Source organism: Bacillus sp. USDA818B3_A (assembly GCF_009928415.1).
Classification (GTDB): Bacteria; Bacillota; Bacilli; order Bacillales; family Cytobacillaceae; genus Neobacillus.
The window spans coordinates 57,672-115,342 of the sequence record NZ_JAABNN010000013.1 but is presented as its reverse complement, the minus strand read 5'-3'; the positions used below and the strand labels follow the sequence as shown (position 1 = coordinate 115,342).

Below are 57,671 nucleotides of genomic sequence, written 5' to 3'. Positions count from 1 at the left end.
AGTCGGTGCTCGTGTTATGTCACTCCAGGAACCAACAAAAAAGATGAGTAAGTCCGATCCAAATAAGAAAGCCTTTATTACTCCGTTAGATGAGCCAAATCAAATTGTGAAGAAAATTAAAAGTGCTGTGACCGATTCAGATGGAATCGTTAAATTTGATACGGTAAATAAACCTGGAGTGTCGAACCTTTTATCCATTTATTCGATCCTTGGAGGAAAATCCATTGGAGAGCTTGAAGAAATTTATGATGGGAAAGGGTACGGAGATTTCAAAGGTGACCTGGCGGAGGTTGTAGTAGACTTCCTTAAACCAATTCAAGAAAGATATTACAACTTGGTAGAATCAAGTGAGCTTGACGATATCTTAGACCGTGGTGCTGAAAAAGCAAACCAAGTAGCGAGCAGAACTCTTAAGAAGATGGAAAATGCTATGGGTCTTGGACGTAAAAGAAGGTAAAGAAAAAAAAGCCTGATAGGCAAAGGCAGGCGGGACCTGCCTTTGCTGTCAGGCTTTTAATTTACTTTTGGACCATGTTCCATCTCCCAGAGTTTTTCAAAGAAGGGCTGTCCTTTTATTAAATTTTCACAGAAGGTTTCATGGCGTTTGGACCAGCCATATTTTGTTTCTTCAAAAAGCTGTTCCCAAGCATCCTCAAAATTCATTTCTTGAATGGTTGAATATTGCTCAGGACACCATTCAGTGTACCAATAGCGGACCTCCGCTTCGTTATTGGCTGTCAGTAATTGATCGAGTGCCATAAAAAGTAATTGCTTTAACTGTCTTTCTTTTCTGGTTAGGCCTCTCATCAAATCAGGTTCAGGTGATAAGATATGAAAGTCCTTCGTTTTAGGCTGGGCGTAAAAATGATATGGTTTTGCTTCATGCTGGCTGATCATTTCGTAAACAAGCTGTTCTTGTCTCGGTATTAATCTGCTTTTTCGGATTGGAATATTATATCCAATCGTATCTACTGCTAATATTCCTGTGCCGTCCGTAACGACAAAACAATAATCAAGCTGGATTCTTTCGTGGTTTTTTCTTAAGTAGGCTTTTTGAAAAATATCATCGAGAAGCTGTTGAGGCAGCTCAGATAAATCATTCTCGATGTAATCAAATAGAAGCGGCTCGATTTTTATCAGCGGCACTTGGTCTAACAGCTCTACACCGTCATCTTTTCGCCATTCATGAAAGTGGCAAACATTATATCCATTTTCCTCGCCTTCAAACCAATTTACCCAAACATCATGAAGATACAACATTATACAACCCCTCACTTCAAGAAACTGTTTGTCAATCAGTATGGGCAGACCTCAGTTAAATTATTCCTTTATATATATTTTGCTCCAAATGGGGACAAACTTTCCGTTAATCTTCAATATATCTATCCGCTTGTGTAGTAAATGAAAGCTTTATAGAATAATTATTCATTTTATAATAATTTTTGATAATATAATATCCCATTGCATATCCCATTAGTTTTGGGTACCTGCCGCCACCATATAACAGGTCATCGTGCCCTCTTTCAACTTTCTTCTTTCCCAGCTGATTTTTTAAGTACCTCTCCCAAAATGTTGATAACTCTTTTTCTGAATAAGCAGTGCACCAGGAGGCTAAGTATTCAGGTCCACAGTTTTTTAAAACAGTATATTCTGCTAGTCCTTCAATTATTAAAGAATCAAGTAAAGTGTACTCTTCTATTTTCTTATTTAAGCGATTCATCCTGCATACATGATGATATTCATGAACAATGAGAGCTTCAATCTCCTTAGGATCATCGTAATTCGAGAGGAATAAAAAAAGTTTATCTGGGAAGGACACCCCCGCTTTTCCTTTTTCTGCTCTTCTAAAAAGTCCTCCTGTCTGTGCGATTGGAAAAATAAAAATAGGGATATCCGGACCATTCCACCTATCTCTATATTTAGAAAGTGTTTGTTCTACTTTTTCCCATGCCTGCTGTTTAATCAGCTCCGTTTGGTACGCTCTGGAAGATCGGGACGGCTGATACATGCCAAAGTTTATCAACTCGCTATATATTTCCCTTTTTGTTTGTCCCTTAAAATAAGGAATCAGCTTTTCACAAATATTTAAAGGATTATCAAAATCAGCCTCAAGCCATTCATCAGTCCTAATAATACCCATTTGTTCACCCCATGACGAAGTCTTCTTCTCGTCAGTTTATGAAAAATGTCTATAGAAGTTCAAAAAACAAGAGGGAATTGCAAGTATCTAAACTTTCCGATCAGGGCAAAAAAAAAACGGCCAAACATACTGTCTGACCGTTTAGCTTCCTATTCGTATTTTTTAAATACAATCGTAGCGTTATGACCGCCAAAACCAAGCGAGTTACTCATTGCTGTCTTAATTTCCTTCGAGCGGGCTTTGTTAACTACATAATCCAAATCACACTCCGGATCTGGTGTTTCATAATTAATTGTTGGCGGAAGGATGCTATCCCTAATCGCCAATACCGAAAAGATCGCTTCGACTCCACCTGCAGCGCCGAGAAGGTGACCTGTCATAGACTTTGTCGAACTCATGGCTAATTTATAAGCATGTTCACCAAATACTTCTTTCACAGCTAGTGTTTCGTACTTATCATTATATTCCGTACTAGTACCATGAGCATTTAGGTAATCAATATTCTCCGGTGCTAACCCACTATCATTAATCGCCATCTTCATGGCACGAGCCCCGCCTTCACCACCTGGTGCAGGTGCAGTAATATGGTAGGCATCACCTGTTGCACCATATCCGACAATCTCTGCATAGATTTTTGCACCTCGTGCCAACGCATGCTCTAATTCTTCTAATACGACAATCCCTGCACCCTCACCAATAACAAACCCATCACGGTTACTATCAAATGGTCTGCTGGCTGTTTGCGGGTCTGGGTTAGTAGACAGCGCAGTATTTGCACAAAAACCAGCTACAGACATTCTTGTAATAGGTGCTTCTGCTCCACCAGTTACCATCGCATCTGCGTCACCGCGCTGAATCACTTTAAAAGCGTCGCCAATGGAGTTCGTTCCTGTTGCACAAGCGGTTACTGTACAAGAGTTGAATCCTCTTGCCCCGAGCGTAATCGAAACTTGGCCTGTAGCCATATCCGGAATCAGCATAGGAACAAAGAAAGGACTTACTCGCTTATAACCTCTTTTTTGGAAGATCTCAAATTGTTGTTCGAACGTTTCCATCCCGCCTATACCTGAACCAATCCATACACCTACTCTGTGTGAGTTTTCCTCATTAATGGTTAAATCGGCATCCTGTACTGCCATAAGGGCAGCAGCAACGGCAAATTGAGTAAAACGGTCCATTTTTCGCGCGTCTTTTTTATCCATAAAAGCTTCAGGATTGAAATCTTTTACTTCTGCAGCAACCTTTGCTGGATATTCATCGGCATTCACTCTTGTCAATGGCCCAACGCCTGATTTTCCTTCTACAATCCCTTTCCATGTTGTCTGAACATCATTCCCAAGCGGTGTAACAGCACCGACACCTGTAACAACAACCCTTCGCTTTTCCATTTAGACATCTCCTTTATCTTATCTATTTAACTAAAATTCAAATTGTTTTATTTACCCCAGCGCATGGCAATAGCGCCCCATGTTAAGCCGCCTCCAAAGCCAACCATCACAACTATGTCATCATCTTTAATTCTTCCTGCTTCAACATCTTCGATCATCGAAATTGGAATCGATGCAGCTGAAGTATTACCATATTTATTTACTGTCTTCGACATCTTTTCAACCGGCAATTCCAATCTCTGTCTGGATGCTTCCATAATTCGAATATTTGCCTGATGCGGAATTAAGAAATCAACATCTTCTTTTGTTAAGCCCGCTTTTTCAAGTACATTGATACAGCTCTCACCCATTTGTCTAACGGCAAATTTAAAAACTTCACGGCCATTCATGATAATGTATTCGTCTTGATATAGGTGTTTTGCGCCAGTACCATCTGCACCTAACTCAAAAGATAAAATTCCGCGATTTTCAGAAACAGACCCAATAACAGCTGCACCAGCCCCATCGCCAAATAATACAGCGGTATTTCGATCATTCCAATCTGTAATCTTAGACAGCTTTTCAACGCCTACCACTAGTACATACTTATATTCTTGTGACTCAATAAATTGTTTAGCTGTTATAATGCCATACATAAATCCAGCACAAGCTGCGCTAACATCCATTGCGGCCGCTTTCTTAGCACCTAATCTTTCCTGAATCCGGCAGGAAACCGATGGAAACGGAGAATCTGGAGTCACAGTCGCTACTAATATTAAATCGATATCCTCTGCGCTGATCCCGGCATCGCTGATTGCTTTTTGAGCGGCAAAAAATGCCATATCAGATGTATCCACATCATCAGCAGCAATCCTTCTTTCTTCAATACCAGTCCTAGTTCTTATCCATTCATCAGAAGTATCCACTATTTTTTCTAAATCATGATTGGTGACTACTTTTTCCGGTAAATATCTGCCCATTCCAACAATACCAGCTCTCATCATTCCATCTCCTTTAATTTTGGTCAGACCCTATCTATATTTAGGATTAATATCAATTATTATGACTTGGTACTAATTTTATCAAATAAGCCCTAATTTAAGCAACTGTTTCTTCTTACTTATCATCCGCTAATGTACATACCTTTTATGTGTTTAATCATATTCTACAACAAGAGATATTTTTTATTGGGGAGGAAGGAAAAGAATGACAGATTTTGATGAGGGGCAAGAGTCCGAAAAGCACGAGGAATGGGAAAAACAAATAAAAGAAGATCGGTTTACAAGTTTAATGTTTGGACCTCGAAGAGATCAGGACGAAAAAAGATCCCATCACCGAGAGGAACCAAAACACAGCAGTTCCACCATTGATTATGAGGAACTGATGATCAACATTGATAACTTGGTTGAATCTTTCCGCGGACTTAAACCCTTATTTAGTAAAGTGATGCCTTATGTCCAACAATTTTGGAAAAAAAAATAAGCTGCCAACCTGGCAGCTTATTTAACGTTCGGTTTCCTTAAGAGCATCCGCTTTCCCTAGCTCATATGCTTCCTGCATTACTTTAGTGAATAGGTTCATAAAGGGTTGAATGAGCTCCATGGATAGTTCCACCCCTGCTTGGTCCAGCTGTTCTTTTGCTTCTGGTAAGTATTTCATCGCAATCTGCATAAATTGTAGTGTCTGTTCCTGATTTTCCACAATATGTACCCCTTTATCATTTTAATTAGGCCGATCCCCTGTAACATTAATTAACCTATTTTATTATAAACGTTAATTAGAGATAAGAACGGCCCTATACCTTTTTATTTTAACCGTTGATTTCTAGATTGAAAAGTACACCCTATCATTGTTCAGCGTTGTTTAGATTTATGCGGCCCAATAAATCCAATTGCCTTTTTATAGATTCTTGGAACGGTGTAACGTGCTTTACCGTAACTCTTTTTATTGTTTGATCGATTAGTACTGGTTCCGGCCTTACCGACTCGGTTAAACTCCCCTTCAGTTTTAATTGTGCAGCACATTGAATCCAATAGTCCTCTATGCCGCTTTCGATCAAAATACAGTTAGAACGGAGCCCTGACTCATCTATGATTTCTAGAATTGCTTCCACTGCATCATCTATAAATAGAATATCTCCAGTCCATTCCCGTTTATTTGCCGTAATTTCTGTTTCCTCAAATCTTGCTAAGAGTGCTTGCTGGAATGAAAACGTTGGAGGCTGCCAAGGACCGTAAACGGCGGGCAAATATACAAATTGCCATTCAATTGGCGCACTTCTTAACCATTGTAATACAGCATCAGGTTCCGTATTTAGATGTTGAATTGGCAGTATACTAACAATCTCTGTCACATGATTATTATCTATAAATTGCTGAAGCGATTTTCCTGACTCCGTTTGTAAAATGGTTTCCCTATTTAACATATATAAATCATATAAAGATACAAAAAGAGTGGTTTTGACCGTGTCTTCTAATTTATACCCATCTAACTTGGAAAGGGAAATTTCGTTAAAGTTAGCATTTCTGCCGATTTCTAGTCTTTTCTCTTCAAGATTTCCTGTTTCCTCAAGATTGTCTATATGAATGCCAATAACCTCTAAGCCCTTATTTAAAAGTGTACTCCCAATATGAAAACTAACAAAATCATAAATGCCAAATATAATGGCCTTGTCCATTACATCTTCCTCCCCAAAAATCACCTTATTGAAATCCTATGCGGCTTCCTAAGGAAATATTTCTTTTGGGGAGGTCACATTAAAGTACGGTTTCATGGCTATGAAAAGACTTAATCAACATTTTTCCAAGCTGCGGTTTTTTTTCTGGAAGAATAAAGGTTGGATTTATTTTAGGGGATTTTATGATCTTTTGATAAATTTGTGATTGAGTATATGATTTTCCGCCTGCTAATACTTGGATAATGGTAACAGGACAGTCAAAATCAAGATTAACCATTTCATCCATGGTTAGTATTTCTTTTTCTATGGCTGCATGGTCGATTTGATGGGCAAAAGTTAATTCCTTCATTAACTTTTTATAAAAAAATTTATGTTCTTTCTCTAATTCAAGTTGATGTTTCAAAGATAGAATTGGATTTAGAAGGACTACTGACCGAATACACCCATTCATCTTTTCGAGTAACTTTACCGCAACTAACGCTCCCATTCCTTCGGCAAGCACATGAATTTTATTATTCAGGATTTCACTTCTGATTACATGTTGATATAACCTTTGAGCAAGCTCGACAGCCTTTTCGCTCCCCCAGTTTCGCCCATATAGATTTGAGGAAAAAATGGTGTACCCGGCATCCTTTAATTCATTGATAATAGCCAGCTTTCCTTCATTTTGTGTCCAAAAGCATTTACTTTCATCAACAAAATGTCTTTCATCTCCAATAATTAGAATCCCAAATCCTGTAGGCTTTTCGGGGTAATGAATGATATTCCATTGGGTATCCATCTGAAAATTACGATTCTCCATCGCTAAATCTCCTTTAACCTATTTCCTCAAGGTATTGTATGCCGTTTCACAAGAGATGAAAGGGAGTTTGCCCATATTTTTAAAAACAATGGACATTATTATGGCCCAAAACTTAGAAACATTAGTCTGAAAATTGTTTTTATATATATTTTTTCACCATTGTATGGTAGTATTTAAAGTAATGTATAATAAGTAAGAGGTGAAAACGAGTGCGTATTTTTTGGACTTTTTTATGGTCTTTCCTTTTAGTACACATGCTTACATATGTTGTTAGTTCAATGACAGAAGGTGCAAGTTATAATTTTGCACAAGGTTCTATTTCGGCTGTTGTTGTTACCGTTTTAATTCTTATTTTGACAACCATCATTCCTAACGAACCTGTACAAAAACATTAATAAGAAAAGGTCTTCCAATCTGTTTGGAGGACCTTTTTTCTGTTTTTTCACTGCTTTTGTTTCACGTCTATAAATATTTCAGCTTGATCAATCGTAATTTCAACGGTTGACTGATCATGAACCCTTCCAGCGATTATCTCCCGGGCAAGCTTTGTTTCTATATTTCTTTGTATATATCGTTTTAATGGTCTGGCCCCGTATATCGGGTCAAAACCATTAACAGCTATAAATTCCTTGGCATCTTCGCTGATGATGATGTCGATTTGCTGCTGTTTCAATCGATTTTGCAGGTCATGAAGCATCTTAACAACAATATTCTTTATCTCACCTAAAGACAATGGCTTAAAGAGGATGGTCTCATCAATTCGATTTAAGAATTCTGGGCGGAAATGTGTCCTTAACTGTCCCATCACCTTATTTCTAGTTTCATCTGAAATTTCAACCTCATTGTCACTTCTTTCTAGCAGGAAGTGAGAGCCTATGTTAGACGTCATAATAATAACAGAGTTTTTAAAGTCAACTACGCGTCCTTGAGAATCTGTAATCCTTCCATCATCTAATGCCTGAAGTAGAATATTAAATACTTCCGGATGCGCCTTTTCAATTTCATCCATTAAGATAACAGAATAGGACCTTCTTCTTACTGCCTCTGTTAGCTGCCCCCCTTCTTCATATCCTACATACCCCGGAGGTGCCCCAATTAATCGAGAAACCGCATGCTTTTCCATATATTCAGACATATCTATTCTTATAATATGCTCTTCACTATCAAATAACGACTCAGCAAGTGCCTTGGCGAGTTCTGTTTTCCCTACGCCTGTTGGGCCTAGAAATAAAAATGATCCTATTGGACGGTTGGGGTCTTTAATCCCTGCTCTTGCTCTTAAAACTGCATCCGATACCAAATTAACTGCCTCATTTTGGCCAATTACTCGTTCATGTAAGATCGATTCTAATCTAAGCAGCTTCTCTCGTTCACCTTCGACTAATTTAGAAAGTGGGATGCCTGTCCATCTGGAAACAATCGCAGAAATTTCTTCACCTGTTACCTCTTCACGAAGCAGCCTCTCATCTTTTGCTGCATTTTCCTCTAACTCTTTCAATTCTTTCTCTGCTAAAGGAATCTGTCCATGTCTTAATTCAGCGGCACGATTTAAATCATATCGGTCTTCCGATTGCTGCAGCTCTCGGCGGAGTCTTTCAAGCTGTTCACGTTTATCCTGCAATTTTTGAATAGACTGCTTCTCCTGCATCCATTTCGCCTTCATCGCATTTGCCTGATCCTTTAAATCCGCAAGTTCTTTTAGAAGTGCTTCAAGTCTTACTTTACTTCCCTCATCACTTTCTTTTCGAAGTGCCGCTTCTTCTATTTCTAGCTGCATCACTCTGCGTGTCACTTCGTCTAGTTCAGTAGGCATGGAGTCAATTTCCGTACGGATCATTGCACAGGCTTCATCGACAAGGTCAATGGCCTTATCAGGCAGGAACCGGTCCGTAATATAACGATCCGATAAAGTAGCTGCTGCCACTAAAGCATGGTCATGAATCTTTACCCCATGATGGACCTCAAACCGTTCTTTTAGTCCTCTTAAAATAGAGATAGAGTCCTCGACATTTGGTTCCTGGACAAGTACTTGTTGAAAACGACGTTCCAGTGCTGGATCTTTCTCAATATATTTACGGTGCTCATCAAGTGTAGTTGCCCCAATACAATGCAATTCTCCTCTAGCAAGCATCGGCTTTAACATGTTCCCGGCATCCATTGCCCCTTCGGTTTTACCCGCTCCAACAATGGTATGAATTTCATCTATAAAGAGCAAAATGCGCCCTTCGCTTTTCTTGATTTCATTTAAAACTGCCTTTAGCCGTTCTTCAAACTCACCTCGAAATTTAGCCCCGGCAATAAGCGAACTCATATCTAATGAAAAGATGGTTTTGTCTTTAAGTCCTTCCGGAACATCTTTTCTGACGATTCTTTGGGCAAGTCCCTCGACAATGGCCGTTTTCCCTACCCCTGGTTCACCAATCAGCACAGGATTATTTTTTGTTTTTCGTGATAAGATTCGAATGACATTACGGATCTCCGTATCCCTGCCGATTACTGGATCAATTTTACCAGCTGCTGCTTCGGCCACAAGATCTCGCCCATATTTTTTTAGCGCATCATATCCTGCTTCTGGATTTTGTGAAGTCACTCTCTGATTCCCCCTTATTTCTTTAATAATTTTTAAAATCATCTCGGGAGTGATTCCAAATTTTTGAATGATTTTTTTCATATCAGAATCATTTGCATGAACGGAGGCTAACAAAATATGTTCCACCGAGATGTACTCATCTAAAAATTTAGAGGCGAACTCCTCCGCATTGACCAATAGCCTTTGCAATTTCGCGGTAATATAAAGTTTACCTTGTTCCACTCCACTGCCGCTTACTTGTGGTTTCTTTGCTAGTTCTCGTGATATAGATAGCTTTACCTGATCCACCTGCAAGCCCGACTTTTCGAGGATTGCTGAAATTAGGCTATCCTCTTGATTCATAAGAGACAAAAATAGATGAAGTTCATCAATTTCTTGGTGACTTTCTTTTATAGCTAAGCCTTGCGCATCCATGATCCCTTTCTGCAGCCGCTCCGTCATCCGATTAAGATCCACATGCCTCACTCCTTTTGACCTTTTTTGACCTTTTAGTTATATTATAAAAAATTCTATTGTATAAGTAAAATAAAGACACAAGAAAAGCCATCCAAATAGATGACTTTTTCTAAAAATGATTAAGGTTTACGTACGTAGGTCCAAACACGGTCATCATTTGATGTCTCTGGAAATGAGTCCCCTGCTTTCAATTTAATCTTTTTGGGGTTTGTTACATTACTTCCGGCATCACCCATTTCGATATAATAACCATTGTTCGGTGCCTTTTTCCCAGGTCTAAATTGATGATTTTGTCCCATTCTTCATCCCCCCTTTATTAATACATCTTTATTATCTCCGTTTATTGTATGAGCATTATAGGGAAATTCTTTCAAATTCGGCACGAGTCGACACTATTTCCCGAGAAATATGCTAGGTTCCCATCCATTTATTGACGATTATATGAACTTATTCCACTTTTATTGCGAATCATTCTTTATTAACAATATAATTATAGTATTATCTAGGGGAATCTCATTAACCTTGACTTGCATTTTTTAAAAATTTATTTGTACCTTTAAAGGTGGTTATAGTATGCAGTCAGTAAAAGAAATGCCTGTTACGTTGTCACATCTTTTTGAGACCGTTCACCATATAAAGAAAATTGAAAAAGGTACGTTTTTGTTTCGGGAAGGTTCTCAAGCAGATGAAATGTATATAGTCCAAAGTGGAATTCTTCAAATCAGCAAAATCATCCCGGATGGCCGAGAGTTAACCATTCGAATGTGTTCTAAGGGAGATTTTGTTGGTGAATTAAATTTATTTTCACCAACTTCGAAGTATTTATTAAGTGCACGGGTCGTAGAGAGTGGAGAAGTTGCTGTTATTATGAAGGATGTGTTAGAAGATAGACTGTCCCAAAACCTGGCCCTATCATTTGAATTTATCCAATGGATGAGCCTCCAGTTCAGAAAAACACAAACAAAATTTCGGGATTTAGTCCTTCATGGCAAAAAAGGGGCTTTGTATTCTACTCTTATCCGGATTAGCAACAGTTATGGAGTAAAAACCAATCGAGGAATTCTGGTGGAATTACCTTTTACCAATCAAGAACTGGCGAATTTTTGCGGCACATCACGCGAGGTAGTCAATCGGCTCTTAAGCGAATTAAGAAAGTCAGATATCATTTCTATCGATAAAGGCTGGATTACCATCCATGATATAGATTATCTAAAAAGGGAAATCGATTGTGAAGATTGCCCAATTGAAATCTGTAAAGTAGATTAGTACCAAGCGAAATCAGACATTTATAGACTGGTGAAAAGATCTATCTCAGCTATTACATTAAAAAAATCGGTCAATCAGACCGATTTTTTTAATGTAATATATGCAATTGAATACCAAGAATAATAAAAATAATTGCTGAATTAATGATTTCATATATGCCAATTTGAAGTGGTGATAATTTTTTTCCATAAAAGAAATAAGCACGAAGAAGGCTGGGGATATAAGCGACCGCTACAATCCAAAATCCGCAAATGAACCATACCGCCACGACAAGAAAATGATAGGTCCATGAAATCCATTTGAAAATAGTATTTTTCTTTTCCCTAATCATGGTTTTGACATAGAAGGTACAACCTATAAAAAATAAAATAGATGTTAAAAATGGAAAAATCAATGTGTGAAGGGTAAGAGTCCCCTGACCTAAATAACTGCTCGCAAGGCCTGCAATAGAAAAGGCAAATACGGCACTCAAATCATTCATAAATGCTCTGTCTTTATTTTTTGAAGTAAAGTAGGCGTTTATTGCGAAAAACGGCAGCATCATGAATCCAAAAAATACAATGGATGGCCTATGAATAAGCGGAAACAACATCAATAATAATGCGGGTACGATATAAATAATCGTCCACTTTGTGTAAAAGCTAATTTTTTTCTTCTTAAATAATAAGAGCATCGGATAGGTAGCTAGATATAGCAAGATCCAGCCAATAAAAAATGGTATGTCCTGCCATATAAACCCTCCATCTATCACTCCCAGCCAAAAGGGAATGATAAGCATTGCCCAAGCGCCATGTTGTTTTGGTAAGAATAACTTCATCCTTTCTCACTCCTTTTCTTTATAGCCTAACTATAAAAGAGTCGGCTCAAAAAATAAGTGAAGAGTGTCACTATAAATATGAAAAAAAGAAGGCAATTCAATTTGCCTTCTTCAATCCTACCGAGATATGAATGGAAATGGATGTTTGTCAATCAGTCATGGTAACATTAATCATCTCTAGCGAAGTTATCCACTGATCATTAACTGCATTCCCATTCCATATCTTACATCTTATATGAACAAACCATATAACCCCTACTAAGTAGTATAATGTGTGCCACGGGGAATGGCTGTGATAAAAGTAACATATTTGACAATTTTATTAACTTTTTTCATCTTTTTTATGAACAATCTTCTTCATGATGAATTCTGTTGTCCAATTTATTATTCCTTCTTTATCCTTAATCGAAAATGATGGATACAAATGATCTCGAATTACTTCTTTATCCCAATATACCATAGTGCAAATCTGGGTTAATGATTTTATTAGTTGCAAGTCGTCTTTTCCCTTTACGATCACGAGTTTTGGGTAATTTTCCTTTTTATAACCTTCCACTATAATGACATCAGGTTGAAAGAATTTTAGCAGTCCTATTTGGCCTTCTAAAGTTAATTCCTGATTGTCTGCCTGCAAGACTACTCTTCCACTCCCTTCAACAAGGGAGGCAATCGCCCCTGAACGAATATGGCTTGCAGAGTCCTTCTGCTCCGTTACGTCCGGTTTCCCGCCATGGCCATGATGTTTGATCGTAACGGTTTTAATTCCTCGGTTGCTGAGGGATTCTATTAGTTGATTAATAAGTGTCGTCTTCCCGCTATTTTGATATCCTGCCACTTGAAAAACAAAGGGTTCTACCAAGGCCACACACTTCCAACTTGATCTTCAAGCATTAATACCTCGACTTCAGTCCCTGCCATAAAGCCTCGTGTTCCTCCCGGAAGAATCATGAGTGAATTCGCACCGGCCAGGCTCATAATAATATTGGATTTGTCCAAACCGCTAGGAGCAGCCTTTAACCTTCCTTCGTCCACAAATACGCTACTTCTAACAAATCTTGTAAACGGATTCGCCTTAGGAAAATCGACTTCAAGCAAAGCCTTTTCTTTTCGTAGATGAGGCTTCTTAGAATATAGTTGTGTCCTGATAATTGGCCGGACAAATAGTTCAAAGCCAACATAACAAGCGGAAGGATTACCCGAGAGCCCAAATAGGATTTTCCCATTATGAACGGCAACAGTGGTTACACTTCCAGGGCGCATGGCAACTTTATTAAATAAAACCTCCGCACCGAGTTTTTCATATATCGCAGGCAGATAGTCAAAGTCCCCCACTGAAACTCCCCCGGTTGTAATTAATAAATCTACTTCTTTTAAAGCTTTCTTTACCGCCTCAAAACAAGTATCAAAATCATCGGGCAGTTTTCCAAAATAGTGAGCACTCCCCCCTGCTCGCTCAATTTGGGCAGCGATCATATACGAATTGCTGTTACGTATTTTTCCGGGTACTAACTTCTCGTCTACTTCTAACAGTTCCGTTCCCGTCGCAAACAAGCCAATTCGCGGTTTTTTGGCAACGGGAACTTCCCTATAACCAAAAGTAGCAAGCATTGCTTGAATCCCTGGATTAATTAATGTTCCTTTTTCAACCAAACAATCGCCTTGTCTAGCATCTTCCCCCATAAAAGATACATTCGTACCCTTATTAACTTTTCGCTTAATAGACATATACGGAATTCCATTTTTTTCGTAGTCATTTGTTACTTCAAACATGACCACAGCATCTGTTCCACTTGGCATCATCGCACCAGTCATAATGCGAATGGCTTGTTTTTCACCAACCACCTTTTTAGAGACCATACCAGCCCCTAAGTGGTCAATAACTTCAAATTCGACTGGATTGGATAGTGATGCATCCGCTGTATCTACCGAACGGACGGCAAACCCATCATAGGGAGCCCTGTCAAAATGAGGAACATCACTTGTTGCAATTAAATCCTCTGATAAATAACGCCCATAGCTTTTATTTATAGAAACATACTCTGTTTCGCCAGTTAATTGATGATTCATAATTTGTTTAACTGCTTCAGCAATAGGAATCGGGTTTCTTTTTTCTAGCAAATAAATCAGCTCCTGCCTTGAACGAGTAATTTCGTTTATATGTAATGGATTATAACAGCTACTATCCATTATAAGTCTAGAGAAGGCTTGCCAACGTATCAAATATCACAAATAAAAAGAAAAAATAAAAAAAACATTGTCAAAGTGTGATACAGGTCACCATAAATATAAACCATTTCTATTATGCTTATCTCATAAACCTATAGGAGGAATTATAAATGACTTTCACCATAACATCCAATTCATTGGTTAGAGATATAGTAAACGAACTTCCAAAGGCAAGTGACCTATTTAAAAAGAACCGGATTGATTTTTGCTGCGGCGGGAATATTCCTCTCACACAAGCAGCAGCCCAAAATGGACTAAATCTAGAGGATCTTCTTGAAGAATTAAAGGACGTATTTGAAAAATATGAAAATGCGGAGAAAGATGTAGAAGTGTGGACCAACTCGGATTCCAATACGATCATCAATCATGTTATTGAAAATTACCATCGGGTATCTGAGGAAGAATTAGCCTTATTAAATCCCTATGTAACAAAGGTTTCACGAGTCCATGGTGATCACCATCCGGAGCTAATTAAAATGAATGAACTTTTTTATGAATTCAAAAAGGAACTGCTTGAACATATGGCAAAAGAAGAAGAAATTGTGTTCCCGCTTATTAAGCAGCTTGCAGATGGTACCGTGCCTAATCGTGAAGAGGCCATTCAATTAATCAACGAACTCGAAAAAGAACATGATCATGCTGGAGAATTATTACGGCAAATCCGTTCCGTTACTTCTGATTTTGCGCTTCCGCTCGATGCCTGCGGTACTTATCGTTTAGTTTATGCCCGGCTGGAAGAATTAGAAAGCTTAACATTTATGCATGTACATCTTGAAAACAATATCTTATTCCCAAGGTATCTTAGCTAAAATGGACATCCCGTTTGCAAAAGCAGCGGGATGTTTATTTTGATAAAAAAAAATAACCCTCTTTAGAAAAGAGAGTTATCCGCCAATATAGGACATTTCAATTTTTTTGCGATTTTTATTAGTTTCTGCTGTTCTTTCATCCGAATATCTGTCATCACGTCCATTCCAAATCGCCGTAATCCTCTCCACTATTTGCTCGTCAGTTGCTCCATTTCTCATAAAATTTCTGATATCATGGCCATTGCCATTAAACAAACAAGTGAAAATCTGACCATTTGCTGATAGTCTGGACCTCGTACAACTTGAACAGAAAGACTCGGAAACAGACGTTATAAAGCCGACATTAACGTCCTTGTCTTTATATTTGTATAGCTTAGCCACTTCACCATAATAAGCAGGACCAACTGGTTCAAGTTCAAAATGCAAATTTAATAAATGGTATATTTGTTTTTTTGTTATCACATCATCCATTTTCCAGCCGTTGGTTGAGCCTACATCCATATATTCAATATAGCGTAACTCTAATCCATGCTCTTTACAATATTCGGCCATAGGAATAATTTCTGTATCGTTTAACCCCTTTTTCACAACCATATTGACCTTGACTCCAAGACCTGCTTGTTTGGCTGCGGCAATTCCTTCTAATACCGGGGCCGTTCCTACACCCCTGCCATTAATTTGACCGAACAATTCATCGTTTAAGGTATCAAGGCTGACATTGACACGTCTGAGACCTGCAGCCTTCAACTCAGGCGCCAATTTCGGCAGCAGTATACCATTTGTTGTTAACCCAAGATCACTTAGCCCTTCAATTTTTGAAAGTTTTTCAACTAAAAGAGGTAGATCTTTACGCAGCAGAGGTTCACCGCCAGTAAGGCGGATTTTCTCCACACCTAAACGGACAAATATTTTTCCTAGGCGTTCAATTTCTTCATAGGTTAATAAGGCACTTCTAGGAAGAAATTCAAAATCAGGACCAAATTTCTCAGCAGGCATGCAATACTGACAGCGGAAATTGCACCGGTCAATGACGGAAATTCTCAAGTCATGCAAAGGTCTATTTAATTTATCCTTAATCATTGTTTTTTCCAATAAAATCAACTCCATTATAATAAAGGAAGCTATACCATGAGTGTAACAGGAAAATAAGCAAAAGACTGTTACTTTATTCACTATTAAAATACATTTATTTATTCTAATCTTAACAGATGATTGGAATGGAATAAACGTTTCTTTTGGAAATGATTATCCACTATTTCTTTACTGCCATCCATTTTATACTATCAAGGAAATTAATCTTTTAGGTTTTCACTATATTGTCATTGTTTACCCCGTTTTATGAGCTTGTCTTCAGTTAGAATAAAATTAACAAACTAATATACGGAACTTGACTCATTTATAAATAAATTTGAGGTGAAAAAATGGCACTGACTATAAAACCAACTCAATCTATTGAGATAAAAGAATTACTTGAATTTGCGGATCGGAAGTTTAGAAGTGAAAGGGGAACCTTTCTTTTTCAAGAAGGGATGGCAGCGGAGGAGTTATATATTATTCTTTCTGGCAAAATCCAAATCAGTAAAATTACCTCAGATGGCCGTGAACTTTCCTTAAGAATTTGCGGAGCAAACGACATCTGTGGAGAACTAACTTTATTCACTGATAATCCTCGATACTTATTAAGTGCAAAAGTTCTTGAAGAAGGAGAAGTTGTTGCCATAAAAAAAGATATTATCGAAAGCGAAATTTTTCAAAACAGTAAGCTTGCGTTTGAATTCATGAAATGGATGAGTGATCATTTCCGTAAAACTCAGACCAAGTTTCGTGACCTCGTATTAAATGGCAAACGCGGTGCCCTATTCTCGACGTTAATCCGTATGTCTAATAGCTATGGCATCCAAAAGGATCAGGAAATAGTAATTGACCTTCCACTAACCAATCAGGAACTCGCTAATTTCTGTGGCACATCCCGCGAGAGTACAAATCGGATACTAAGTGAGTTAAAACGAGATAAAATTATTTCTGTTAAAAAGGGCAAAATATCCATCTTGAATTTACAATATTTAAAGGACGAAATTGGCTGTGAGAACTGTTCAGCTGTTTATTGTAATATTGAATAATTTTTCTACGAGGCTGTCCCGCTAGCGAGGCAGCCTCTTTCACCCTAATTTTGCGACTGCTCTTCCCTATATGCTTTTGGTATATAGACACAGAACGGTTCACTTTCAAGGTAATCTCCCGTCATAGCATAGGCTCTTGACCTTGACCCTCCGCATACATAACGAAATTCACACACACCGCATTTCCCTTTAAATTCATCTGGATTTCTCAATGACTTGAAAATAGGGGATTCCCGATAAATTTCTGCTAATGGTGTTTCCCTGACATTTCCGGCTTTCACTGGCAAAAGGCCGCTTGGATATACATCACCAATATGGGAAATAAACACAAAGCCATTTCCATCATATACACCTTTAGGTGCACGTCCAAGTCCATCGATTGACCCTGTTAATCCTTTTTCAGTCAAGGCACTTAAATAATCAATTTCATTTGTCTTTTCCTTTGCCTCACGCATTTTTTGCTGAATAACAACCCGGCGGTAATGCATCGCTTCTGTTGTTTTAATATCGAAAGAAACGCGTTTGCTTAAAGAATAAAGCCATCTTAACACCTTTTCATGTTCCGCAGGTGAAATCATGTCGTCTACTTGTCCTCGGCCCGTAGGAACTAGGAAAAAGACGCTCCAAAGTACACAATTTAAATTCTCTACCATTTTAGCCATTTCTTCTAAATAGGCAGCATTATATCTAGAAATAACAGTATTAATCTGAATCGGGATTTCAAGTTCATGCAGGTATTTAATCCGCTCCATTGTCAAATCAAAGGAACCAGCTGTTCCGCGAAAATGATCATGAATCTCTGCTGTCGGTCCGTCAATACTAAACGCCCAGCGGGAAAGCCCTACTTCTTTTGCTTTTTCAATTGCTTCCTTTGTTACATTTGGAGTGGCACTTGGAGTCATTGACACCCTGACCCCTTTTTCTACTGCATATTTAGCAATCTCAAAGATATCCTGCCGCATTAACGGGTCTCCGCCTGTAAAAACCAGGATAGGATTGTTCATATCATATATTTGATTAATTAAATTTTTACCTTCTTCAAATGTAAGTTCTCTTGGATCACGCGTGTACTGTGCATCTGCTCGGCAGTGCAAGCATTTTAACTGACAAGCACGGGTTAGTTCCCAGATGACAATAAACGGATCTTTATTAAAGTCACGATTAAAAGACAATTCAATCTGCCCCTTTATATTTCAACGTCTCGATTAACTGTATTATAATGTTGTTTATATTTTAAAAAAGTGAACTAGCTCACAAGTTACAAAATATATATGTAACTTTTGTGACGAAAAAAAGCAGCAGATAAGTGCATCTGCTGCTTTTTTATCATTATTAATTTTGCTTTACCGAATGCCTAAAGCGATTTTAGCATAGCGTGACATCATCTCTTTGTTCCAAGGCGGATTCCAAACAATATTAACATCAACATCATTAATTTCAGGTATATCTGCTAAAGCCCGTTTTACTTGGTCCACAATGGTACCTGCAAGCGGACACCCCATCGCGGTTAACGTCATTGTAACAGTAGCTAAGCCCTCTTCATTCATATCAACATCATAAACTAATCCTAAATTAACAATATCTACTCCCAGCTCTGGGTCGATAACAAGCTCTAACGCGCCCATAATATTATCTTTTAAATCTTCATTCATCTGGCAACACTCCTTATTGAACCTATTTTTATTACTCTTAAAGCTACCTTGCACCGCTTTTGGCCGGTCTATTCACTTATGGTAAACTTTAAGCTATAGCGGTTAAGTGAATTATATCTTTTTATCCCGCTTGAAGGTGTGAATTTTTTTACAGTCTAGCTATAAAATTGTTAACATAGTAAGTATAGGAATTATATTTCCTATCTTCCAATGAAATAAGTGTATCATGTAACCATAATTTTTTCTAAATGAAAGCTTTATCGTTAAATTTTAAAAAGTAGGTGTCCAGATGGCGGAGAAACATTTGATAGCATTAGACTTAGATGGGACATTATTAAAAGATGATAAAACAATCTCGCCCAGAAATAAGGAAGTTATTGAAAAAGCAAAAGCAGAAGGTCATATTGTAATGATTGCAACAGGAAGACCTTTTCGTTCCAGTGAAATGTATTATCGTGAGTTAGAATTGGATACCCCGATTGTCAATTTTAATGGTGCGTTTACCCATCACCCTCTTGATCAGAACTGGGGTTTTTATCATGAACCACTTGATGTAAAAGTGGCAAAAGATATTGTAGATGCATGCAGAAGCTTTCATTTTCACAATATTATCGCAGAGGTAATGGACGATGTGTATTTCCATTATCATGATGAAAAACTTTTAGAGCTTTTTAGCTTTGGGAAACCGAGGATTACAACGGGAGACTTAGCAAACTTTTTGACGGACTCTCCAACCAGTTTGCTTATTCATACGGAAGAGGATCAGTTAAGAATAATCCGCGACCATTTATCAGAGGTTCATGCGGAAGTCATTGAACAGCGCAGCTGGGCAGCACCATGGCATGTGATTGAAATTATTAAAAGCGGGTTGAATAAAGCCGTTGGTTTGAAAAAAGCAGCTGATTATTATGGGATTCCTGCTCAGCGAATTGTGGCCTTTGGTGATGAGGACAATGATTTAGAGATGCTTGAGTATGCAGGCCACGGAATAGCAATGGGAAATGCGATTGACCAAGTTAAGAATATTTCAAAAGGTGTTACCTTGAGCAATGAGGAAGACGGTGTCGGTGAATATTTAGCTGACTTGCTAAATCTCTAACTACAGTCAAAAGTACTAATTTCGCCATTGTTTACCTAAATGAACTGTCATACAGATGTGCATACTAGTTTTGAGGCAGCAAAGCTGTTTCAATCTTAGCTTTGAGCATATGGAGGGATTCGAATGGGTAAACGAAACAAATCAAGACGCTTTGTCCAACGAGGAGTGGATACGGTCAGCAAACATGATGAACGGATTCCATATCACATGACCTACGCTGAAGCAGAAGCCCAGAAGATGTCCAATGTGAACGAATCCTCGCTTGGAGGAATATAACATGGGAAACCAACTGTTCCAGGAAGCCAGACGATTTGTTGAAATGGCGAGATCCGCCAGCCCTGCTGACCTTGATTCTGCCGTCGCAAAAGCAAAGAATGCTCTTAGTTCGGCCTATGCTAATTCGACAACAGCTGAACAAGGCCAGCTCCGACAAATGCAAGAAGAGCTAGATCAGATTAAATAAAAAAGCAAAGCGCTCGTATTGGCCGACCTCTATCGGCTAATCGGGCGCTTGCTAATTTCTGTTTAAATGCCTTACTCTTTCCGAAAGAATCCATACACCTCTGCCGTTTGTACGATGTTTGTAAAAGCATTGGGATCTACTTCCTTAATAATTCGTTCTAGGTCAAAAAGTTCATACCTTGTAATCACGATCATCAGCATGTCTCTGGTTTCATTTGAAAAAGCACCTTTAGCGGGGATCATCGTTATTCCTCTTACTAATTTGGCATGAATGGCCTTTTTCATGTCATCCGCTTTTTTGGTGATAATCATGGCGGTAAGCTTGGCATGTCTAGTATGAATGGCATCAATCACTCTTGTCGCGGCATATAACGTTACTAGTGTATAGAGTGCTTTTTCCCAGCCATATAGAAAACCTGCAGTTAAGATGATAATACCGTTTAGAATAAACATATATGGTCCAACCGGCTTGTCTTTCACACGAGAAAGAACCATAGCAATAATATCCACCCCGCCCGTTGATGCACCCCATTTTAGTGTAATTCCCACCCCAATTGCCAAAATTACCCCGCCAAAAACTGCATTGAGTAAAATATCATGTGATACTTGTTTAATTGGAATGATTGAAAGAAATAGGGAAGAAAGAACAACACTAACAAAACTGTAAATCGTGAATGACCTTCCGACCTTTTTCCAGCCAAGTATAGCAACTGGAATATTTAAGAGAAGCAGTAATAATCCCATCGAAATATTTATTGGTGTATAATCACTTAGTACTTTCGAGAGTAATTGAGCAATTCCAGCGAAACCACTTGAATACACATTGGCCGGTATTAAGAATAAATTCATCGCGAGTGCATTTAATAATGCACCTGCGGCAACAATCACCACTTTTTTAACTTGGAGCCAAAACAAATGAATCCCTCCTTTTTTTTGAGTGTTTCATTTCTCGAAATTGAAATTGTTTTTTTTTATTGAAACCGATAAACTGAAATTAAATATGATTGGAAAGCAGGTGTAAGTTATGACAGTAAAAATACTTGCTGACAGTGCATGTGATTTACCGTTAAGTTTTTACGAAGAAAATAATGTAGTATTATTCCCATTAAAAGTACAAATTAATGATCAAAGTTATGAAGATGTCAAAACAATTGATCCTAAAACTGTTTATGATGCGATTAGGAGTGGAGTTGTCCCAAAAACCTCTCAGGTTTCTCCGCTGTTATTTGAAGAAGTGTTTACAGAAATGGCTGAAAAAAATGAAGACGGCATCTATATCGCCTTTTCTTCTGGATTATCGGGTACATATTCAACCGCTGTTATGATTCTTGACCAAGTAAAGGAAAAATATCCAAACTTCCAATTAACGATTGTCGATACTAGGTGTGCATCACTTGGATTTGGTCTAATTGTAATGGAAGCAGCAAGACTTGCTCAAAACGAAGTATCAAAAAAGGAAATACTCGCTGATGTTAAATTTAGAAGTGAACATATGGAACATATTTTTACGGTCGAGGATTTAGATTACTTAGCAAAAGGCGGCAGGGTTTCCAAAGCTTCTGCCTTTTTAGGAGGATTGCTTAATATTAAGCCAATCTTAAATATGGAAGATGGGAAACTTGTTCCGATTGAAAAAATAAGAGGGCAAAAGAAAGTGTTTCGCCGGATTATTGAAATCATGAAGGAGCGGGGCTCTCGTCTTGATGAGCAAATCATCGGTATTAGTCATGCAGATACCGAAGCAACTGCCCTCGAAGTAAAAGAAATGATTATCCAAGAATTCCATCCGAAGGAAGTGTATATCACAGAGATCGGGTCAGCCATTGGATCACATACAGGTCCGGGCACTATTTCAATTTTTTTCTTAAATAAAATATAATGCGAAAGAGCGGGGATTGCCCGCTCTCTCTTTATTTATGATCTGTCTTTTTAGAATATTGATTTTTTCCTGCCTGGCGATTTTTTTCTCGCTGCATATTTTTTTCATGTCGTAAGGCGTTATTGTCCTGTGCTTTTTTATCGTTATCAGAAGTGTGCGGCATATCCTTACTCCTTTCTAAATTTACTGCAGGACTTATTGTCTGTCATTTAGAAAGAGAGTATGTAAGCAAACGTTAATCTTTTTTTACGTAGGTCCAGCTGCCTTCCTGATAGACTCTTCCTTCTTTCAATAACTTTCCTAATGCCCGCTTAAAAGCCCCTTTACTTAGGCTAAAACGGTCTTGGATATCTTCAGGCGCACTTTTATCGTTATATGGCATCGCACCATTACGGCTCATCAAATATTCGTAGATTTTTTCTGCATCTAAATCTTGAGATTCTTCCTTTCTCCCCAGTAATGATACATTGATTGTCCCGTCTTCCTTAACATCAATAATCCGCCCCTCAACCTTCTGACCTAAACGGGGCTCGACCTGTCTCTGGGATTCATGGATAAAACCTTTAAAACCCTCAATCGTATAAACCCAGCTGCCGACCTTGGCGGTCCGATAAATATATCCTTGTACATTCTTATTAAAATCCTTCCTCTCGGCATTAGTCGAGATGGATTGGATTACTTGGTCGCTTGCCAGCCGTGCATAAAGCAGGTTACTGCGATTTACCCTTAAAGTAATATAAACCATATCTCCTACCTTGGGCCATACTGACTGGTGTGCAGGGAGATCGTCTGCACCTAACAAAATATCCTTTGGGAGACCGATGTTTAAAAATACACCAATTTTCGGATTCGTATCTGTTACTTTGACCCAGGCATACGTACCAACCGAAAGATCCGGTATTGTCATGGAAGCGGAGATTCTTCCTTGTGAATCGGTAAATAAAAAGATCTCAACTTCATCTCCTTCCGTTAATTCCTGCTGTGCCTGGTTTTTATGCAATAAAACATCCTCATTACCATCTGTTAAGAAATAACCGAAATCCGCAATTCGTGCAACAGTTAATGTGGTGGTTTGACCAATTAGTTCAGTTAAAGACATATTTTTAACTCCTCTTTTCTATATTAAGGCGTTTCCGCTTTTCTTATTGTCCGGCTAAAGCCCTGTTCAAGACGCTTCCTCTTTTCTTGCTTGTTTGAACTGATTTATTTTACTATAATGTACCCGTAAAGGGAAACTTTAGCAGACGATTAATTATATGGAGGTATGGCCATGTCTAAAGACAGCTCATTTGATATTGTATCCAAAGTGGACTTTTCTGAAGTCACAAATGCAATTACTCAAACCATGAAAGAAATCAGCACGCGTTATGATTTTAAAGGCAGTAAAAGTGAAGTATCACTCGATAAAGAAGAACTTGTTCTCGTTTCAGATGACGAATATAAAATGGATCAATTAAAGGATGTCTTATTTAGTAAATTAATCAAGCGGGGCGTGCCAGTAAAAAACCTGGACTACGGTAAAATTGAAAAAGCCTCGGGTGGGACCGTCCGCCAACGCGCTAAACTTGCCCAAGGCATTGATAAGGAAAACGCTAAAAAGATTAATACCATCATTAAAAATAGCGGCGTAAAAGTAAAGAGCCAGGTACAGGATGACCAAGTACGTGTCAGCGGTAAAAGCAGAGATGATTTGCAAAAAATAATTTCTTTAGTACGTGATGCGGATCTTAGTGTTGATGTCCAATTTATAAATTATCGATAAAATCCACCTGCACTGCAGCGTTTGACAGCTCCCTGCGGCGGGTAATAAAAAAGGCGATAGGAAAATGATCCTTCGCCTTTTTTATTTTGGTCATGAATTTGGCTCTTTTTTCTCACACTAACAGTGAACGAACATTGGGAGGTTAAGAATATGAGTAATAATCAAAACCAACAAAAAAACACATTCCCGCCACAGCATCAGAATCACCAGCCTGGAGTAGAAAGTGAAATGAATCCTCGTCCGGTTTCAGTAGATCCCAATTATAAGCCAGGTGGAAAATTAGCAGGTAAGACCGCTATTATTACCGGAGGAGACAGCGGCATTGGTAAATCCGTTGCGATTTATTTTGCAAAAGAAGGCGCTGATGTCGCCATTGTTTATCTTGAAGAACATCAAGATGCCCAGGAAACAAAGCAGCTGGTAGAGGCAGAAGGGCGTAAATGCCTGCTATTTTCAGGTGATATTGGTTCAGAGGATATATGTAAGGATATTGTGAACCAAACAATTAACGAGTTTCAAAAAGTTGATATTCTTGTTAACAATGCGGCCGAGCAGCATCCACAGAAAAGCCTGTTAGATATTACGTCCCAACAGTTGGAAAAGACATTTAGAACGAATATATTTTCCTTTTTTCATATGACAAAAATGGTTCTCCCTCATTTAAAGAAGGGAGCATCCATCATTAATACTGCTTCCATAACAGCCTATCAAGGAAACGAACAATTATTAGATTATTCCGCGACTAAAGGAGCTATTGTCTCCTTTACACGATCATTAGCGATGTCACTGGCAAAACAAGGAATACGAGTGAACGGTGTCGCACCAGGTCCGATTTGGACTCCGCTCATCCCGTCTACCTTTCCTGAAAACCAAGTAGCTGCCTTTGGAGGCAATACACCATTAGGCAGGGCTGGACAGCCGCATGAACTTGCACCAAGCTATGTTTACCTAGCCTCCGATGACTCTTCATATGTAAGTGGTCAGATGATACATGTGAATGGCGGTACCATTGTAAATGGATAAAAATATAGGCGGAACCCCGTTCCGCCTATTTAGTCTATTCCTCTTTCACTTTTTTCCCGCGTTTAAAAATTAGAAATACAAAGATTATAGCAAGAATAACTACACCTGCCATAGCCGCAATAAAGGAAACATTTATCCCGCTTTTTTCTGTGAGTACATATATTTCAGAAGTATCACGGTCTGCAATTAAGATGTATTCATCTTTATGATCTCGCACTAAATCACCTTCAAGCAGACCGCGTAATTCCTTATTTGGAGCTAATTGCTTGTCCGTTAAAATCACTTTCTGAGATTTTGTTGAATTATTGATGGCAATAATCGAGGTTTCCTCTTTATAGACACGCTTATATACAACCATTCCACCTTTGTCATAAAGCATTTCCATTGTTCCTCTGGTTAAAGAAGGCAGCGTATTCCTCAGTTCAGCAATCTTGGTGGTATAGTCTATCAGGTCCTTTTCGGCTCGAAAATTCATTTGTCTGCGGTTATCAGGAATGTCCCCACCTATTAAAGCAATGTCCGTCCCATAATAATAAACAGGAATACCTGGGGTTGTATATAGGTACGTCAAAGCGGTTTTCCATCTAGATCCCGGAAATTGCCGTTTATTGACGATGTCGGTAGTGAATCTTACGGTATATTCATTATCGAGAAAATTAGCCATTAATTCTGGTTTTCCTAAAGCAGCAGTGTCAGAGCTATTGGAAAAGGACTGATTTGTAGTAGCAAACGCCTTTCTTAGGTTCTTACTTTGAGAATAATCAAACAAGCTATCAATGCCTGCATTTTGATACTTCGATGCATCTATTGAGGCATTTTCAGCCGGAATCCCCATTAAGAAAAAGTCCTTCTTCTCTTTCTTTACGGCTTTTGAAAAGTCAGACCAGAAGCTTAATGGAACTTGATCAACTGCCGGAAGACTATATCCATCGATATTGGTTTGATTAATCCACCAGTCTGCCGCATCAATTAAATATTTTTTCACTTCAGGGTTGTCCTGATTCAAATCTGGTAAGCCATCCACCCAGCGATTAGTTACATCAGCTGCCGTTTGCTTTGAATGGTACCAGTTTTTTTTGTTAGAATCATTTATCCATGGATGGTCGGCAGCGGTATTATTAGCTACAAAGTCAACAATAACCCTTAACTTCCGTTTATGGGCCTCTTTTACAAGCTTTTGAAAGGTCTCGATTGTTCCAAAATGCTCATCTGTTTTATAAAAGTCTTTTACCCAGTAACCGTGATAGCCATTCTTTGTATTATCAAAGATAGGAGTTAATCGAATGGCTGTGAAGCCCATATCTTTTATGTAATCTAATTTGTTAATAATCCCTTGAAAATCACCGCCATTATACTTAAGCGGATCTCTTGAGTTTACATCCAAATCATTTTTTATATCCCCATCATTGAAGCGGTCCACCATAATGGAGTATATGGATTCATCCTGCCACAAACGATTTTCCTTTTTCACCGCTGCATGGGCAGGTAAAGATGAACAGAGTAAAAAGGTTAGTAGTAAGAGCGTGATTTTTTTCATCGTTTTATCCTCCTCTAAAAAGGGAAGAGGCAATTTCCCTCTTCCCTTTACTAATTTTAATCGAATAGCGCGTTTATTCCAACTTTTTATCTAATCAATTAACGATATTTATATTATACTCTTTAAACCAAGTGTGGAACTGAACAAGATAGGCCAATAATTGAGGCCCTGTCATAAGTTGGCCGAACCATGGTTCTTTGAAAGAGTCCCCGCCCGATTCCACAATATTTTGTAATTGTTCTTTTTGGAAGAACTCATGCAAGACCGAAGTTTTATCCTGTAAGATGATTTCCAAACGCTTTTGAATGGCTGCTGTATATGCAGGATTATGCGTTTTTGGATACGGACTTTTTTTCCGATAAAGAACTTCCTCTGGAAGGATTCCCTCAAAGGCTTTGCGGAGCAGGCCTTTTTCTCTTCCGCGATACATCTTCATATCCCACGGGATATTCCACAAATATTCAACCAAGCGATGGTCGGCAAATGGCACCCGGACCTCTAGACTGGCCCCCATACTCATCCTGTCCTTACGATCGAGTAAGGTGGTCATAAACCAGGTCATATTGATATAAAATAGTTCTCTTCGCTTTGCTTCTTCAGGGCTTTCCCCTTCAAGTTTTGGTGTTTCTTTAACAGCTTGTTGATATTGCTCCATAGAAAATTCACTTAATTTTAATTTTCCCTGCCAATATGGTTTCAACAGGTTCTCACGTTCATTCACCGAACGCATCCAAGGAAAACCAAGCCGTTCTAAATCTTGTTTGCGATGAAACCATGGATATCCACCGAAAATTTCATCCGCACATTCCCCAGATAAACTAACAACAAAATCTTTCTTTATCTCTTTACAAAACCAAAGTAACGAAGAGTCTACATCGGCCATTCCTGGAAAATCCCGCACCGTTGTCGCTTCGATTAAATCATGAACTAATTGTGCCTGTGAAATGGTCTTGTTATGATGCTTAGTCGCGAATCTATCTGTCATCATTTGAATGAATGTTCCATCAGCATCAGGCTGGAATTCATTCGATGTGAAATACTGATCATTTCCTTCGTAATCGATCGAATAAGTATGAAGCTGCCCCTTCCCTTGATCTTCAAATCCCTTTGCGGCGATTGCCGTAATGATACTGGAATCGAGACCACCTGATAAGAAGGTACATAGCGGCACATCGGAAACCAGCTGTCTTGTGACTGCATCCGTCACTAAATAACGGACTTTCTCAGCTGTTTCCTCCACATTTTCTTTATGTTGTTCACTCTTTACATTCCAATAGCGCCAAATCTTTAAGCCATTGCGTGAGAATGTTAAGGCATGGGCAGGCCGGAGTTCTTTCAATCCTTTAAAAACACCTGATCCCGGTGTCCTTGACGGTCCTACTCCAAGAATCTCTGAAAGCCCCTCACGAGTGATCTCGGTTTTCATATCCGGATGGGCTAAGATTGCTTTGATTTCCGAAGCAAAGATGATTCCCTTTTGATGTTCTGTGAAAAATAGAGGTTTAACCCCTAGACGGTCCCGGCCAATAAAGAGCTGTTCTCTTTTTGGATCCCAAATGGCAAAGGCGAAGATTCCGTTCAAATGATTTACGCACTCTTCCGCCCATTCTATATAGGCTGTTAACAGTACTTCTGTATCAGAATGACCCTTAAAAGAATATCCTTTAGTAAGAAGGATTTTGCGAAGATCTTCAGTGTTATATAATTCTCCATTGTAGCAAATGGTGTAATCATAACCCTCTTTGTGTTTGGTCATTGGCTGTCTTCCCCCTTCAGGGTCAACCACGATCAGCCTTTTATGCCCAAAACCTGCATGAGTGTCCTGCCAGATATTTGTTTCGTCTGGACCTCTTTTTGCCAATGTATTCGCCATTTTTACAAGGGTTTCTGATTCGTTCTTTATTGCTTTATCAAAATCAACCCATCCTGAGATTCCGCACATTCGCATCTCACTCCCTTACAAATAAATAACTGAACAGGTATTACATGCTCTATACTATTCAGCCCAGATTAAATGGTTAATTGTCCCAGACAGAATGGTACAAATACCATTTCCAAACAGGTATTCTTAGGAGTCTCATTTTTATACTTAAGTTTTTAGAAATAAACAGGTTATAAAAAGACAGCAAGATGTCTAAAAAGAAAAATGAAAGCAACTGTGTACGGAGGTTAGTGATGAATCGACAACAACGATTAAAACTATATGATTTTCAAGCTAGGGCATACAATGTAGGAACAGTGGAACAGATAAATGATCAATGGATTTTTTTCGACGAAGAGACAGAAGAAGCAACCATGTTAGATGATTTCACACACCAAGAAATTGAGGTCTTTCGCTTGAACCGTTGGAAGAAAGGGATCCTCGGGGAACCCGGGAAACTTTATTGCGGGAAAGAAGCAGTGATGCTGCGTGACCATGATACAATTAGAATGAGAAAACATTTAATTTATTCTCTCGAGAGACTTCTAGATGGAGTCAATGATGATGCCTTTTTTCAGTTTGTAACCACATTAAATTCCTTAAACTTTTCCATTTACGATTGCATCTATTGTTACAACCACTTATCCTTCTTATCCGATGAAAATCGCAAAGACGGGGTGAATTTTATGGTTTTTGACAATCAAGAGCAAATTTGTAATGTCCAGCATCATTTTTGCTATTTTGAGAAAGTCAATGATCGCTTTGAGTTCACATTAAACACTGGAAAACGACTAGTGATTGAAAAAATGATATCATGAAAGGCTGGATTCCCAGCCTTTTCTTTTTTAAGCGCCTATATACTTCGCATAAAGCTGCTTTGCTTTTACAATGTCATTTGTACCGTGGATAAGAACCCGGGCGTCTTTAAAAACCACTATGGTTACTTCTTCGACCGGAGAAAACCGGAGTAAAAACTCATTAGAAGATACTTTTCCACTTTTTAGCAGATTCTCGGCTGTCTTCCTAAGATCTAACTCTCTTTTATGTTTCGGGTTTATTTGAACGGTATCCCGTCCACATAGGGTTGTGTATGCAATCTGATGTCCGGAAGAACGGTCCAAATAATCAAATCGGCCCTGCCCGCAAGCTGGACAATCAGGATTTCTTCCTTGTGAAATATCCATTTGCAGGTTTGAATGATCCCAAATATCGATTTGTTCAAGATTAGGTGTAGTTTCTGCTCCTACTAATAGTTTAATGGTTTCCATCGCCTGATAAGAACCGATAATATCCGTTAATGGTGACAACACGCCCACCGTATCACAAGTCTCTCCATTGCCGCTTGGAGCATGCGGGAAAAGACAGCGGTAACAAGGAGTAACCCCCGGTTTGATAACGGCAAACATTCCCCGCGAACTTACTGCGGCTCCGTGCACCCATGGAACTTTATACTTTACTGCCACATCGTTAATTAAAAAACGGGTCATAAAATTATCAGTTCCGTCGACGATTACGTCCATTTCGGTTAATAGTTCTTCGGCATTATCCAAGTTTAAATCGGCAATAACTGCATCAACAGTAACAGTAGAATTGATCTCCCTCAGTCTATTTTGAGCGGCAATCACCTTTGGATGCTGTTTGCGGGCATCTTCCTCGGTAAAAAGAATCTGCCGCTGAAGGTTGGAACATTCCACCAGGTCCCGGTCGATCAGCCTTATGTATCCGACTCCAGAGCGGACGAGATGATTAGCGATAACTGTACCAAGGGCACCTATCCCAACAATGGCTGCCCGGCTGCCAAGCAGTTTCCTTTGCCCTTCTTCTCCAACCGCTTGAAAAAGAATTTGCCTAGAATACCGTTCTAAATCACTCATGAGCTACCTCTTTTCTTTTTCACATTAAGTACCTTTATCTTATCAAATAATTATTTGATTTAACTAAATTTTTTAATTTTAATAGAATTTGAAACCATGTATAATAGATATTGGATGATTAGCTAAATTTTGGAGAAATTATTTAACCGTTTTCATTCATAGGTTAAGTGATTCATATAAAAAGTGAAATTAGAAAAGAGGGGAATTTATGAGTATTGGCGGTTTCAAAAACAAGGAGGTTCTTGTTGATTTAACGAGTGGAACAGTGGATTACAGAACCCTCAATGAAGAGGATGCAAAAAAATACATAGGCGGCCGTGGTCTCGGTGTCAAATATGTATTAGATAACGGCCCGGAAGTCGAGCCATTATCTGCTGACAACCTCTTATGTTTTATGACAGGACCTGTTACAGGATCACGCTCATCCATGAGCGGCCGTCTTTGTGTCGTAACCAAATCTCCATTGACAGGCACAGTTACAGATTCTCACATCGGCGGTTGGACAGCTGCCCGGTTAAAATGGGCAGGCATTGATAATCTGATTTTTAAAGGGAAGAGCGACAGGCCTGTATATCTTTACATTGAAGACGGGAAGGCAGAACTCCGCGATGCTTCTAATCTATGGGGAACTAGCACTCGTGCGTTCATTCAAGTGATGAAAGATCAATATGGTGAACAAGACCTAAGTGTTATGACAATCGGTCAAGCTGGAGAAAATACCGTTCGGTTTGCCTCCTTTATTAATGAGCACGATCGTGCAGCCGGCCGTGGAGGTACAGCAGCAGTTGCTGGTTATAAAAAGTTAAAAGCAATTGTTATCAAGGCCGCTCAAAAGGGAAATATGCCAGTACCTAAATTAGATGCAGAATACAAAGAAGCAAATAAGAAAGCGGTTAAAGCGATTTTAGATGGCGGCTTAACAGCACCGAATAAAGGCGGCTTATCCGTTTATGGTACGAACGTGTTAACCAACTTAATTAATGAAGTTGGTGCCCTTCCTACGAAAAACTCCCAACTCACTCATTGGGATGAGGCAGAAAAACATAGTGGTGAATATGTAAACACACATCTTCGTGTGGCTAATAACACCTGTCATGCCTGCCCAGTAGGCTGTAAAATCGAAGTAGAGGTAAAAGATGGCAAGTATAAAACACGCGTGGAAAGTATTGAGTTTGAATCTGCCTGGTCACTGGGCTCCAACTGTCTTCTAAGTGATGCCGAGGCTATTTCTTATATGATTGATCGTTGTAATGAATATGGCCTCGATACCATCGAGCTTGGCCACTGCTTCTCTGTAACGATGGAAGCGTTCGAAAAAGGAATTATTACTGAGGAATTAATCTGGGGCGATGCGGATTCCATGATTGACTTAACAAGAAAGATCGCTCTTCGTGAAGGTTTTGGCGGCATTCTTGCCGAAGGTCCTGCCCGCGCTGCAGCTGCCTGGGGTACACCAGAGCTATCCATGTCTGTTAAAGGACAATCCATTCCTGCCTACGATCCTCGTGGAATCCAAGGCATTGGTCTTGGTTATGCGACAAGCAACCGTGGTGCCTGTCACTTACGCGGCTACACTGTAGCAAGTGAAATTGCCGGTATTCCTGAACCCACTGATCGCCTTAAACCAGAAGGTAAAGGAGAGCTGTTAAAAGTATTCCAAGACATGCTGGCCTTTTCTGATTCTATGAATATTTGTAAATTCTCTTCTTTCTCGGAAAATGCAGAGCACTATGCCGAGCAATACAGTGCGATGACTGGAATCCCAATGACTGCGGATGAGGTTATGAAAGCCGGAGAAAGAATTTATAATCTTGAGCGGTATTATAATAATCTTGCTGGTTTCAATAAACGTGAAGATGATTTCCTTCCAAAACGCTTTACGGAGGAACCTGCATCAGGAAACAGTGCAGGACATGTAAGCCGGATGGATATCATGCTTGAAGAGTACTATCAGGTCCGCGGCTGGAAAGATGGACTGGTGCCTGAGCAAAAGCTTCGGGAATTAGGCATCATTGATTCCGAAAGCCAGCTAGTTTAATAGGAACAAAAGCATCTGCACAAAGTTAGTGCAGATGCTTTTGTTTATCCGCCAATACGGGTTGTTTTATAACGATATTGAGTGATGACTTCGTTCAGCTTCTCTTCATCTTCTGTAATAAACCGCACTTTAACGGCATTGACTTTAAAGACAGCGGTAAAGGAAATTTCCTCTTCGGATAGGATCTGCCCGGTCCAGTCAGCTGCCTTATAGGTTAACGGAAAAGTTGTGGTGACTTGCTTCGCTCCGAGTTCTTCGAAATACATTCCAAGATGGCTGATATTTATTCCACGAAACTCTAATTCTCTGTTTACCATTTAACCACCGGCAACTGGCGGAAAGAGAGCAAACTGGTCTTCTTCCTTAACTTTTGTTTTAAGATCTTCCAGATGGATGATATTTCTGCCATTTACATACACATGAACAAACGGAAGCAAAGTTTTTTCTGATGTGAAAATTTCAGTCTGTAAATCAGGAAACATTTCTACCATTTTATCTAAAACATCGATTACTCGATCACCGTCCGGCTTTACCTCTACGGTTACTCCTCCGCAAATTTGCCGGAGATTCGCAAACACCTTTACTAGCATATGTATGATCACTCCCCCTATTATAAATATTATTACCAAAGATTGATGTTGTCACTAGATAAATGGAATGTTACTATTTTTTGAGATTTTGTCTATAATAGCACTATTGTAAGGTCATTTTTAAAGATATTTTCCTACTTCCTCTCTGCCGTTTTGTCCTCAAGGATACCTCTTGAAGACACTTTCCTGCTTCCTTTCTGTCATTTTGTCCTTAAGGATACCTCTTGAAGACACTTTCCTGCTTCCTTTCTGTCATTTTGTCCTCAAGGATACCTCTTGAAGACACTCTCCTGCTTCCTTTCTGTCATTTTGTCCTCAAGGATACCTCTTGAAGACACTCTCATACTTCCTAACTATAGTTTTGTCCCCAAGAGCTCTGCTCTAAGACAATACCGTTTATCAACAGTTATCACAAACTCGGAAAAAATAAAAAAGCTGCCGAAAAGTATCTCCGGCAGCTAAATTAATTACGGATGTAAAAATGACATTGGTAATTTTACAAATCCTAAATATAATACTAATAACCATGCAACAGCAAATTGAATCCAAAAAGTAGAAGTTCTTCGCTTATTAATCGTACGGCTAAGAATCATTTCAAATAAACCAATTACCCAAATTCCGACAACCGCTTTTAAGATATACCATACATCGATTTTGTAAACGGAAAAAAGAAGACCTACACCCGTAGCAATAATCAGCAGGTATAACACTCTTAAAATCATTTGAACAATTTTAGCACCCTTTGCTTTACCGCTTTTAACCAATGAAAGAGCCACAAAGAATAAAATCAGAGCTAAAACCCATGCCGTAATATGTCCATGAATCACAATATTTCCTCCTTATGTACCAAATACTCGAAACTATCATACCACAGGAGATGGGAGAATACGAAAAAAAGGAAGGCAAATATCGTAATTAACTTTGAAATATAGTCTTTTACTTTTCAACTAGATTTTCTAACGTACCAATCTTTTCAATTCTAATTTCCATTTCATCTCCAGGCTTTAAGAATTTAGGAGGTTTATAGCCTTTTCCAACACCAGCCGGGGTGCCTGTTGCAATAATATCCCCAGGTTCGAGTGTCATCCCTCTTGATAAAACAGAGATGATTTCTTCAATCGAAAAAATAAGGTTTTTTGTACTCGAACTTTGTCTCACTTCCCCATTAATCCTTGTTTCTATATCCAAAGCATTCGGATTAGGAATCACACTTTTATGAACAATCCATGGACCAAATGGGCAGGTAGTATCTAAACTTTTACCAATAAAAAACTGTTTATGCCGCGATTGTAAATCTCTAGCCGTCACATCATTGATAATGCTATAGCCAAAAACGTAATCAAGTGCTTCTTCCTGTTTGATGGCTCTTCCTTTTTTCCCAATAATAACGGCTAATTCACCTTCATAATCCAGCTGATCCGTAACGTCCCGGTGGCTTAAAACCGGTTCATCCGGCCCAATTACAGTTGTTGGTGCCTTTGTAAAAACCATTATATGTTCAGGGATATCATCAGCACTCCCCATTTCAATTGCATGTTCAGTGTAATTTTTACCAACACAGAAGATATTTTTCTGCGGTCTGGGAATCGGAGCTAATAAATTTACTTCCTCTAATGATATGTACAACTCTTCCGTTTGTCCTTGGCTTTCCGCCCAGATAAGCAAATCATTCACTTTACTAATAAATTCATCACCTAAAGAAATGCATTCCGTCAATGATTTTGGAAAAATCCTATTACCACTCCTGATTTCCTCTGCTCGATTTAATAAAAGCACTCTGGTCTCATCAGGGTTAACTAAACCAACTAACACTTCATCCATGTGTTTAACCGTTACGAATTTCATTTACAATCCTCCCCAAATTTTCTTCACTACTTATATAATAAATTATCTGCAGCAGTCCAACAATTATTTAGGCAAATGAATCACATTACAACAGCCCAAACATATGATACTAAAGATTCGACATATAAACCGTTTTAAACACATAAAGTCTTTAAAAAAGGATGTTGTTGTATATGCCAGCGATTGTTGGAGTTGCACAGGTTATCACGCTTGGGAGCAGTTCTGTTTTCCACATTGGGGACGTCTATAAAATCATGCCGTTTGCTACTGCTAAAACATTTTCCGGAGCTGGTTCCTTTAATACCGGTGAACAATTAAGTGTTCATAATCAATTAAGTTCAACCAATACAAGTGATCCAGATGTAATTGATCAAAATAATTTCCTTAATATGTAATGAATGGGGGCTTTTAATAATGAGCAATTATTATATCCAGCAAACCATTCATATTAATTTTATAAAAATTGGCGGGATTACGAATTCATCCGTTTTACAAATTGGCAGTGCAGGTATTATCAAACCTCAGGCCAATTTATATAATACTGGAGGCTTTACAAAACCCGCACCCGCTGGAATAAAGCCTGGAGGGCAGCAGCCAGTTATACCAGGGGGCCAAATTTTAGCACCTTCAGTGCCATTGCAAGCTGCGGTCCGAACTACTTGATTACAAACGAACCTTGTCTGCCTATCAACTTAGCAAATATAAGCAAATTGGATGGGATACATGCATATAGTTTAAAAAGAGGCAAAATGCGGACGGGGTGATTCTCATGTATCAGGACTTTTACCAGTATCTTCAATGGATGCAAATGTGTATTCAAGCTCAAGAGCAGCGAATTGCTGCCTTAGAACAAACAATCAATAAATTACAGCAGCAACTGAAACAGGTACAAGAAAAGCCAACGGTCCACGTTGATAGGATTGAATATAAATTTGATCAATTGAAGGTTGAGACCCTCGAAGGCACTTTAAATATCGGGTTGAATCCGAATGATTTATCTGATATTGAAGACTTTGCGGTACAGAACCAGACATTGAGCACCCCTTTATCCCCTAAGGAAGAAATACAGCGATCAACGGAAATTGAAAAGGCAATTTACGAATATTTAGAAACTGATTTACCACTAATCATTAATGATGCCCAAAATCAATTATCAATCCAGCCTAACGACTCCTATTTTTCCTTTATTAAGGAGGATATCATTAGACAGCTGCCTAATAGGATTGATTTCCACTTAAAGGCTAATGCCTCTAAAGTACGAACGGATGATAAAGATCAATCAATTAATGAATTGGTGATAAATTCAATTAAGCAGGAAATCCAAAATGGTGTATGGACTTTTTTGAATAATTTACCTGAAAATGTGAAAGGAAGGAAGCCCGAATGAACTTCGTCGTTCACAACCACATCCTTCATGTTGAAAATATAAAGGTTATAGGTGTTGCAAGTTCTTCATTGTTTTTAGTCGGAGATGCGGAAACCATCCAATTGGCATCTGCCTTTGATACCCCTGCGGAATCCCTGATTATCGGTCCATTTGTTCCGTTGGCACAGGATGTGACGCCAGGATATGCTAACCCGAACCTCTAGTGTCGACCATTTGTTTATTAATCAAGTGGCATTCTCTTCCGTTATTCAACTCGGGGATTCATGCTACCTGAATGGATTCTCACGGGCACTTGCCGTACAAAGGGAAACAGAATTTTTTTATGGAAACGAAGGAAACTTTCCTTCCTACGGTATATTTAGAAGGCCCCTGCCACTGCCCCCAATTGATGAATCATTTACCTTTTTTCGCTATAATCCAATCCCTGTCATAAAGACGAATCACATTCATATTACGGCTGTCTCGAACTCGTCGAGTGTGCATATCGGCAGCACGAAACATGTTTCGATGGAAACAAGAATCAAGCATATAAGGCAGCTTCTCCCGCGGGGGAATGAACAAGAAACAAGATAACGCATAAGGTATAATAGAGTAAGTAAAATTGAAAAGGATGTTTATATATGCCCGCAATCCTTGGTCCAGTCCAAATTGTCAATGTAGGCGGAGGAATTGTTCATTTTGGTGATACGGTTTATATTTCACCGAAAAGCAGTTCAAAAACCTATGCCGGTGCCGGCGGTTTTAACACTGGAGGAATCATTTTCACAGCTTCAGGCCTAAGCGGCACTAACGTGCTAGATACCAATTTAATTGATCAGCCTATTGTTGGTAATAATTAAAAAAATGACATAAACCATTATTGGTCTATGTCATTTTTATTGTATAAGGGCTGAACAAGGCGTCCTATTCCACTTTCAATACGTGGGCACCATCAAAGAAAAATAGATATCTTTCTGACACATTCCGTTTCCAAATTTGTTCAATTGCTTTTGTATATAAGTTGATTTGCAATTTATAACGATCCAAAAGAATTGCTTTGGCCTGCTCGAATCCGCCCTTATATCTGTCTGTGATCCCATCTGATTTATAGTCGATTAAAACGAGTCCATTCTCATCCTCGAGAATACAGTCGATAATCCCTTGGACAAAGACAGATTCCTCTTCTTCCTTCCAATCAGGATAGACCTCACTAGCAGGTAAGGAAACAGTAAAAGGTACCTCCCTATGGACAGCTTTTGCATTAAAAAATCTTTGTCCCAGTGATGACGCAAAAAATTGAGCAATCAATTTTGCATTAATGACTTCGCTTTGTTCGGCAGTTAACAATTCATTTTCAACCATCCATGTTAACTGTTCCATAATGGCTTGTTCATTCACCTCTTTAGACAAATCTACATGCTGCATGACCATATGCATAGCTGTTCCCCGCTCAGCAGGGCTTAATTGTTTTTCCTGCATAAATTTTGGCCGTTTCAGAATCGTCTTTTTAAAACGTGTAACCAGTTCTGTACTGCTATAATCATCGGTAAACTCCCTGACACGTTTAATTTCTGATACAGATTGCTTTGAACGGTGGCTAGAAGCTCCTATGAAAGGATACTCCCATGATAACCTGGCATGTATTTGGTCAGTTAGATTAGATTCAGATGGTACTTGCTCAAGAAGTTCAACCTTATTAAGCAAGTCATCCATTTCATTTTCTGTTGTAATCTCCATTCTTTTTATTTCTTCGGCATGCTGTAATGTTATTTTCCAAACGGAGGAATGGTTTGCAATATCCAAAGGGACATTCTCATTGCTCTCGCCTTCCTTCCATAGTTCACTGGAATGCTGATGACGTATCAAGGCAGGGCCAATCCAGTCCATGTAGCTCATCGCAGATGCACGCTCATAATCTTTTAATAGCCATTCTTGATTGGAAGCAGCGTCTCTCCATTTGTCCATTTGCTTTTCTGCATCTTTTAATGTTGCAGTGACATACAACCTTTCCTTTGCCCTTGTCATTGCTACATAGAGCACGCGCATTTCCTCAGCAAGCATCTCCATCTTTTTCTTTTGCTTAAAGGCAATTTGCGGTAACGAAGGATAGGAGATGCGCTTTGCAGCATTCACATATTTAGACGCAAATCCAAATTCTTTATCAAGCATATAGGGTTTACGAAGATCAGTCATATTGAAGTTACGAGCCATTCCCGCCATAAATACTACCGGGAATTCTAATCCCTTACTGCTATGAATGGTCATAATTCTGACAACATCCTCTTGCTCCCCAAGTGCTCTCGCTGCCCCAAGATCGTCCCCTCTTTCCATCATCCGCTCAATAAAACGCAAGAATCGAAACAATCCACGGAAAGAAGTTTTTTCGTATTGGCGTGCCCGGTCATATAAAGCCCGTAAATTTGCCTGCCGCTGCTTGCCGCCAGGAAGTCCGCCAACAAAGTCATAAAATTGCGTATCCCGATATAGCTGCCAGATTAATTCTGAGAGTGAACCAAGTCTTGCCAGTGAACGCCACTCGATTAATAAATCAAAAAAGGTTCTTACCTTATCATAAAAAGGGACATTGTTTTCAGCCGTTTTACTCAAACAAAAAGCAGTAACAGCCTCCCAGAACGATCCACGCTTTCTCTCTAAACGTATTTTAGATAGTTCTTCCTCATTTAAACCAACGATAGGTGAACGCAGAACAGAGGCAAGCGGAATATCCTGGTACGGATTATCGATCACCCGTAAAAGTGACAGCATGATCGATACTTCTGTTGCTTCAAAATAACCGCTTGAAAGGTTGGCATAAATAGGAATTCCCTGCTGTTTGAATTCCTCCATAAACTGCGGTGCCCAGGTCATTGACCGGAGGAGGATAACCACATCCCGGTACATTAACGGTCTTTCTGTCTTTGATTTGGTGTTATAAACAGGTGCACTATTTGAGATTAATTCTTTTATTTTTGCAGCAATTCCCCTTGCTTCGAGCTGAGATTGTTCAAGGTCCGCTGCATCTAAAAGAATCAATTCTGCTTCATTTTCTGTTTCGGACTCTTCAGACGGTTGACTCTCAGCATTTTGGTCAATCAGGATTAACTCTACCGGATAGTCCTTTTCAGTCGGATAGGGGGCGCCGTTTCGGAGTTCAGCGGCCTCATCATATTGAATCTCACCTACTTTGACTCCCATCATTTGTTTAAACAAATAATTAGTAGCATCAAGTACCTCTTTTCTGCTCCGAAAATTTTGAGCGAGGTCAATCCGCAGTCCCGAGGAGGAGCCATCCGGTGTGAACCGATTATACTTCGATAGAAAAAGCTGCGGCTCAGCTAATCGAAAACGGTAGATCGAATCGAGTAAGCGCCCAGCGCCTTGCTGTATTGCTACAGTAGGTCTCCAAACGCTCCTCCTAGAACCGTACGTACACCTCTCGATGTATACGGCTCCGCATTCATCAATCTAGCTTTCCATTATGGAGTTTAACATGACAGTCCAGACATAATGCTATCGTCTTTCTTTGTCTCGCTATCATGTGTTTTTCCCATAACTTTTTGCCCTTAAGGTCTTTAAGCTTTCTTATGTGATGCATTTCCAATTTATCCGTTTTTCCACACATTTCACATTTTTCAGCTTTTAACCTATCTACAAGGCTTGTACGAGTTACAAACTGTATTGTATTTGGCAATTCGTCGATTTTTGAGTCTTTTTTCTTAATCGTTCTATCTTTTACAAAGATATTGTCAATTAGATAAGCAAACTTTTCCCCTTTTTTTGTTCTATATTTTACTCTGAATTTTCCATCCATCGAATATTTTTTCCATATTTTCGAGGCAGACGTCCGGTATTTGCCCGCAAATGTTTTTAACATACTTTCTTTAATGATGTAATAAAATTTGTGAAGTACGCTTGCGTTATTGGCCAGTCGGAAATAATTATATAGTCCTCTAATTTCAGAATTATATTGCATTAGGATTTCCAAATCATCATTTTGCATTAATTGGGTTCTAGCTTTGCCTTTCCATTTACCATCTTTTATAACTTCGAGAACGTCTAGTTCTCTTAGTTTCCCTTCCCATTTTTCATATGGTACATAAAGCTTGATATGCATATTTTGCCTTGATTTTCTTCCATCGCCTCGGTCTACCACGAAATTTTCACTTCGTTCAGTAGTTATATCGTAGCCAAGAAATCTTGCTTTTTTCGCAGAATTTGTTATGATAGTTTTTTCTTGTGATAATTGAAGATTTAACTTTGTTTTTAGAAACACTGTTAAGTCTTCTTTTATTTTTTCCGCATCTTCTTTTGCTCCGATAACACCTACAATGAAGTCATCCGCATATCTTGTGTAGAGTAATCTTCTGAAGTTCTTATCCATTTCATCTTTTGACGGTATGCTTTTAAGTTTGGTATCCAATTCTTTATATTTTCTGAGGTATTCCAACCCTTGATTTGTTTCCAGCCCAACAATGTTTATCCGCTTTTTGTAATGCGTTCTTAATCCAGCCACGTTCATGTATTCTTTGCTATGAGTTCGTTTTAAACCTTTATCAAATTTCTCTTTATATTCCTTCATGTATTTATCCAATTCATGAAGATATATATTCGACAATATTGGACTTATTATGCCCCCCTGTGGCGTACCACTGTAGCTTTTATGCCATTTCCAATCCTTTATATATCCTGCTTTAAGAAATTTCCATATCAGATTAATAAATTTTTCATCTTCAATGTTCTTTCTTAACAGGTTTATTATTATATGATGGTCAATATTGTCAAAGAAACCTTCTATATCCCCTTCAACGAACCAACGAACTCCACTGAATCGTTTCTGAATTTGCATAATAGCTGTATGACAGCTTCTTTCAGGTCTGAAACCATGGGATGTATCTTCAAACTTTCCCTCATAAATATTTTCAAGAACCATCCTTAAGACTTCTTGGACTAATTTATCTTCAAAAGATGGAATACCTAAAGGTCTTTTCTTTCCATTCCTTTTCGGTATATATACTCTTCTTATTGGGTTAGGTTGATAAGTTTGGTCTTTTAGACGTTCGATTAAGTTGTTTAACTTTTCAAGACTCATTCCATCGACAGTATCGTTATTTATTCCTTCCGTCATATTTCCAGGCTTTGCATATATATTTTGATATGCTAAGTAGAAAAATTCTGGATTATATAAATTACGATATAGCCTTGTATACTTGTAAGTTTCTTCACTCGATTTTCCAGCTAGATTGGCTAATACTACTTTCGGATTTCTCATAGAGCCTCACGCTCCTTCCCAATTTTGTATTATACCAGATGAACTACTCCCCTTCGCCATGTACTAGGCTTTCCCTAGCTCGGACTACTACGGGAGATCTGTTACCATGCAGGATTTTCATGAGCCACATTTCTTGCTTTCGCTTGAAATCATCCTCAATAGCTATATTTTATAGCGTTCCTGTTTAGGTAATCCCCATTTAGTACAGATAAGAACATAGCTTGTGTAGTGTCGGATGTGACTTTCGTCCTTTAACTCTTATTGAGATTGGTCGGTCAAGACTCGCTTATTACATCTTGTCCACGAGAAGATGTAATCTTTTACGATTAAAGCCAAACAGTCAGACCTTAATCCATTGACCGCATGTCGTTTCAACTACTCTACAACATGGCTGACGTTAGAACCCCTTGGACTATCATTCAGGCAGTATAGCTTTCATCCTTGTCTACACTTTTCACCTCGATATTCGTCTTCGCCTAAGTAGCTTCGGCGGATTATACCTTTAATCACATGCTACTGTCCTCAAACCAGTTTTCCAGTCTAAGTTAGTGATCGGTGACAGAGTATTGCTTGCGAGTTTCCTCTGCGAACTTGCTAATGTTCGAATTCTTATCTGCCCTTATGGGCGCACCTGCTTGACGTCCCCAACCATAAACAGATTCCCGTTCTCTTCATCAGCCTGTGCTACGAGTTTTAAGATGGTTTCCTGGACCATATTTGTATCTTGGTATTCGTCGCAATAGACCTCCTTAAAATGCCGGCGGAAAGCTAGTGCCGCTTCAGAGGGAAGAAATTGCCCTTTTTCAGAAATACCCTCAGTTAAAATAGCAAGACAAAAATGCTCGAGATCGTTATAATCAACCAAGCCCTTTTCCCGTTTTGCCTTCGCAAACCGGATAGAGAACTCTTTTACTAGAAAAATCAATGTATCAATTAACGGATGCATTTCTTCCATATCCCGCAGGAAGCTTTCAGGCCGGCGAGAAAAGAGTTCATCCTTTATTCCTTGAATTTTTTTCTTGGCCTTGTCCCTCAATTTCTGTGCTTTTTCTGTTAATTCCTTATCATAATGATCACCTTTTACCTGTTTTGCTCTAGAAAAAGACCAGGTTTGCATGGCATTGTAAAGGGTGTTCCATGAATCCTCCCGAGCTGCCATCAACGTGTTAATAACCTGTATATCATCTAAAAAATTTTCCGCACGCGGGGCAGGACCATTTGGTATTTTTGTCAGCTCCAGACCTTGCTCAATCATTTCTTTGGCAGCTTCTAATTGAAGCTTAATATCAAAAAGGAGTGCTTCGATAAAGGGCAGCTCCTCTATTGATGAGATATTTTCCACTTCATACATAGAGAGCATTGTCTTTAAATAACGATTTGGAAGAGGATTGGACTGAGCAAAGTCGTAGATGGAGCGTACGATATCCATTAAAGCAGCATCACTTCGGTCACTCGTGAATGAATCTACTAGATTAAAAAAGGCTTCATTATCCTTTTTCCCATATTCCTCTTCAAATAATTCATCCATTACTTCATCCCTGATTAACTGGGCCTCAGTTTCATCAGCAATCCGGAAGCCCGGATCAATATCGATTAAATAATAATACTTTCGAATGACCTCCATGCAAAAAGAGTGGAGCGTGGAAATGGTCGCCTTATTTAATAAACTGAGCTGTTTCCGTAGATTTCTTGACTCAGGATCTTGATCGATTGCTTTTTCAAGTGCCTCACCAATTCGGTGGCGCATCTCTGCTGCCGACGCACTCGTAAACGTTACGACTAACAATTGATCGACATCGATCGGTTCTTCTTTCGAAAGGATTTTCTGGATAATTCTTTCGACAAGAACGGCTGTTTTCCCAGAACCTGCCGCTGCGGCAACTAGGATGTCCTTGTCCCTTGCTGCAATGGCCTTCCACTGATCGTCCGTCCAAGTAACCCCTTCTGGCTTTGGCGGAATCACCATACTATTCATTTTCTGAACCCTCCCCTTTGAGCAATTCCAATACTTCATCCTTTGAATGTGGTGTTAGAATCCGGTAATGATTGCTTTCAATTGATTCATCAAATTGACAAACTGATTTATAGGAGCAAAAAGTGCAAGGTGTTTTGTCTTTTAATTTAAATGGTGAAATATCTATTTGACCGTTAATAATGTCATTACCTGTTTTTTGATAGATTGTCCGAACATGATTTCTAAGCCGGTCAAATTCTTCCAAACTCGCAACTTTTGATTTTTTGGATAAGTTGCCGTCCTTCTTAATTCCAGCGGCAACAATTTGTGAGTCTCCTGACTCTAATGATTGGTCCATTAATTGAATAACCCGCTGATCGCTGAGCATGAGCCCATTCATTTTAAACTTTTTCATGATTTCATTTTCAATTTGATCAATCGTCAGCATTTTCTTGCTATGAATGAATGGATTATGAACATGAAAATAGAGAACACCAGCCGGGCTTGCTTTCATTTCTACCAATTCCTTCGAATGTGTCATGACAATATCAAGATATGTCAGCATTTGCAGGGCTAATCCATAGTATACTTCTGTTAAGTTCACGTCTTTTTCACTGGATTTGTAATCGATGACCCGTAAAAAGACACTATCATCCTCGGCTTTTGCTTTATCAATCCTGTCAATCCGCCCTGCCAATTCCATTCTCTTCCCATTTTTCAAAGAAAAGCTCAGCGGCGGCAGTTCCCCTTTTGGTCCAAAAGCTAATTCCAAACTGATTGGCGAGAAGCCGCTTATCTTCGCATGCTCGCTGAGTACAATGGATGCACGGGTAATAATCTGTTCTAACTTGCGCTGAATATAATGGTGCCTTTCGGAGCTTAATAATATTTCATTTTGCAGCTTTGGTGCCAAGCTGCTGACGGCATCTTTTGATAGCTGTTCGCATTGCTTGCGCGTTAAGTCAGCCCAGGACAAGTTCTGTTCATTCACCGTTTCGGAAATCTGTTTTAAGGCAGCATGAAATAGTTCTCCAATATCCGGAGCCTCTAAACGGAAAATCTGGCGTTCACGAAGCTTTAGGCCGTGCTGGGCAAAGTGTGAAAAAGCACATCCATTATAAAGTTCCATTCTTGAAACACTCGCTTGAATGACATCGCCATATAACGCATCCGCAACTTCTGGTGATAATTGGACCGTCTCATTGGTATAAAAAAGGCTGGAGAATACTTTTTGCGCTTTATTTTTCCAAGGGCTTGTCAGATAGTAATTATATACATCCCACCACAGATCTGCGATTGGATAATTTCTCTTTTTCAATTGCAGCATGGAATTTAAATAGGACAAAGTTGTTGTAAAATTAGATACAAACCCTAGTTGCTTTTCCTGATCTAATTCGGAAGGATCCGCAACATAAATCGTTTCCTCGAGACCCGGAAACATATCCTTAAGACGTTTAATATAGGACGAAGGAATTAACGCCTTTCCTTCATCATTGGCAAGCGGATAACTAACATACAAAAACTCTGCAGGTGCAGTAAAAGCTTTATAAGCAAGGAAGTTTTCATCCAGCAGGCGTGTACGGCTGCTTGCTGCTAGATTCATCCCAGCTGCTAATAAATTTTCCCGGTCCTCATCGGCGAGAATTCCCTCATCTGAAATTTTTACAGGTAATACCCCTTCGTTTACACCAACAACAAAAACAATTTTACTATCATTCAGCCGTGATTTTTCCAAATCACCAATTAAGACCTGATCAAGGGCAGGCGGGATAAGTGAAAAATGTAAGGAATCGAAACCTGCTTCTAAAATAGCTGCAAAGGATTTTAAGCTGACTTGCTCATCCCCTAGTATTTCCACGTATTGGTCTAAGAGATCAATCACAGCATTCCAAACTTGTTCGTGTTCACGCATCCTTACAAGGTTGCCAGATTCTTCGGCAGCCTGTTTCCAATGCTCTAGTTTTTCAGGGATATCTAATTCTTCTAAATATAAATAAATGGCTTCACACAGCTTACGTCCGGTATCAGCTTTTTTCAGGCGCCTGGATAGACGTAATACGGGCGCTGTGATGAGGAGTTTTAATTCATTTAGTTCATTTTCCATCTCTTTTTCCGCATCCGTTTGGGCACTCCCCGTTAATTCCAATCCTCTTATCCGCCGATAAACCCATCGATCCTTTTTCGTCCATTTACTGCCATTGATTCCATATGCCAAACAATAATTCTCAAGCCTGTCCATCTTTTCACGCATTTTTGCAGGATTTTCCCTGAGCGGGTACAGTAATTCTGTTTTAACTGCCCTAAAAATTGGTTCATACCGCCAGAACGAATTAATGATTTCAATGGTGGAACGAATTAATTCGATTAGAGGGTGATTAAGCATCGTCCTTTTTTGATCAATAAAATAAGGAACTTGATAATCGTCAAAAACCGGTTCGATAATTTCATGATAGTCCCCGCCATTTCTAATTAATAGTGCGATATCACGGTAACGGTACCCTTTAATTTGTACGGCCTGACGAATTTCTCGGGCGATTCCTTCAATTTCCGCCCTCCTATTCACAGCCTGGATCATTTGAATCTTAGTTTCCCCCACAAACGGCAAAGCAGGACGGGTATCAAATTGTTTCTCCAAATGAACTAAGGAAGGGGCTGTCCACTTTTTTTGCTCAGACAGCGTGACCAGCTGTTCTATCTCAATTCCATTTGACTTTGCGACATCATACAGGTTATAACAAGCATCTGATGAGGCACGAAACAAATCAAGTTCATCCGGAGCTGAATCAACAGCTGTACGGTCTGTTGTCATCGCAATTGAAACACGTTGACAATGTTTCATTAATTCTCCAATCACTTGATATTCTTGTGGCGTAAAACTGTAAAACCCATCAATATAAATCTCCGCATCTTTAAGATAGGCTGATACGGAAATTTTTTCTGCCAAAAGGCGGAAGTAGTCTTCTGAATCAATATATTTACCAAAGATTTCATCTTCAAATTTTGAATAAATTTTCTCTAAATCTGTTAATTTGTCATGTAAGGCTTTTGAAGAAGAGTTTTCTGAACGAATCTGAGCTGATTTTTCAATTAATTCTTCCGGGCGGATGCAATACCGCTTAAATTCTGTAATCATTTGTTCTAGCTGCTGAACAAATCCGTTTTTATCTGCTGTCCGCTGGAAAATAGATAAATGTTCTTTCTGCTCATCAATGATCTTCCGAATTAACATATTCATGCCGACACTGCTTAAATGATAACGGGTAATCCCGCCAGTTTCTTGCAGTATCCGCCAGGCCAAACGTGAGAAGCTGAATACCTGTGCCCGAATCATCCCCCCAATAAGTGAGTCTGTTGCCAAACGATATTCTGTTAAAAATGTCATTTGTTCTGGAACTATATAAATAATTGGGCGGCCTTCCGGACTTTTTAATAGATGCTCACGTATTTCATTAAGCAGCATAGCCGTTTTTCCACTTCCGGACCGCCCTGTAATCATTCTTAAGGACATAAGGAAACCTCCCCTTTTAAAAGAACTCTGCATCTTTTATTCTATCACAAAACAGCACAAATGTTTGTATTTTGACCGACTAGATTCTAACCAAAATTGGTAATGATTATTGCAGTACAAGAACAAAAGCGCAAGCGCCTTGAACAGCCCCGACAAGCATAAGACGAGCCGGCCGAAAGGTTTCTTTTTAACCTTTTGGACGGATTGGCTTATGACCTCGAGGGGCTAGGCGCTGGAGCTGGACGTCGACAGTCTTTTGTTTAACAGTAATCCACAAGCGAAAATTTTATAATTCCCAAACAAAGAAAAAAACACGATGAACCATCGTGTCCTCTCAAATCAATTTTAAAAGTGTACATTTATTTCGTTCAAGGGCCAATATCGTAAGTCAACTTTACCGACTACCTGACTAGCATTAATAAAGCCAAACTGACGGCTGTCCCAGCTTCCTAACCGATTATCCCCGAGAACGAATAATTTTCCTTCAGGAACAATTTCTTCACCGGTTATTTCTTTTAAATTGAAATCCCCTGTCAACTTTAATCCTGGGGATTTCTTTTTATACACATCTAAGAATGGCTCTTTATATTTGCGGCCATTAATATATAGAGTATCATCAATATACTCAATTTTATCACCTGGGAGGCCAATAATACGCTTTACAAAGTCTTCTTTAGCATTAGCATGAAAAACAATCACATCAAATCGATTTAACTCTCCTACCTGATACCCTAACTTGTTAACCACTAGTTTGTTTCCATCCTGAAGAGTCGGCATCATGGATTCGCCCTCTACAATATAGTTTGAAAAGAAAAAGGTACGAATAAAAGCAAAAATAATAATTCCGATCGCAAAAGCCTTAACCCATTCTAAACCTTCTTTTTTCCATTCAATGTTCATTGACACTCCTCCGTTTCTCCTTATCTTTCTCTCTATCTATTTCTTCATTATGGTCAATTTCCATCCGCTTATTCATTCTAACTTCGATTCTTTTCCCGATTAACCAAAGGATAAAAATAACAAGCAAGACAATGACCGTACGAAGGGGCTTAGTTATCAATGAATGAAGATCATAGCCAATAAAGCTGATTGTAAAAATCATGACCATTTTCCCAATACAGACGGCTAGTATGTACTGTGCAAAACTAATTCGTGAAAGACCAGCAACAATATTCACAACGGCTGATGGGGTAAAGGGAAAACATAATAGTAAAAAAAGAGGGCCAAACCCATGACGTTCCACCCAATCCATAAGTTTGCGGACTTTAGGGTGTTTAGGCAAAAAAGATAATAATCGTTTTTGCCCATATTTTCGGATTAGAAAGAAAACGAGTACCGCTCCAGAACAAGCCCCCAGCCAAGAATACAAAAAACCAAACCAAAGACCAAAAGCACTGGCATTTGCCATGACGAATACAACTAAGGGGAGAAACGGCAAAAATGCTTCCACAACGATTAACAGTATTCCTGGTATCGGTCCAAGCGCCCGATACTCTTGCAGGAGGCTCATTATATGTTCTAACGTCAGCCAAGCTTTTAGTGTTTCAAAGTCCATCCCGGGTTTCTCCTTTATTCCATTTATCTTATTGCGTTATAAATTGATGGAGTGCTTCTTTATTTTTCTCCACATCAATTTCAAGTACCGCTCCTTCCCCACTTATCCGCGGCTCTGTAAAGCTATTATCAATGGGAATCCGGAGAGTATCAATATTTTGATCACCTGAAAGGAAATCTTTAGCCATAGATAATCCATCCGTGGTTGCCATATTGGTATTTACATACGGTGTAACGACCCCAACTAATTTTGGGAGTTTCGCAATAGTGCTGAGACCACTTAATTGTTCTCTTATAGCCTTAATGGCTTTCTGCTGTCTTTCTACACGGCCAAAGTCACCGACAGCATCATGGCGAAAGCGGACATAGCTCAGCATTTGATCGCCATTCAGTCTTTGCAGCCCTGGCTGTAATGGTGTTTCAACATATTCAGACATCTCTTTTTCCACATTCATCTCTACACCATTTGGAAAAACCTCATCAATCAGCTTGACAAATCCCTGAAAATTAACAATAGCGTAATACTGTAAATCAATATCGAAATTCTGTTTAATGGTTTGTCTCATTAACTCAGGACCTCCGCGTGCGAAAGCTGAATTAATTTTATGTTTGTTATGACCGGGGATGGCAACATAGCTGTCCCGCATTATCGATGTTAGTTTGAAGGTGTCTTTGTCTTCATTATAATGCAAAATCATAATCGTATCAGCGCGGGACGTTTCACTTCCCCTTGCATCACTTCCAAGCAGCAGGACATTTGTGTCCCCATACTGATCCTTTTGCCCTTCGAAGTCATACACAACGTTTGTATCTTCGGTATTGCCATTATTGATATCTTTTAAAGATTGATTAACGCCTTGTTTGTATTGATAATATGCATACCCTGTTATTCCACCAATTAACAGCAGGAACACCAATAAAATAGCTGGCCATTTTTTCCTGCTTCTTTTCTCATGTCTATCTGCTCTCATTTGTTTATCACCCATTCATCCACAATTTCAACCACTTTATCTGATCGTGTTTACTTTTATTGTGTCCTCATTTTAATTCATTTTCTCCTAATCAATATCCTTCTATTAATAAAAACTTTCTCACATCCTTCCTTATTTTAGCAACAAAGAAAGCCTGCCAAATGACAAGCTTTCTTTCAATCATCTCCTATTGCATTTATTAATGATTTTTTGTTAAAATAAATAAAGAACATTTGTTCGATTTTTAGGTAGAAAGGATGAAAATAATGACCAGGATACCGGACGATGAGCGGGATATCATGGAAAAGGCTATTTATTTACCAATGGTTTTAATCGTCCTTAACCGGGATATAGCTGTTATCGAAAACAGTCCTTTTAAATTAAAAAAGCCCTATTTGAATTTAATTGAAGAAACGATGAAGGACATCCAACGTGAGTTAGCAGGGGTTAAACAATACATGAAGAAGAATAAACTGCAAGTAATTGAAACAAAACGGGATGATGCCTTTACAATGTACATGTTTATTTATAAGGGCTACGAAGAAAATCATAATTATTTTAATCCTCGAATCCGAAACAAAGTCCAAGAAATATTAGAAACATACTTATCAAAAAAACACCTATCCCGATAGGTCATTATTTTCTTTTGTCTAAATAAAGTTCATGGCTTTCTGATGCCTTTGAATGTTTGGGACTATGCATTAAAAAAACTAATTTTTCCTTATTAATTTCAACTCTTTGCATCAGTTTCATTTGTAAATAAGAAGTCCTTAACATTTGGGTATTAAACGTACTATAGGAAACAGGGAAAATCTGAGATTGATGATTCCGGAAAATGACCATGGTTTCTCGTGCTGAAACACGACGATAATCTTTGATATGCTCAGCAAAGAACCAGATACATTTAGGGTTTTCTGGGGAGGCAGTACAGAATGCATAGATGTTGGTGATGGGTTCAATTACAATTGGGAGTTTACGCGAATAGTCAATAAGCAGCCTTGTCCCTTTCCTCCTTCCTTCATAATCGACACCATAATAGGCACAGCCCTTTTGAATAATACTGAATGGTTTAGCTGGACTAAGGATCTTTTCTTCGACCTCACCAATCAGTGAAAATATTTTACTTCCATATTCTTCTGGTCTAATATACATAGTGCAAGAATTCACAATATAATCTCCAGTTCGTTCTTGTGTCAATATCCCCAACCCCTTTAGTTACAGCTATTCACCATATCTTACCATCTTTTTATTTGTACACCCTTATTTTTTTGAATTGTTCTTAAAATATTCATAAATATTTGTCAAGAAGAAAACTATCAGAAAATTATAAAAAGTAATGATAATATGTAAAAAAAACCATATACTTTAAAAAAGCTCAGAGGTGATTTTCATGAACGATAAGTCATACTCAGAATTGATGAAAATTGGTGCAATGAAACGAGCTCGTATGAAGGAAAATTTTGTCCAGGATTTGTACATTGATATGCTGTTATCGGAAATCCAGCTGAATGTGGAAAAGGAAAAACTGCTGCGAAAAATTGATAATGCCATTGATTCGGGTGATAAAAAGAGTTTTCAGCATCTCTCGCATGAGCTAATTAAAATAAACAGACGATTCGGATCTTAACATGAACCGCCTATAAACGGCGGTTTTTTTATGCTTGTCGGGCTGACCAAGGCACCTAGGCAATTTTTCTTAATAGAAAAAGGCTAAAGATAAAAAATCTCAAGCCTTCATACTTACTTATTGATTTCGATGTTTAATTTCATATTCTTCCAGCATGGAAATTCTGTCCAGCATAGATGGGTGGGTATATCGGAATATTTTTACCAAAAAAGGCGGGTTGACTTCACTCAATCCGGAGCGGGTTAATTCTTGGAAAGAATTTATCGCGGCTTCAGGATTTTTAGTCATTTCAATCGCATACTTATCAGCCCGTGTTTCCTGATAGCGTGAAGCAAGATTCGATAACGGACTAGCCGCAAACAAAAGAATGGATAAAATCATAAAAAATAATGGTAAGGAACGTACATCCTTCACATCACTTATTTTTAGCTCCCTCCCCCACTTCCTTACTGCCCAGTTCATTATTCGGTAGGTAAGATAAAGTCCTAACAGTGAGAGGAGTAAGTAACCGGCTATACCGAAATAAATATGCTTTTCAACATAATGACACATTTCATGTGCCATTATAAATAAAATTTGGTTATCATTTAACCGGTTGAGTGTCGTATCCCATAGAACAATTCTCGCATTCGAACCAATCCCTGTAACGTAGGCATTTAAAGCATTTGTTTTATCAGCCATGTTGACCTCAAACACATGTTGCGCAGGAATTTCGGCTTTTTGTGCAAGTGTTAAAATCTTTGTTTCCAATTCCTTGTTTTTTAATGGATAGAAATCGTTGTATAACGGGTCAATAACCACAGGCTGCAAGAACATCATGAACAACGTAAAGGGAACAGATAAGAGCCACCCATAGAGCCACCAGCGCTTTTGGCTTTTCTTCATCAACCAGTAAAGGACAGGTACAATAATCAGCCATGTACCATAATTAATCCAAAAATCGATTAACTCGTCCTTCATCCAAGAAGGAAAACTCTGAGTTGAAATGTGGTAGGTTCGAGATAAGGAATAACTGACATAATTTAAAGGAAAGGTAGCTAAAAAGGAAAAAAAGGAAAGCCAGATTAAATAAATTGGCATTCGCAGCAGTTTATATTTTGCTGATTGATCGGCCCAGCGCTTAAAGGCTCTTGAAAACCCGAATAACAGGATAAGGAAATAAAATAGCCATTCAAAAGGAGTGGATAAAAAATACAATAAATTTCTTATTCTTGAGTACTCTTCACTTAATTGAAGTTCCCTTCCATTAAGAAAGGTTGTTGGATCAGCCTTTGATCCTTGATATTCAAATGGTAATGAAGTATCAGCAAAGTGAAATAAATACCAGTAAATCAACAATCCATATAAACAAAAGGCCAAAACCGCATAGACCCCCATTTTTCTCACCATGATTTTGTCCCCCTTTTTGTACAACCTCTCTATACCTAGTTTAGTTTAAAAAGTTGGATTTAGAACCATAGTTACTCGAAAACCGTACTTTACCAGTATCTTTTTAAAAAATAAACGGACAAGAAATAAACACGGTGCCAGGCACCGTGTTATTTCCCTTTAAACTCTGGTTTTCTTTTTTCAGAGAAAGCTTGCAGGGCCTCGATTCGATCTTCCGTTTGAAGGGTCACCTCATAGGCTTTTCGTTCTAGCTGCAGGCCTGTATGTAGATCTGTATTCATTCCATTTTTTATCGCAAATTTAGCTTGCTGGACAGCGATCGGACCATTTGCCAAAAGCGTTGAGCAAAAAGCAATCGATTCACTCAACAAATCACCTCGATTAACCACCTTTGTTAATAATCCGTAATCATAGGCTTCATTTGCTGACAGCCTGCGCGCAGTTAAGATAAGTTCCAAGGCTTTTGCCTGACCAATTAATCTTGGGAGCCGCTGGGTGCCGCCTGCTCCAGGAATGATGGCCAGACTTGTTTCTGTTAAGCCCATCACCGCATGATCGGCTGCAATTCGAAAATCACAGGCCAACGCCAGTTCCATCCCGCCGCCGAATGCAAAACCATTAATGGCTGCAATCGTGGGCTGCGGCAGTGCATCGATCTCATTAAACACCTCATTAATTTTAAACAAATTACGTTTCACTTGGCTATCTGTTAAATGCTTCCGTTCTTTTAAATCCGCACCTGCACTAAAAGCTTTTTCCCCTGCACCGGTAAAAATCACTGCCCTAACCTGTTGATTACTTCGGATCGTTTCTATTTTTTCCTTTAATGCGATTAACGTATCGTAATTAAAAGCATTTAAAGATTCTACACGATTAATAGTAATAACAGCAACATAGTCTTTTACTTCAAGTAAAATATGCTCCATTCTTCCTCCTCCTCCACTTTATTAAAGAATTCAAAAAAGGCAGACAAAATGCCTGCCTTAACTAAAAATTTTATCTATTTATTATCTGTTCAAGGAATGGACTTTTTTAAAGCGTCCAGACAATATAATTAATAGATTAAATCAATAAATTCCCCTTTTGATATATTCCCGAAATAATGCTTAGTATCTACCTCGGAAAGGACCCGCTCAATTTCGCTTTTCTCATAGCGGATTCCGGTAAATTTTTTCTCAATCTCGCTTACTTCTCCAACCCCAAAGAAGTCACCATATATTTTACAGTTTTCGATTAATCCCTTATTTACCTCTAAGCGGACATCAATGGAACCGACCGGGAAACGATGCGAGTGCTGAAGATTAAACTTTGGTGACTTTCCATAATTCCAGTCCCAGTTTTGGTAACGCTCTTTGGAAAGCTGATGAATTTTTTCCCAGTCTTCTTCTGTTAAAATGTATTCAGGTATATCATCTTGACCACCGAAAATATTCCTTAATAGTAAGGAACGGAATTCTTCTATACTAATCTTTTCCGTTAAAAACTCCGAAATATTTGCCACCCGGCTGCGAACAGATTTAATTCCCTTTGATTCTATTTTATCTTTTTTTACTTTTAAGGCTGATACCACATTCTCTATTTCCGAATTTAACATAAGGGTCCCATGACTAAACATTCTCCCCCTTGTGGAAAATTGCGCATTCCCTGAGATTTTCCTGCCCTCAACTTCTAAATCATTTCTCCCGCTCAACATTGCGTTTACCCCTAACTTTTGCAATGCTTCAACGACCGGCTCGGTGAATTTACGGAAATTATGGAAGCTCTCCCCGTCATCCTTCGTAATGAAACTAAAGTTTAGATTTCCAAGGTCATGGTACACCGCGCCGCCTCCAGATAATCTGCGAACGACATGGATACCATTCTGTTCAACATAGTCCGTATTGATTTCTTCGATCGTATTTTGATTTTTACCAATAATAATCGATGGTTCATTTATGTAAAACAATAAATACGTTTCGTTTATATCTAGATTTTTCAACGCATATTCTTCAATTGCCAGATTAATACGCGGATCTGTAATTCCTTTATTATCAATAAATAACATGGTCATTATACCTTCCTTATAGTGAAATAGATAGGAATTCCTCTGCGAGTTTTATTGTACCGCTAAATTCCCCAGACGCTTCCGAAACCAGCTCATCCAGATTCCCGTAATGCGGCAGGTGAGTAAGAATCAGCTGTTTTACCTTAGCTTTCTCGGCAAGCTTTCCTGCCTCCAGACTATTCATATGACCGGCCGACTGACCGTTTTGATTTCCATAAAAGTTACATTCACATAGAAGAACATCAGCATTGTCACTGAATTCAACAAACTCTTCTTTAAAGGAACTGTCACCAGTATAAACAAGGGTCTTCCCGCCCGCCTCTATTCTCATTGCATAACAGGAAACAGGGTGATTCGTTTTTAAAAATGCTATTTTAAAGGGACCAGCTGAAAGAATTGTATCAGGGTTATAGGCCATCCCTTTTGTAATGGTTTTATAGGTTAGTTTGCTAAACTCCGGTTCATCAAAAGAATGCCCGTAGACAGGCAGATTAGGGAGTGTATTCCCAAGGAATCCTTGTATTAACCTGGCATGCTGCAAAACCCCAATATCTGCAATATGATCTGGGTGGTAATGTGAAAGGATGACGGCATCCAATTCTTCAGGTTGTATGATATTTTGCAGTTTTGATAGGACACCGCTGCCACAATCAATTAGTAATTGGAAACCTTCATGTTCCAATAGATAACCCGAACTTGCAGCATTTTTTTTAGGATAACCACCCCAATATCCAATCACTGTCAATTTCATCTAATCTCCTCCAGTTCTATAGTCTAACTTTAATATTCTCAAAAACCTGGAATTATTCACAACATCGCAAAAAGAAGCTGATCTTATGGAACAGCTTCTGGTTTAATTGCCCTTATAAAGGCTCTTTTTTTCCATTGATATGATTTGCCTAAAAGAATTGGGGACTAATTGGTCCCCCCATTCTACAGCTTCTATAAGAGTACTATTTCGCTATCCTTTTTAAGACAACGTCTGCTAAACAATCAATGAATACATCTTTAGCGTTTGGCATGTCCGGACGGTAATATTTTGCGCCTAATTGATCCGTTACCGTTTTACATTCAATATCATTATCGTATAACACCTCAAGATGGTCACAAACGAAACCAACAGGTGCATAGACGAAAGATTTATATTGTTTTTGATTATATAAATCCCGCGTTAAGTCCTGAACATCCGGACCAATCCATGGTTCTGGTGTATTGCCGGCACTTTGCCAGCCAATTTCAACGTTTTTAATGCCCGCTTGATTGGCAATTAATTCTGCTGTTTCTTGGAGCTGGCTAGGGTATGGGTCCCCCAGTTGAAGAATTTTCTCAGGCAGACTGTGAGCAGAAACGATCAATACTGCCTGTTCTATTTCCGCTTCGGTCATTTGGTTAAAAATATTTTTTACTTGATCAGCCCAGTAGTCGATAAATTTAGGTTCCTGGTACCAGCTCTCAATTGTGCTTATTTTTAAACCGCCTAATTTTTCAGCTTCCTCTACCGCTCTTCCATTATAAGATTTAACGCTGAAAGTTGAAAAATGCGGGGCAAGGACGAGACTTACCGCCTCTTCGATTCCATCCTCATGCATTTTTTTTACGGCATCTTCAATGAAAGGTTCAATATGTTTTAGTCCTAAATACATTTTAAATTCAATTTCATCTTGAATTTGATTAAGATGTTTTTCAAGCTTTTCAGCTTGGTCTATCGTAATTCTAGCCAGCGGAGAGATTCCGCCAATTGCCTCATATCGATTCCTAAGATCGTCAATCATCTCAGGGGTAGGTTTTCGGCCATGCCGGATATGGGTATAGTAAGGCACTAAGTCATCAAATGAATATGGGGTACCATATGCCATGACTAACAGACCCATTCGTTTCTTTGTCATTTACGTGCACCTCGTTTTAGCTCTGCTTTAGGAAATTATGTAAAAAGGCATTATAGGCTTTGGATCCTTTAATGCCTTTTTTTATAAACAACTGATTATATTGTGCCAAAAAATCGGACTGCTTACCAATTTAATGACTTATTTTTTTAAAATCAGCGGCTCAATTTGGCTGCTGAATATTCATGAATAAAAGAAGTCAGCCTTTTCAATGTGTCCGGATTTACTGAAGGAAACACACCATGACCTAAATTAAAGATATACCCGTCTTGTGCCATGCCTTGGTCTAAGATTTCTTTAGCTCTCTCTTCAATGACTTCCCATGGAGCCAAAAGAATCGCTGGATCAAGGTTGCCTTGGACAGTTTTATGGATACCCAATTCTCTTGCTTCTCGAATAGGTAACCGCCAATCTAAACCGACCACATCGAGCGGCAGATCATTCCATTCTAAGGCAAGATGGCTTGCCCCTACGCCAAACATAATTAACGGAACATTTTCTTCTTTTAAGGAAGTGAAGATTCGATTCATAATCGGTTTGATAAAATAACGGTAATCTTCTACATTCAAGGCACCTACCCAGGAATCAAAGATTTGAATGGCTTTTGCACCGGCATTAATTTGTGACTTAACATATGTAATAATCATAACGCCAAGTTTGTCCATTAACGCAAACCAAGCCTTAGGCTCCGAATACATAAATGCTTTTGTTTTATTATAGTTTTTGGATGGGCCGCCCTCTATCATATAGCTGGCAAGCGTAAATGGCGCACCAGAGAAACCGATTAATGGTACATTTAACTGTTCTTGTGTTAGTAATTTGATTGTTTCCAATACATATGGAACGTCTTCTTCCGGATGTATTTCGCCCAATTTTTCTACATCGGCCAAAGAACGAATCGGTTGATCAATGACGGGGCCAACACCGCCCTTAATTTCTACATCCACCCCAATCGCTGGGAGCGGTGTCATAATATCTTTATATAAAATGGCGGCATCAACGTTATATTGTTCCACAGGCAGGCGTGTAACATAGGCACAAAGCTCAGGCTGATGAGTAATTTCAAATAAGGAATATTTTTCTTTTATCTCTCTATACTCTGGCTGCGAGCGGCCAGCCTGCCGCATATACCATACAGGTACATGATCTGTTTT

59 protein-coding genes and 2 pseudogenes (2 of these 61 cut by a window edge) are annotated in these 57,671 nt (G+C 38.9%); 22 read left to right on the top strand and 39 right to left on the bottom strand.

The genetic code is table 11. The features are described 5' to 3' along the window. Positions 1–457, top strand: the end of a protein-coding gene (gene trpS, locus GXK58_RS18675) for a tryptophan--tRNA ligase (protein WP_160724687.1). The gene continues 533 nt to the left of window position 1, outside the view; the window shows 457 of its 990 coding nt (coding positions 534–990); its start codon lies off the left edge, out of view; its stop codon occupies positions 455–457. 56 nt (positions 458–513) lie between these two features. On the opposite strand, the gene GXK58_RS18670 is transcribed toward trpS, so the two are convergent. The 4 genes from GXK58_RS18670 to GXK58_RS18655 all read right to left on the bottom strand — a co-directional run bounded on the left by GXK58_RS18670 (position 514) and on the right by GXK58_RS18655 (position 4,508). Beyond that, the gene (locus GXK58_RS18670) at positions 514–1,260 is read right to left on the bottom strand and encodes a YjbA family protein (RefSeq protein WP_160724686.1); all 747 of its coding nucleotides are present in this window, start codon (positions 1,258–1,260) and stop codon (positions 514–516) included. A gap of 106 nt (positions 1,261–1,366) precedes the next feature. Then, on the bottom strand, positions 1,367–2,140 hold the full coding sequence (locus GXK58_RS18665) for a DUF2268 domain-containing protein (protein WP_160724685.1): 774 nt from the start codon (positions 2,138–2,140) through the stop codon (positions 1,367–1,369). A gap of 149 nt (positions 2,141–2,289) precedes the next feature. Next, a complete protein-coding gene (gene fabF / locus GXK58_RS18660) occupies positions 2,290–3,528 on the bottom strand; it encodes a beta-ketoacyl-ACP synthase II (RefSeq protein ID WP_160724684.1) in 1,239 nt (412 codons plus the stop codon). A 47-nt stretch (positions 3,529–3,575) separates the two neighbouring features. Continuing rightward, on the bottom strand, positions 3,576–4,508 hold the full coding sequence (locus GXK58_RS18655) for a beta-ketoacyl-ACP synthase III (RefSeq protein WP_160724701.1): 933 nt from the start codon (positions 4,506–4,508) through the stop codon (positions 3,576–3,578). A 205-nt stretch (positions 4,509–4,713) separates the two neighbouring features. Between GXK58_RS18655 and GXK58_RS18650 the strand changes: the two genes are divergently transcribed. Next, positions 4,714–4,989, top strand: a complete 276-nt coding sequence (locus GXK58_RS18650; RefSeq protein ID WP_160724683.1) for a hypothetical protein — start codon at positions 4,714–4,716, stop codon at positions 4,987–4,989. Between the two features lie 21 nt (positions 4,990–5,010). Here GXK58_RS18650 and GXK58_RS18645 read toward each other — a convergent pair whose 3' ends face one another. From GXK58_RS18645 to GXK58_RS18635, 3 genes are all read right to left on the bottom strand, one after another. Next, the gene (locus GXK58_RS18645) at positions 5,011–5,208 is read right to left on the bottom strand and encodes a ComZ family protein (RefSeq protein ID WP_160724682.1); all 198 of its coding nucleotides are present in this window, start codon (positions 5,206–5,208) and stop codon (positions 5,011–5,013) included. Positions 5,209–5,353: 145 nt separating this feature from the next. Then, positions 5,354–6,184, bottom strand: coding sequence for a hypothetical protein (locus GXK58_RS18640; RefSeq protein WP_160724681.1), 831 nt, complete (start codon positions 6,182–6,184; stop codon positions 5,354–5,356). A gap of 79 nt (positions 6,185–6,263) precedes the next feature. Next, positions 6,264–6,986: a hydrolase gene (locus GXK58_RS18635; protein ID WP_160724680.1), complete on the bottom strand. Its 723-nt coding sequence runs from the start codon at positions 6,984–6,986 to the stop codon at positions 6,264–6,266. Positions 6,987–7,195: 209 nt separating this feature from the next. Between GXK58_RS18635 and GXK58_RS18630 the strand changes: the two genes are divergently transcribed. Further along, on the top strand, positions 7,196–7,381 hold the full coding sequence (locus GXK58_RS18630) for a YjzD family protein (protein ID WP_160724679.1): 186 nt from the start codon (positions 7,196–7,198) through the stop codon (positions 7,379–7,381). A 47-nt stretch (positions 7,382–7,428) separates the two neighbouring features. Here GXK58_RS18630 and clpB read toward each other — a convergent pair whose 3' ends face one another. After that, the gene (gene clpB / locus GXK58_RS18625; RefSeq protein ID WP_160724678.1) at positions 7,429–10,032 is read right to left on the bottom strand and encodes an ATP-dependent chaperone ClpB; all 2,604 of its coding nucleotides are present in this window, start codon (positions 10,030–10,032) and stop codon (positions 7,429–7,431) included. A 119-nt stretch (positions 10,033–10,151) separates the two neighbouring features. Further along, complete coding sequence (locus GXK58_RS18620; RefSeq protein WP_160724677.1) at positions 10,152–10,331, bottom strand: YjzC family protein; 180 nt, start codon at positions 10,329–10,331, stop codon at positions 10,152–10,154. Positions 10,332–10,605: 274 nt separating this feature from the next. Here GXK58_RS18620 and GXK58_RS18615 point away from each other — a divergent pair, with 274 nt between their 5' ends. After that, on the top strand, positions 10,606–11,298 hold the full coding sequence (locus tag GXK58_RS18615; RefSeq protein ID WP_160724676.1) for a Crp/Fnr family transcriptional regulator: 693 nt from the start codon (positions 10,606–10,608) through the stop codon (positions 11,296–11,298). Positions 11,299–11,386: 88 nt separating this feature from the next. Here the strand turns inward: GXK58_RS18615 and GXK58_RS18610 are convergent, their stop codons facing one another. The 3 genes from GXK58_RS18610 to GXK58_RS18600 form a co-directional block, all read right to left on the bottom strand. After that, the gene (locus GXK58_RS18610; protein WP_160724675.1) at positions 11,387–12,115 is read right to left on the bottom strand and encodes a YwiC-like family protein; all 729 of its coding nucleotides are present in this window, start codon (positions 12,113–12,115) and stop codon (positions 11,387–11,389) included. 322 nt (positions 12,116–12,437) lie between these two features. Then, the gene (mobB, locus tag GXK58_RS18605; RefSeq protein WP_160724674.1) at positions 12,438–12,980 is read right to left on the bottom strand and encodes a molybdopterin-guanine dinucleotide biosynthesis protein B; all 543 of its coding nucleotides are present in this window, start codon (positions 12,978–12,980) and stop codon (positions 12,438–12,440) included. Continuing rightward, complete coding sequence (locus GXK58_RS18600; RefSeq protein WP_160724673.1) at positions 12,968–14,233, bottom strand: molybdopterin molybdotransferase MoeA; 1,266 nt, start codon at positions 14,231–14,233, stop codon at positions 12,968–12,970. The genes mobB and GXK58_RS18600 overlap by 13 nt, the downstream gene beginning before the upstream one ends. A gap of 218 nt (positions 14,234–14,451) precedes the next feature. Here GXK58_RS18600 and ric point away from each other — a divergent pair, with 218 nt between their 5' ends. Continuing rightward, the gene (gene ric, locus GXK58_RS18595) at positions 14,452–15,150 is read left to right on the top strand and encodes an iron-sulfur cluster repair di-iron protein (RefSeq protein WP_160724672.1); all 699 of its coding nucleotides are present in this window, start codon (positions 14,452–14,454) and stop codon (positions 15,148–15,150) included. A gap of 75 nt (positions 15,151–15,225) precedes the next feature. Here ric and moaA read toward each other — a convergent pair whose 3' ends face one another. Further along, positions 15,226–16,242 carry a GTP 3',8-cyclase MoaA gene (gene moaA, locus GXK58_RS18590; protein WP_160724671.1) on the bottom strand — a complete coding sequence of 339 codons (1,017 nt, stop codon included), beginning with the start codon at positions 16,240–16,242 and terminating at the stop codon, positions 15,226–15,228. A 329-nt stretch (positions 16,243–16,571) separates the two neighbouring features. Here moaA and GXK58_RS18585 point away from each other — a divergent pair, with 329 nt between their 5' ends. Next, positions 16,572–17,270: a Crp/Fnr family transcriptional regulator gene (locus GXK58_RS18585; RefSeq protein ID WP_160724670.1), complete on the top strand. Its 699-nt coding sequence runs from the start codon at positions 16,572–16,574 to the stop codon at positions 17,268–17,270. 44 nt (positions 17,271–17,314) lie between these two features. Here GXK58_RS18585 and GXK58_RS18580 read toward each other — a convergent pair whose 3' ends face one another. Together GXK58_RS18580 and GXK58_RS18575 are read right to left on the bottom strand one after the other, a co-directional pair. Beyond that, positions 17,315–18,442 carry a TIGR04053 family radical SAM/SPASM domain-containing protein gene (locus GXK58_RS18580; protein ID WP_160724669.1) on the bottom strand — a complete coding sequence of 376 codons (1,128 nt, stop codon included), beginning with the start codon at positions 18,440–18,442 and terminating at the stop codon, positions 17,315–17,317. Positions 18,443–18,613: 171 nt separating this feature from the next. Continuing rightward, entirely contained in the window at positions 18,614–18,922 is a 309-nt protein-coding gene (locus GXK58_RS18575; RefSeq protein WP_160724668.1) for a metal-sulfur cluster assembly factor, read from the bottom strand. Between the two features lie 289 nt (positions 18,923–19,211). Here GXK58_RS18575 and GXK58_RS18570 point away from each other — a divergent pair, with 289 nt between their 5' ends. The 3 genes from GXK58_RS18570 to GXK58_RS18565 all read left to right on the top strand — a co-directional run bounded on the left by GXK58_RS18570 (position 19,212) and on the right by GXK58_RS18565 (position 20,484). Continuing rightward, positions 19,212–20,021: a Cof-type HAD-IIB family hydrolase gene (locus GXK58_RS18570; RefSeq protein ID WP_160724667.1), complete on the top strand. Its 810-nt coding sequence runs from the start codon at positions 19,212–19,214 to the stop codon at positions 20,019–20,021. Between the two features lie 123 nt (positions 20,022–20,144). Next, a complete protein-coding gene (locus tag GXK58_RS27070) occupies positions 20,145–20,297 on the top strand; it encodes a hypothetical protein (protein ID WP_202171397.1) in 153 nt (50 codons plus the stop codon). A gap of 1 nt (position 20,298) precedes the next feature. Then, a complete protein-coding gene (locus tag GXK58_RS18565) occupies positions 20,299–20,484 on the top strand; it encodes a DUF3813 domain-containing protein (protein WP_160724666.1) in 186 nt (61 codons plus the stop codon). A 71-nt stretch (positions 20,485–20,555) separates the two neighbouring features. Here the strand turns inward: GXK58_RS18565 and GXK58_RS18560 are convergent, their stop codons facing one another. Beyond that, on the bottom strand, positions 20,556–21,398 hold the full coding sequence (locus GXK58_RS18560; protein ID WP_160724665.1) for a YitT family protein: 843 nt from the start codon (positions 21,396–21,398) through the stop codon (positions 20,556–20,558). Between the two features lie 109 nt (positions 21,399–21,507). Between GXK58_RS18560 and GXK58_RS18555 the strand changes: the two genes are divergently transcribed. Next, the gene (locus GXK58_RS18555) at positions 21,508–22,362 is read left to right on the top strand and encodes a DegV family protein (protein ID WP_160724664.1); all 855 of its coding nucleotides are present in this window, start codon (positions 21,508–21,510) and stop codon (positions 22,360–22,362) included. A 31-nt stretch (positions 22,363–22,393) separates the two neighbouring features. Here the strand turns inward: GXK58_RS18555 and GXK58_RS18550 are convergent, their stop codons facing one another. Further along, positions 22,394–22,525 (bottom strand): DUF3941 domain-containing protein, encoded by a 132-nt coding sequence (locus tag GXK58_RS18550; protein ID WP_160724663.1) that lies wholly within the window; start codon positions 22,523–22,525, stop codon positions 22,394–22,396. Positions 22,526–22,597: 72 nt separating this feature from the next. Then, a complete protein-coding gene (locus tag GXK58_RS18545) occupies positions 22,598–23,461 on the bottom strand; it encodes a CvfB family protein (RefSeq protein WP_160724662.1) in 864 nt (287 codons plus the stop codon). Positions 23,462–23,632: 171 nt separating this feature from the next. Between GXK58_RS18545 and GXK58_RS18540 the strand changes: the two genes are divergently transcribed. Further along, the gene (locus GXK58_RS18540) at positions 23,633–24,124 is read left to right on the top strand and encodes a YajQ family cyclic di-GMP-binding protein (RefSeq protein ID WP_160724661.1); all 492 of its coding nucleotides are present in this window, start codon (positions 23,633–23,635) and stop codon (positions 24,122–24,124) included. A gap of 150 nt (positions 24,125–24,274) precedes the next feature. Further along, the gene (locus GXK58_RS18535; protein ID WP_160724660.1) at positions 24,275–25,147 is read left to right on the top strand and encodes an SDR family oxidoreductase; all 873 of its coding nucleotides are present in this window, start codon (positions 24,275–24,277) and stop codon (positions 25,145–25,147) included. 34 nt (positions 25,148–25,181) lie between these two features. Here GXK58_RS18535 and GXK58_RS18530 read toward each other — a convergent pair whose 3' ends face one another. Beyond that, a complete protein-coding gene (locus tag GXK58_RS18530; protein WP_160724659.1) occupies positions 25,182–26,684 on the bottom strand; it encodes an alpha-amylase family glycosyl hydrolase in 1,503 nt (500 codons plus the stop codon). Between the two features lie 94 nt (positions 26,685–26,778). Next, positions 26,779–28,626 carry an asparagine synthase (glutamine-hydrolyzing) gene (gene asnB, locus GXK58_RS18525; protein ID WP_160724658.1) on the bottom strand — a complete coding sequence of 616 codons (1,848 nt, stop codon included), beginning with the start codon at positions 28,624–28,626 and terminating at the stop codon, positions 26,779–26,781. 233 nt (positions 28,627–28,859) lie between these two features. On the opposite strand from asnB, the gene GXK58_RS18520 reads away from it, so the two are divergent. Beyond that, complete coding sequence (locus GXK58_RS18520; protein WP_160724657.1) at positions 28,860–29,423, top strand: DUF2777 domain-containing protein; 564 nt, start codon at positions 28,860–28,862, stop codon at positions 29,421–29,423. A 27-nt stretch (positions 29,424–29,450) separates the two neighbouring features. Here GXK58_RS18520 and GXK58_RS18515 read toward each other — a convergent pair whose 3' ends face one another. After that, complete coding sequence (locus GXK58_RS18515) at positions 29,451–30,479, bottom strand: ThiF family adenylyltransferase (protein WP_160724656.1); 1,029 nt, start codon at positions 30,477–30,479, stop codon at positions 29,451–29,453. Positions 30,480–30,687: 208 nt separating this feature from the next. On the opposite strand from GXK58_RS18515, the gene GXK58_RS18510 reads away from it, so the two are divergent. Beyond that, positions 30,688–32,517, top strand: coding sequence for an aldehyde ferredoxin oxidoreductase family protein (locus tag GXK58_RS18510; RefSeq protein WP_160724655.1), 1,830 nt, complete (start codon positions 30,688–30,690; stop codon positions 32,515–32,517). A 44-nt stretch (positions 32,518–32,561) separates the two neighbouring features. Here the strand turns inward: GXK58_RS18510 and GXK58_RS18505 are convergent, their stop codons facing one another. The 4 genes from GXK58_RS18505 to GXK58_RS18490 form a co-directional block, all read right to left on the bottom strand. After that, on the bottom strand, positions 32,562–32,834 hold the full coding sequence (locus tag GXK58_RS18505; RefSeq protein WP_160724654.1) for a hypothetical protein: 273 nt from the start codon (positions 32,832–32,834) through the stop codon (positions 32,562–32,564). Continuing rightward, complete coding sequence (locus GXK58_RS18500; protein ID WP_160724653.1) at positions 32,835–33,107, bottom strand: ubiquitin-like small modifier protein 1; 273 nt, start codon at positions 33,105–33,107, stop codon at positions 32,835–32,837. A gap of 467 nt (positions 33,108–33,574) precedes the next feature. Next, the gene (locus tag GXK58_RS18495) at positions 33,575–33,934 is read right to left on the bottom strand and encodes a YisL family protein (protein ID WP_160724652.1); all 360 of its coding nucleotides are present in this window, start codon (positions 33,932–33,934) and stop codon (positions 33,575–33,577) included. A 109-nt stretch (positions 33,935–34,043) separates the two neighbouring features. Further along, the gene (locus tag GXK58_RS18490; protein WP_160724651.1) at positions 34,044–34,952 is read right to left on the bottom strand and encodes a fumarylacetoacetate hydrolase family protein; all 909 of its coding nucleotides are present in this window, start codon (positions 34,950–34,952) and stop codon (positions 34,044–34,046) included. 173 nt (positions 34,953–35,125) lie between these two features. On the opposite strand from GXK58_RS18490, the gene GXK58_RS18485 reads away from it, so the two are divergent. The 6 genes from GXK58_RS18485 (at position 35,126) to GXK58_RS18460 (ending at position 37,178) form a co-directional block, all read left to right on the top strand. Further along, on the top strand, positions 35,126–35,347 hold the full coding sequence (locus tag GXK58_RS18485) for a spore germination protein (RefSeq protein WP_160724650.1): 222 nt from the start codon (positions 35,126–35,128) through the stop codon (positions 35,345–35,347). A gap of 19 nt (positions 35,348–35,366) precedes the next feature. Continuing rightward, positions 35,367–35,615 carry a spore germination protein GerPB gene (locus GXK58_RS18480; protein ID WP_160724649.1) on the top strand — a complete coding sequence of 83 codons (249 nt, stop codon included), beginning with the start codon at positions 35,367–35,369 and terminating at the stop codon, positions 35,613–35,615. A gap of 106 nt (positions 35,616–35,721) precedes the next feature. Next, on the top strand, positions 35,722–36,339 hold the full coding sequence (gene gerPC / locus GXK58_RS18475) for a spore germination protein GerPC (RefSeq protein ID WP_160724648.1): 618 nt from the start codon (positions 35,722–35,724) through the stop codon (positions 36,337–36,339). Beyond that, on the top strand, positions 36,336–36,542 hold the full coding sequence (locus GXK58_RS18470; RefSeq protein WP_160724647.1) for a spore gernimation protein GerPD: 207 nt from the start codon (positions 36,336–36,338) through the stop codon (positions 36,540–36,542). The genes gerPC and GXK58_RS18470 overlap by 4 nt, the downstream gene beginning before the upstream one ends. Further along, positions 36,523–36,912: a spore germination protein GerPE gene (locus GXK58_RS18465; RefSeq protein ID WP_160724646.1), complete on the top strand. Its 390-nt coding sequence runs from the start codon at positions 36,523–36,525 to the stop codon at positions 36,910–36,912. The genes GXK58_RS18470 and GXK58_RS18465 overlap by 20 nt, the downstream gene beginning before the upstream one ends. Before the next feature lie 47 nt (positions 36,913–36,959). After that, on the top strand, positions 36,960–37,178 hold the full coding sequence (locus GXK58_RS18460; protein ID WP_160724645.1) for a spore germination protein: 219 nt from the start codon (positions 36,960–36,962) through the stop codon (positions 37,176–37,178). A 64-nt stretch (positions 37,179–37,242) separates the two neighbouring features. Here the strand turns inward: GXK58_RS18460 and addA are convergent. The 7 genes and pseudogenes from addA to GXK58_RS18425 form a co-directional block, all read right to left on the bottom strand. Further along, a pseudogene (gene addA, locus GXK58_RS18455) lies at positions 37,243–39,690 on the bottom strand (helicase-exonuclease AddAB subunit AddA); the annotation flags it as partial. 88 nt (positions 39,691–39,778) lie between these two features. Next, positions 39,779–41,587 (bottom strand): reverse transcriptase/maturase family protein, encoded by a 1,809-nt coding sequence (locus GXK58_RS18450; RefSeq protein WP_160724644.1) that lies wholly within the window; start codon positions 41,585–41,587, stop codon positions 39,779–39,781. A gap of 631 nt (positions 41,588–42,218) precedes the next feature. Beyond that, a pseudogene (locus GXK58_RS18445) lies at positions 42,219–43,562 on the bottom strand (UvrD-helicase domain-containing protein); the annotation flags it as partial. Next, on the bottom strand, positions 43,555–47,049 hold the full coding sequence (gene addB, locus GXK58_RS18440) for a helicase-exonuclease AddAB subunit AddB (RefSeq protein WP_160724643.1): 3,495 nt from the start codon (positions 47,047–47,049) through the stop codon (positions 43,555–43,557). The pseudogene GXK58_RS18445 and the gene addB, both read right to left, overlap by 8 nt. A gap of 345 nt (positions 47,050–47,394) precedes the next feature. Beyond that, a complete protein-coding gene (gene lepB, locus GXK58_RS18435) occupies positions 47,395–47,949 on the bottom strand; it encodes a signal peptidase I (RefSeq protein ID WP_160724642.1) in 555 nt (184 codons plus the stop codon). Then, on the bottom strand, positions 47,939–48,604 hold the full coding sequence (locus GXK58_RS18430) for a TVP38/TMEM64 family protein (RefSeq protein ID WP_160724641.1): 666 nt from the start codon (positions 48,602–48,604) through the stop codon (positions 47,939–47,941). Before GXK58_RS18430 ends, lepB begins: the two co-directional genes overlap by 11 nt. A gap of 28 nt (positions 48,605–48,632) precedes the next feature. After that, the gene (locus GXK58_RS18425) at positions 48,633–49,574 is read right to left on the bottom strand and encodes an LCP family protein (protein WP_160724640.1); all 942 of its coding nucleotides are present in this window, start codon (positions 49,572–49,574) and stop codon (positions 48,633–48,635) included. Positions 49,575–49,840: 266 nt separating this feature from the next. Here GXK58_RS18425 and GXK58_RS18420 point away from each other — a divergent pair, with 266 nt between their 5' ends. Next, positions 49,841–50,206: a hypothetical protein gene (locus GXK58_RS18420; RefSeq protein WP_160724639.1), complete on the top strand. Its 366-nt coding sequence runs from the start codon at positions 49,841–49,843 to the stop codon at positions 50,204–50,206. A gap of 4 nt (positions 50,207–50,210) precedes the next feature. On the opposite strand, the gene GXK58_RS18415 is transcribed toward GXK58_RS18420, so the two are convergent. After that, positions 50,211–50,771 carry a competence protein ComK gene (locus GXK58_RS18415; protein WP_160724638.1) on the bottom strand — a complete coding sequence of 187 codons (561 nt, stop codon included), beginning with the start codon at positions 50,769–50,771 and terminating at the stop codon, positions 50,211–50,213. 193 nt (positions 50,772–50,964) lie between these two features. On the opposite strand from GXK58_RS18415, the gene GXK58_RS18410 reads away from it, so the two are divergent. Continuing rightward, positions 50,965–51,201 carry an IDEAL domain-containing protein gene (locus GXK58_RS18410; protein ID WP_160724637.1) on the top strand — a complete coding sequence of 79 codons (237 nt, stop codon included), beginning with the start codon at positions 50,965–50,967 and terminating at the stop codon, positions 51,199–51,201. Between the two features lie 117 nt (positions 51,202–51,318). Here GXK58_RS18410 and GXK58_RS18405 read toward each other — a convergent pair whose 3' ends face one another. The 6 genes from GXK58_RS18405 to hemE all read right to left on the bottom strand — a co-directional run. After that, positions 51,319–52,590, bottom strand: a complete 1,272-nt coding sequence (locus GXK58_RS18405) for a M48 family metallopeptidase (RefSeq protein ID WP_160724636.1) — start codon at positions 52,588–52,590, stop codon at positions 51,319–51,321. A 149-nt stretch (positions 52,591–52,739) separates the two neighbouring features. Next, positions 52,740–53,516, bottom strand: coding sequence for an enoyl-CoA hydratase-related protein (locus GXK58_RS18400; RefSeq protein WP_160724635.1), 777 nt, complete (start codon positions 53,514–53,516; stop codon positions 52,740–52,742). A gap of 128 nt (positions 53,517–53,644) precedes the next feature. Continuing rightward, positions 53,645–54,634 (bottom strand): lipoate--protein ligase, encoded by a 990-nt coding sequence (locus GXK58_RS18395; protein WP_160724699.1) that lies wholly within the window; start codon positions 54,632–54,634, stop codon positions 53,645–53,647. 16 nt (positions 54,635–54,650) lie between these two features. After that, positions 54,651–55,385: an MBL fold metallo-hydrolase gene (locus GXK58_RS18390; protein ID WP_160724634.1), complete on the bottom strand. Its 735-nt coding sequence runs from the start codon at positions 55,383–55,385 to the stop codon at positions 54,651–54,653. Positions 55,386–55,587: 202 nt separating this feature from the next. Further along, positions 55,588–56,520, bottom strand: coding sequence for a ferrochelatase (hemH, locus tag GXK58_RS18385; protein ID WP_160724633.1), 933 nt, complete (start codon positions 56,518–56,520; stop codon positions 55,588–55,590). 152 nt (positions 56,521–56,672) lie between these two features. After that, a protein-coding gene (gene hemE, locus GXK58_RS18380) for a uroporphyrinogen decarboxylase (protein WP_160724632.1) crosses the window boundary here: on the bottom strand, positions 56,673–57,671 show its 3' portion. The gene runs 48 nt beyond the window's last position; 999 of the gene's 1,047 nt are visible here — the last part of the coding sequence; its start codon lies off the right edge, out of view; it ends in the stop codon at positions 56,673–56,675.

What these genes read in the sequence shown, in the direction of transcription:
- ric (WP_160724672.1), top strand. Translation starts at nt 14,452, where the DNA reads ATGACTTTCACCATAACATCCAATTCATTGGTTAGAGATATAGTAAAC.
- fabF (WP_160724684.1), bottom strand. Translation starts at nt 3,528, where the DNA reads ATGGAAAAGCGAAGGGTTGTTGTTACAGGTGTCGGTGCTGTTACACCG.
- GXK58_RS18615 (WP_160724676.1), top strand. Translation starts at nt 10,606, where the DNA reads ATGCAGTCAGTAAAAGAAATGCCTGTTACGTTGTCACATCTTTTTGAG.
- GXK58_RS18640 (WP_160724681.1), bottom strand. Translation starts at nt 6,184, where the DNA reads ATGGACAAGGCCATTATATTTGGCATTTATGATTTTGTTAGTTTTCAT.
- GXK58_RS18505 (WP_160724654.1), bottom strand. Translation starts at nt 32,834, where the DNA reads ATGGTAAACAGAGAATTAGAGTTTCGTGGAATAAATATCAGCCATCTT.
- GXK58_RS18470 (WP_160724647.1), top strand. Translation starts at nt 36,336, where the DNA reads ATGAACTTCGTCGTTCACAACCACATCCTTCATGTTGAAAATATAAAG.
- GXK58_RS18620 (WP_160724677.1), bottom strand. Translation starts at nt 10,331, where the DNA reads ATGGGACAAAATCATCAATTTAGACCTGGGAAAAAGGCACCGAACAAT.
- GXK58_RS18545 (WP_160724662.1), bottom strand. Translation starts at nt 23,461, where the DNA reads ATGTCTTTAACTGAACTAATTGGTCAAACCACCACATTAACTGTTGCA.
- lepB (WP_160724642.1), bottom strand. Translation starts at nt 47,949, where the DNA reads ATGAACATTGAATGGAAAAAAGAAGGTTTAGAATGGGTTAAGGCTTTT.
- gerPC (WP_160724648.1), top strand. Translation starts at nt 35,722, where the DNA reads ATGTATCAGGACTTTTACCAGTATCTTCAATGGATGCAAATGTGTATT.
- GXK58_RS18570 (WP_160724667.1), top strand. Translation starts at nt 19,212, where the DNA reads ATGGCGGAGAAACATTTGATAGCATTAGACTTAGATGGGACATTATTA.
- GXK58_RS18450 (WP_160724644.1), bottom strand. Translation starts at nt 41,587, where the DNA reads ATGAGAAATCCGAAAGTAGTATTAGCCAATCTAGCTGGAAAATCGAGT.
- GXK58_RS18565 (WP_160724666.1), top strand. Translation starts at nt 20,299, where the DNA reads ATGGGAAACCAACTGTTCCAGGAAGCCAGACGATTTGTTGAAATGGCG.
- GXK58_RS18550 (WP_160724663.1), bottom strand. Translation starts at nt 22,525, where the DNA reads ATGCCGCACACTTCTGATAACGATAAAAAAGCACAGGACAATAACGCC.
- GXK58_RS18430 (WP_160724641.1), bottom strand. Translation starts at nt 48,604, where the DNA reads ATGGACTTTGAAACACTAAAAGCTTGGCTGACGTTAGAACATATAATG.
- GXK58_RS18670 (WP_160724686.1), bottom strand. Translation starts at nt 1,260, where the DNA reads ATGTTGTATCTTCATGATGTTTGGGTAAATTGGTTTGAAGGCGAGGAA.
- GXK58_RS18635 (WP_160724680.1), bottom strand. Translation starts at nt 6,986, where the DNA reads ATGGAGAATCGTAATTTTCAGATGGATACCCAATGGAATATCATTCAT.
- GXK58_RS27070 (WP_202171397.1), top strand. Translation starts at nt 20,145, where the DNA reads ATGGGTAAACGAAACAAATCAAGACGCTTTGTCCAACGAGGAGTGGAT.
- GXK58_RS18535 (WP_160724660.1), top strand. Translation starts at nt 24,275, where the DNA reads ATGAGTAATAATCAAAACCAACAAAAAAACACATTCCCGCCACAGCAT.
- hemH (WP_160724633.1), bottom strand. Translation starts at nt 56,520, where the DNA reads ATGACAAAGAAACGAATGGGTCTGTTAGTCATGGCATATGGTACCCCA.
- GXK58_RS18480 (WP_160724649.1), top strand. Translation starts at nt 35,367, where the DNA reads ATGAGCAATTATTATATCCAGCAAACCATTCATATTAATTTTATAAAA.
- GXK58_RS18410 (WP_160724637.1), top strand. Translation starts at nt 50,965, where the DNA reads ATGAACGATAAGTCATACTCAGAATTGATGAAAATTGGTGCAATGAAA.
- GXK58_RS18555 (WP_160724664.1), top strand. Translation starts at nt 21,508, where the DNA reads ATGACAGTAAAAATACTTGCTGACAGTGCATGTGATTTACCGTTAAGT.
- GXK58_RS18490 (WP_160724651.1), bottom strand. Translation starts at nt 34,952, where the DNA reads ATGAAATTCGTAACGGTTAAACACATGGATGAAGTGTTAGTTGGTTTA.
- GXK58_RS18585 (WP_160724670.1), top strand. Translation starts at nt 16,572, where the DNA reads ATGGCACTGACTATAAAACCAACTCAATCTATTGAGATAAAAGAATTA.
- GXK58_RS18665 (WP_160724685.1), bottom strand. Translation starts at nt 2,140, where the DNA reads ATGGGTATTATTAGGACTGATGAATGGCTTGAGGCTGATTTTGATAAT.
- GXK58_RS18500 (WP_160724653.1), bottom strand. Translation starts at nt 33,107, where the DNA reads ATGCTAGTAAAGGTGTTTGCGAATCTCCGGCAAATTTGCGGAGGAGTA.
- GXK58_RS18610 (WP_160724675.1), bottom strand. Translation starts at nt 12,115, where the DNA reads ATGAAGTTATTCTTACCAAAACAACATGGCGCTTGGGCAATGCTTATC.
- addB (WP_160724643.1), bottom strand. Translation starts at nt 47,049, where the DNA reads ATGTCCTTAAGAATGATTACAGGGCGGTCCGGAAGTGGAAAAACGGCT.
- GXK58_RS18405 (WP_160724636.1), bottom strand. Translation starts at nt 52,590, where the DNA reads ATGGTGAGAAAAATGGGGGTCTATGCGGTTTTGGCCTTTTGTTTATAT.
- GXK58_RS18425 (WP_160724640.1), bottom strand. Translation starts at nt 49,574, where the DNA reads ATGAGAGCAGATAGACATGAGAAAAGAAGCAGGAAAAAATGGCCAGCT.
- GXK58_RS18395 (WP_160724699.1), bottom strand. Translation starts at nt 54,634, where the DNA reads ATGTTATTTATTGATAATAAAGGAATTACAGATCCGCGTATTAATCTG.
- GXK58_RS18515 (WP_160724656.1), bottom strand. Translation starts at nt 30,479, where the DNA reads ATGAGTGATTTAGAACGGTATTCTAGGCAAATTCTTTTTCAAGCGGTT.
- GXK58_RS18465 (WP_160724646.1), top strand. Translation starts at nt 36,523, where the DNA reads ATGCTAACCCGAACCTCTAGTGTCGACCATTTGTTTATTAATCAAGTG.
- GXK58_RS18400 (WP_160724635.1), bottom strand. Translation starts at nt 53,516, where the DNA reads ATGGAGCATATTTTACTTGAAGTAAAAGACTATGTTGCTGTTATTACT.
- GXK58_RS18390 (WP_160724634.1), bottom strand. Translation starts at nt 55,385, where the DNA reads ATGAAATTGACAGTGATTGGATATTGGGGTGGTTATCCTAAAAAAAAT.
- GXK58_RS18655 (WP_160724701.1), bottom strand. Translation starts at nt 4,508, where the DNA reads ATGAGAGCTGGTATTGTTGGAATGGGCAGATATTTACCGGAAAAAGTA.
- asnB (WP_160724658.1), bottom strand. Translation starts at nt 28,626, where the DNA reads ATGTGCGGAATCTCAGGATGGGTTGATTTTGATAAAGCAATAAAGAAC.
- GXK58_RS18510 (WP_160724655.1), top strand. Translation starts at nt 30,688, where the DNA reads ATGAGTATTGGCGGTTTCAAAAACAAGGAGGTTCTTGTTGATTTAACG.
- GXK58_RS18540 (WP_160724661.1), top strand. Translation starts at nt 23,633, where the DNA reads ATGTCTAAAGACAGCTCATTTGATATTGTATCCAAAGTGGACTTTTCT.
- GXK58_RS18530 (WP_160724659.1), bottom strand. Translation starts at nt 26,684, where the DNA reads ATGAAAAAAATCACGCTCTTACTACTAACCTTTTTACTCTGTTCATCT.
- GXK58_RS18460 (WP_160724645.1), top strand. Translation starts at nt 36,960, where the DNA reads ATGCCCGCAATCCTTGGTCCAGTCCAAATTGTCAATGTAGGCGGAGGA.
- GXK58_RS18420 (WP_160724639.1), top strand. Translation starts at nt 49,841, where the DNA reads ATGACCAGGATACCGGACGATGAGCGGGATATCATGGAAAAGGCTATT.
- GXK58_RS18485 (WP_160724650.1), top strand. Translation starts at nt 35,126, where the DNA reads ATGCCAGCGATTGTTGGAGTTGCACAGGTTATCACGCTTGGGAGCAGT.
- GXK58_RS18575 (WP_160724668.1), bottom strand. Translation starts at nt 18,922, where the DNA reads ATGAATGAAGATTTAAAAGATAATATTATGGGCGCGTTAGAGCTTGTT.
- GXK58_RS18520 (WP_160724657.1), top strand. Translation starts at nt 28,860, where the DNA reads ATGAATCGACAACAACGATTAAAACTATATGATTTTCAAGCTAGGGCA.
- GXK58_RS18650 (WP_160724683.1), top strand. Translation starts at nt 4,714, where the DNA reads ATGACAGATTTTGATGAGGGGCAAGAGTCCGAAAAGCACGAGGAATGG.